Here is a 57,671-nt window from a genome sequence, read left to right on the forward strand (position 1 = left end):
ACCAATCACATGAATTGATTTCAAGGATTGGACTTCAACAAAAAAGCCTAACCAGCTCTCACCGGTCAGGTTCGTTTCGGCCCGCTTGAATGCTGTTCAGTTTTCAAAGATCAATCCCGCTTGACCAGGTGGTCAAGTGGTTTGTGCTCTATCAAGAGCGTTATTCAGATTAGCGCCTTTGACCTTGTTTGTCAAGATATTTTTCAAGGCTGCGTTGTTGTGCACGATCTTCTGTTCGCGAGCAACGGGACGACAATCTACTGCATCGTTTTTTGTCTGTCAATATTTATCTGGCTCAAGAATAGTTTTTTTGCTCCTTTGTTGAAAACTTATTGGAACCAAACACGGTTTTCTTTTTCTCATTGCCTTCCTTCTCCGAGATATCGTAACATGCCTGCCGTGACAGTCTATCACACCCAGATTCCGTAACGACAGACAACTAACTACAGGAGGAGTCCTGCATTATGGCCCCGGAACAGACGACCCCAACTGGCAGCAAAGCCTGCCATCATCTCCTTCGCAGAATTCCCAAGGTAGATGAATGCATCCTCCGCCTCGCAGGGGAGCCATCTTTGCCAACGGACGTACCAATGACACTGGTGACCAAGGTCGTACGTCAGGTGCTCAATACCCTGCGTCAGGCCATCCTTGCCGGGGAGGTGGTTGAAACCGAGGATCTGGGCATGAAGCCGGTCCTTGCCCGTATCCTTGAGGAGGTTCGGAGGCAGAATCGTTCCCGCTTTCGGCGCTTAATCAATGCAACCGGAGTTATTGTCCATACCAATTTTGGTCGTTCGCTGTTACCCCGCGCTGCCATGGAACAAATCCAGCAGGCTGGAAGTCGCTATTCCAACCTTGAGTTTGATCTTGACACCGGCAGGCGTGGCAGTCGCTATTCTCTGGTAGAAGAACTGCTCTGTGATCTGACCGGAGCCGAGGCTGCCCTGGTCGTCAACAACAATGCTGCCGCTGTTCTTATTGTGCTTGAAACCCTGGCCCGGGGAAAGGAGGTTATCGTATCCCGTGGCCAGTTGGTTGAAATAGGTGGTTCGTTCCGCATTCCCGATGTCATGGCCCGCAGTGGTGCGCTGTTAAAGGAAGTCGGGGCCACCAACCGTACGCATCTGCGTGATTATGAAAATGCCTTGACCGAGGAGACCGGACTTTTGCTCAAGGTCCACTGCTCCAATTACCGCATCATCGGCTTTACCAGTCAGGTGAGTAACGAGGATCTGGTGGCCCTGGGCAGACGCCATGGCCTGCCTGTCATGGAGGACCTGGGATCTGGTTGTTTTGTTGACCTTTCCCGGTTCGGATTGATGAAGGAGCCCACGGTGCAGCAGGTGGTGTCTTCCGGAATCGACGTAGTGACCTTTTCCGGTGACAAACTTCTCGGCGGACCCCAGGCCGGTATTATTCTTGGGCGTCGTCAGCTCATCGACCAGATAAAGAAAAATCCCTTGAACCGGGCCATGCGGATAGACAAGTTTACTCTGGCCGGACTGGAATCCATCCTTCGCCTCTATCTCGATGAGCAAAAGGCCCTGGACACCATACCTACCCTGGCGATGATTTCAGCTCCGGTGGAGCAGGTGGATCGGCGGGCAAAACGGTTGGCAAGAAGGCTGCGCAAGGAGCTGGCGGATCACTGCCGGATTACTGTGAAAGAAACCATGTCCCGGGTCGGTGGCGGGGCTATGCCGGAGCAGGATCTGGTCAGCCGGGCTGTGGTCCTGGCGCCCGATATTTCGGTCAGTCGTCTGGAGCATCTGCTGCGGCAGCAGGATCTGCCCGTTATTGGTCGGATAGAAGAAAATCGGTTTGTCCTGGACATGCGCACCGTTGCTGATGACGAGGTGGTGGACCTGGCCTCCGTGATCATCTCTGTCCTGGGTGTGAACTGAGCATGCAGCAACCTCTTTTTTCCCGGGACCGTGAACTCTGTTCTGAGGACCTTCAGCTCCTGGCCGGAGAACTGATTCCGGTGGTCGCTGATCTGCTTCCTGTGCCGGCCCGAATCGATTTCTGGCATCCGGGAATCCCGGACTCCCTGGCCCCGGAGACGGAACTGGCGAACGTCTGCCGGGATGGATGCCCGGCTGTATGTCGGGATATCCTGGTGATACCATTGGCTCTTTCAGGTGGAGAATCCGGGGCTGTTCTTGTTTCGGAGGTGAATGCCTCTTTGCTTTGCAAGATGTCTCCAGAGTGGCTTGGTGATCTCCAGCGCCGCGTTCAGCGTCAGCTGCAGCAGTTCTGCCTGGGCTATGTCGATCCTCTCACAGGTCTTTACTCCCTGCGGGCACTGCAGGGGGGCGATATTCCCGCCGGCCGGAATCGGTCCATGCTTCTTGTTCGAACCATTTTCCGGACCACCCGGGCCGCTACCGGCCTGCAGCAGTTGATTCGACTTGCCCATTTTTTTGAGGCTGCCCAGCCTGGGTTCCGATTTTACCTGGGGCAGGGGCTTTTCTGCCTGGTCTTTGATGGTACGGAAAAACCGGCTGCCATTGCCCGCCGCCTGCTGCGTGTGTTGCGTCGGGAGGGGTGCAATGGAGTGCACGTCGGTTTTTTTTCTGCCACGGAAAAATCCCTCAGCCATATGCTGGAACAGTGCTGGGGAGCTCTGCTGACGGCTGAGCGCCGCGGGCCTTTCAGTCTATGTGAATCCGGTCTGGATGTCACCGATCCCGCCAGCCATCCTCTGGCCATGCCCCCCCGCCGGGTGATTGCCCGGCTGCAACGGCTCTGGCGGGGCCTGGACCGGTTCGCTCTGGTGCTTATGGAGAGCGAAGAACAGCCGCCGCTTTCCTGGCCCGGTCTTTTGCCAGATGTCCTGCCAGATGGTGTGTCTCTTGTTCCCTGGGGCTCCCGCCGGGTTTTTGTGCTCTGTCCCGGGATGGAAGGCGATGCGGCCAGAGGGCAGGCCAGGAATCTTCTTGACCATCTTTCCCGACGAATTGGAGCATGTTTTTCCGCTGGAATCTGCTGCTGGCCCTGCCTGGAATACCCCAGGACCGCCACTATCCGCAACTGTCGCAAGGCCATACTTCATGGTTCCTTTTACGGTTTAGGGTCCTGTGTGGTTTTTGATCATTTAAGTCTCAATGTGAGCGGCGATCATTTTTTCGACGAAGGTGACTACCGCCAGGCCGTACGTGAATATCGCCTGGGACTGCGGTTGAGTCCCGACGATACCAATCTGCTCAACAGTCTCGGGGTGGCCCTGTGCGAGATGAACCGGCTGCGCGAGGCCGGGAGATGTTTCAGTCGCGTCCTGGAACAGAATCCGGATGATCAGATGGCACTGGTGAACCTTGGTTATGTCCGGCGCCTTCAGGGACGGGAACAGGAAGCCGTAGCCTTTTTCGAACAGGCATTGGTCCTCAAACAGCAGGAAGAGAATCCAGATGGTTTGCGGGAGCTTGCCCTGCAGCTGGGAAGGCTTTACTGCCGATTGTACCGGTTCCCGGAAGCTGTGGCCCTGTTTGAGCGCCTGGAGGAAGACTGGTCTGGAAGACAGGAATTTTATTACTGGCGTCTTTTTGGTGCTGCCTGCATGGAAACGGGACAGGTGGACAGGGCGGTTACTCTGTTGCAGCGAGCACTGCTGGTTTACCCCCACGACGCCAGGTCCATCAGTATGCTTGGCCTGTCCTATATCCTGACCGGTCAGGGCGATGAACTGGGCCTGGAATTGTGTCGCAAGGCGCTGGCCATGAACGAGGCCAACCCCTGGCTGTGGCTCTACCTGGGCCGGGCACTGTGTCGGCTGGGGCATCACCGGGAGGCCTGGCAGGCCCTCCGTCGTGTCGGACGAAGAAAGCATGTCCGGCTGGCGGTTGATCTTCTCCGGGCCGAGCTGTGGGCTGCAACGGGGCACAGATCAAGGGCTGCAGACCAGCTCAACAGGATTTTGCAATATGAAAATCTACCCGCCCCGGTGGAGGATCTGGTGCACCGGCGGCTCGATGAACTTGGTACACCGGTGAAGGAGAAAAAAAGATAAAATGCAGCGAAAATTCAATAGAAAGCTTCAGGTTGAGAATGGATACTGTCTTGAAGAGATGACCACCGGAGATTCATGGCGGATGTTTCGTATCCTGTCCGAGTTTGTCGAGGGCTTTGATACCCTGTCCGCCATCAGGCAGCCCGCTGTAACCATCTATGGCTCGGCCCGGACCCGGGAAGATCATCCCGATTATATCAAGGCCCGGGAGATAGCACGTCGTCTTGCCGGCCACGGTTATGCCATCGTTACCGGCGGCGGGCCCGGAATCATGGAGGCTGGCAATCGCGGGGCTGCGGAAGCAGGCGGTATCTCCATCGGACTCAACATTGATCTGCCCCATGAGCAGGAGTCCAATCCTTATGTCAACCTGCCTCTTGATTTCCGGTATTTTTTTGTCCGCAAGGTCATGTTTATGAAATATTCCATGGCGTTTATCTGTCTACCCGGTGGTTTTGGCTCGCTGGATGAGTTTTTTGAGTCAATCACCCTGATCCAGACGAGAAAGGTCAAACCCTTTCCGATCATCCTGGTTGGGTCGGATTTCTGGGGCGGGCTGATGGACTGGATAAAGGACCGGTTGCTGAAGAGTGACAAGATCGAGGAGGAGGATCTTCTGCTTTTTGAGGTCATCGACGATGTGGACGAAGTGGTCCGCCATATTCGTAAAACCGTGGTCTTTTAGAGGAAAAAATGTGCGGCGGATTTCGTTCTTTTTCCAGGTGGTGCTATAATCACGCAGGGAGTCTTGAATCCGTCAAGATGGAGTCAGTGTGGACATGGAGCAGATCCACTAACTTTCTTGGGCGGGTTCAGGAAAATGTTTAAAAAACCATAGAAGCTCAGGCAGGTAGGAGACAGGGCACATGGCGCAGATAGATGCTTTTTTTAAACTGATGAATGACGAAGGTGCTTCAGACCTGCACATGCTCGCCGGCCAGCAGCCGGTACTTCGTATACGCGGGGATATCGAGCGGGTCAAGTTCAAGGTGCTGCAGAACGAAGAACTCCGGGCCATGCTCTACGAGATTTGTCCCGAAGACAAGATCAAGGTCTTCGAGGAGACCGGGGATATGGATTTCGGTTACGAGATCCCCGGTCTTGCCCGTTACCGCTGCAACTATTTTCAACAGAAAAACGGGATTGGAGCGGTCTTTCGGGAAATTCCCAGTGATATTCTGACCTGTGAACAACTGGGGCTGCCCAAGGTCATACCCAAGCTTGCAGCCCTGCCCAAGGGATTGGTGTTGGTGACCGGTCCCACCGGATCAGGAAAGTCGACCACCCTGGCCGCCATTGTCGATGAGGCCAACAAGACCAGGAAAGATCATATTCTCACCATCGAGGATCCGGTGGAATTTGTTCACAAGAGTCAGAAATGCATCATCAATCATCGGGAGGTCGGAACCCATACCAAATCCTTTGCCACCGCTCTGCGCGGGGCCCTGCGCGAGGACCCCGACATTATCATGGTCGGTGAGATGCGGGATCTGGAAACCATTTCCCTGGCCATGGAGGCGGCCATGACCGGTCATCTGGTTTTTGGTACTTTGCATACCCTCAATGCCATGAAAACCGTTGATCGTATTATTGAAATCTTTCCGGCCAACCAGCAGGGACAGGTTCGTTCCACCCTGGCGGATGCCCTGCGGGCAGTGGTTTCCCAGACCCTGTTTAAACGGATAGATGTAAAGGGAAGGGCTGCTGCTCTAGAGATACTTATCTGTACCCCGGCGGTCCGGAATTTGATCCGGGAGGGCAAAACCTATCAAATTCCATCGGTCATGCAGACCGGCAAAAAATATGGGATGCAGACTCTGGACGATGCGATTATGGAGTTGCTCCAGAAAAAAAGAATCAGTGCCGATGATGCCTACGCAAATTGCGTGGAAAAACAGAAGTTTGTCAAATTTCTCCGTAAACCTCCCGTCGACTTCACCGAGGTTTGATTTTCGCTGTCCTCTCAGGGAACAAGGGATTTTTGTTTTTCTGTCTGGAAGTGGATTCCCTGGTTTTTTACTCGAGCCTCAAATGCCTGTTCTCAAAGGTTGTGCATTCCAGCCAGGCACCGTTTGTGGAGCAGGTAATGGTGCCGTGTCTGCCGGTGGTGAGCAGTGGAATTTGTTCCTGACGCCAGAATTGAAGGTTCCGCTGTCCCGGAAACCGGTCTGATTTTGTCCGGGCTGCGGAAGCGATGATCAGGCGTGGGTTGACCCGGGAGATAAAATCCCTGGAGGATGAAGTGTCGCTGCCGTGATGAGGGGCGAGCAGCAGATCTGCGGCAAGCTCTCTGTCGCTCCACTTGTCGGCCAGCAGGATTTTCTCTGCCCGGGCTGAGATGTCTCCGGGGAAGAGAAAACCGATGCTGCCGTGATCCAGCTTGATTACCAGGCCCAGGTCGTTACCCGAGAGGGCGGAGAGGTCCCCGGCCCCGTTCATACCAAGACAGCGCAGAGATGTGTTGACACCCTGGTGGTACACCTCGCCCTTGCGTCCCGCGACAACAGGAATGTTTCGTTTCCTGGCCCGGGAGAGCAATTGACCAAAAGACCGGTGATCATCAGGATCAATGGTATTGGCATGGATGATTTTTGGCCGGAATCTTTCCAGAAGAAAACCGGTGCCGGAAGTATGGTCTCTGTCCGGATGGGTGATGATCATCTGGTCCAGGCGCCATACCCGCTGGCGGGCCAGGTAGGGCCCGATGACCCGTTCACCGATATCAAAGCGGCTGGAGTGGTTGCCTCCGCCATCGATGAGCAGGGTGGTCCCGTCGTCCAGGCGGATAAAGGTGCTGGAACCCTGGCCCACATCGAGGAAGGCCACCGTGGTCAGGCCTGGTTTTTTCGTATACCAGAGTCCGGACGTGAAATGGAACGTTACCAGGGCCAGGAGCATGGTTCCTCCAATCCGGCACCATGTTTTTTTCCAGGGCAGGAAAAAGAGTGTCAGCGCTGCCAGGTAAGTACATGTTTCTCCGGCCGAGGGGCTGATCGTATCCACGCTGGCCAGGGGAAGGCGGCTGGCCCCTGCTGTCAGGTACCGGGCCCCTTCCAGTCCGAGGCTGCCCAGGTTAAAGAGGGCCTGGGCCAGGCCGGGATGAATGACGACAAGGGGTGCGGCTATCAAACCCAGCGGCAGGGCCCACAGGCATAAAAGGGGCTCGATGAGCAGGTTCATGAACGGACCGATCAGGGAAATCCGGTTGAAGTGAAACAACATGATGGGCAGGGTGGCAACGGTGGCCAGACAGGAAACAAGAAAGGCACCCTGGATCCAGGTCCTGATCCGGGCCGTCCCGTGGCCGGCCAGGGCGAATTTTTCCTGGAGCCTGGGAATGGTTAGAATGATGCCCAGTACAGCGGCAAAGGAAAGTTGAAAAGAAACCGTGAACAGGGCCAGGGGCTGGATGGCAAGGATGACCAGCAGGGCGGCCGCCAGGACATGGATCAGAGACCTGTGTCTCCGCAGGACCAGGGCCAGGAGCAGAAGCAGGGCCATGATCAGGGATCGGAGCACCGGCAGATTCATGCCGGCGACAAGGGCATAGAGAAAAAGAGGGAACATGGTGAGAAGGGCGGCCAGGGTCTCTACATGGAAGGCAAGCATGAGGCGGGTGGATCTTTTCAGAAGCCAGAGCAGGGAGCCATAAAGCATGAGCCCCAGCAACCCCATGTGCATGCCGGAGATGGCCAGCAAATGCATGCAGCCGGAAATCTTGAAATGTTCGAGCACGTCCAGCGGAACCTGGGACCGGTCGCCGATGAGCAGGGCCTGGTAGAGACCGGATGGTTCTGAATCCAGAGTGGTGGCCAGAAAATCCCCCAGTTTTTGGCGCACCCGACCTGGCAGCTCTTTGAGTTGCTGGAAGAGCGAGGTCTGGGTCGGAATGAACCAGATGTGATCAGGGGAGGGGATCCAGCCGGAGATATGGATATCCCGGGCCGCCATATGCAGTTGGTAGTCGAAACTGCCTGTTGTCTGAAAGTTGCGGATTCGGTCAACCGTGGCCATGAGCAGCAGTCGGTCGCCACTCTTGACAGGCTGGCTTGGCCGGCCGCGCAGGGACAGGCGGATTTTGCCGTGAATTGGCCGGAATTCTGTTGATTCCGCCAGTCTCCCGTGCGTTTTGCCGGGCAGGAACAGGGTTTCGCTGGCCAGGGTCAGCCGGGTTTTTTCTCCGTCCCACGTCACCATGCCAAGCACAGTGCCGGTCAGGTGGATGGTTGTCTTTTGGGTGATGCGCTGGAAAATATGGTTTGGATCGGCCGGCGGGAGCAGGTGGCGGGCAGTATGTATATATCCTGCCAGGAGAAAAAGGGGCAGAAGAAATAGAAGGCTGGTGGGACGGCGTTTGTGATACAGGAAAAGAAGACTCAGGCTGCAGGCAGATGCTGACGCGATGAAGGCCGGATACAGGTCTGGCGGAAAGGGGAACGATCTGGCAGACCAGGCTCCGATGACAAAGCAGACGGCCACCACGGGCAAGAGATTGTTGGAGCACCAGAGAACAGGGTGCCAGTGAGGTCGGGTGGATCGGCTTTCAGGAACCGGATTGGTGGAGAAGGGCTTTGATCTCTTCAAGATGTCTTGTGGTCACCCCCCTGTGTCTTGCCATCAGTTGCTGTTGGGCCCGCTGCATGGCCTGGTGCTGATTGGGCCGGTTGAGGATATCCCGGACCAGGCCAGGCAGTTCCCTGGCAGAATGAACGGTCTTTGCTCCGCCGCAGGCCAGCATTTCGGCTGCTATATCGGTGAAATCATCCATGTGGGGCCCAAAAAGGACCGGAACCGAGAAGGTTGCGGCCTCAAGGGGGTTGTGCCCCCCTTTCGGGACCATGCTGCCGCCGATAAAGGCCAGGTTTGCCAGCTGGTACCAGCTGGCCAGTTCGCCTATGGTGTCGAGCAGGAGTAATTTGTCGATCCTCTCCTTACTGCCGGGTTTCTGGAGCCAGCGCGAACGCAATACCGGTTCTAAGCCAAATTTGTTCGCCAGCCGGACAAGTTCTTCGCGCCGATTTATATCCCTGGGCGCCAGGACCAGCACCAGATCCGGAATTTCGCTTTTAAGCTCCAGGGCGACACGAAGGAGAGTTTCTTCTTCACCCCTGTGGGTTGAGCCACAAAGCCATATCCGTGCCTGGAGATCCAGTCCAGCTTGTTCCCTGGTTGGGGCCGCCGTCCGGTGGTTATCCGCTAATCCGTGATCATACTTCAAGTTGCCAAGTATCCGCATGGCATCGGACGCAATGCCCAGCTTAAGGAACCTGGACCTGTCGTTGGCAGACTGCAGGGACAGGCGGGTGAGGCTCTGGAACATGGGCCGGAAGAACCAAGCCATGCGCTGGTAGCGGCAAAAGGAGGTTTGGGAGATTCTGCCATTGACCAGTAGGGAAGGAATTTTTTTTCCCCTGAGGGCAAGGAGCCAGTTGGGCCAGAAATCGGTTTCCACGAGGATAAAGAGATCCGGTTGTAACCGGTTGATAAAGCGGGTGATCACCGGCGGAAGATCAAGGGGGCTGTAGAGGAGGTGGTTGACAATTCCCTCCAGTCGCTTTGCTGCCAGTTCCATGCCGCTTTTGGTAGCCACGGTCACCACCAGGACTGCTTCGGGAAATTCACGACGCAGGCTGTTGAGCAGGGGAAAGGCCGAGGTTATCTCCCCCACCGATAACCCGTGGAGCCAGATGACGGGTGCTTTTACTCTGTGGTCCGAGGCGGAGCTGAGCGGATTGCAGGTGGTGGCCGGACGGATTTCCGGCAGCCCCACGCCCAGCCGCTGCAGGATCCGGCCGCGGTATTTTTTTTTGCCAACGCTGATAATCAGCAGTATAGGCCAACTGAAAAAAAGGAGCAGGAAAACGAGGATATTATAGAACAGGATCATAAAAACTTTTTCTGATTACCTCCCACTCGTTACACCGGTGCGCCAGAGGATAACATCGCTTTTCTCTGGATGATTTTCTGTGCTTATCCATATATAGAGTATGATGGACTTTTTACGAATTCATCCTCATGGAAATGTTTGATTTTTACGAGTTCATCTTACAGGCAGGATCGCAGGATTTTTTCGATGCGTGGCTGATCATACCCTTTGAGACGCCATACCCTTGCCAGCCCAAGGGCATTTCTGGCTATCCTGGGGATATCCTGCTGATCAATGCCCAGTTCGTCCAGGGTAACAGGACTTTTTACTCTCATAAACCACCTGCGGAGTTGGTCGATGGTCTCGGTTGCCAGTTTATCCACCGGTCGGTCGGCCAGGCCAAAGACCCGCCGGCCCAACTGGGCTATTTTTTCCGGCTTTGTCCCGGCCCGCCAGGTGAGCCATCCAGGCATGATCACTGACAGTCCGGCACCGTGAGGAACATCATAAAGAGCGCTCAGGGAATGTTCGATCATGTGCATGGGAAAACCGACCCGGCCAAGTCCGGCCGCGGTCAGGCCGTTCAGGGCCAGGGTGGCGGTCCACATCAGGTCTGCCCGGCCCTGATAGTCGCGGGGATTGGCCAGGCATCGATCGCAGGCCAGCATGCTGTTTTCCACCAGGCCCTCCATGAGCCGGTCCTGTACAGGGGTCGAGGGATCTTCGGTGGTGAGGTAGAATTCCAGTACATGGGCAATGGCGTCAATGGCACCGTAGGCCGTGTAGTTCGGCGGTACCGTGTAGGTTGTCTCGGGATCGAGGACAGAGACCCTGGGGTGGAGAAGCCGGTTGCCGCAGCCGAACTTTTCCCTGGTTTCCTCGTTGGTGATCACCATGCCGGAGTTCATTTCAGAGCCGGAGGCGGCCAGAGTCAATACCGTGGTCAAGGGCAGGGGGGCGCGGATACTTTTTTTGCCAGTGAAAAATTTCCACACATCATGCTCCACCACGGCGCCGGCAGCGATGGCTTTGGCTTCGTCCACAACCGATCCGCCCCCGGCTGCCACCACCACATCGATTTTGTGTCTCTTTGCCAGGTCAATTCCTTGGCGGACATGCGAGAGGACCGGGTTTGAGCGGACCCCGGGATGCTCGATAATCCGGACCCCGGCCTGGGCCAGGGACTTGCAGATCTGCTGATAGATACCGTTTTTCCTGATACTGCCTTTACCGTATACCAGCAGGCAGATGGAACCGAGTCCACGGGTCTCCGGCCCGATCGAATCGATAGTGCCTTGGCCGAAAATGATTTTGGTGGGGTTGTGAAAGACAAAGTTCTGCATTTTTCTTATTTTCGAATTTTCTGTTTATTTTTCAGTTGTCCTTTTGTCAGGACCGGATGATTCAGACGCAGAATCAAGGCACGGGAAAAGTGAGGCGGTCAGGGTGATGAAGTTGCCGAGTTGCAGTTTCTCTGCCCGGATGGACGGTGTCAGCCCGGCGTTCTGTATGCGTTCGGTCAGGTTTTTTTTATCCATACCCAGGCCTCCGGCAGCCAGGGCGTTCACCAGTGTTTTGCGGCGCTGGCCGAAGGCGGCGTTCACCACCCTGCGCAGAGATTCCAGGGATACCCCGGGATTGTTCGCCATGGGCGCTGCCGGGGAAAAACGAAGACGGATGACCATGGAATCGACCCGGGGACGAGGGTGGAACTCGCCCGGCTTGACCAGGAGAAGAGGTTCCACTGTGGCGCAGGCGGCCAGCAGTACAGTTGGGGCGCCGTACTCCCTGGTGCCGGGATCGGCCATGAGCCGCAGGGCCACCTCCTTCTGAACCATGATCACAGCCCAGTCCACCAGCTCATGGTGTTCGATCAGGCGAAAGAGGAAAGGGGTGGATATGGAGTAGGGCAGATTGGCGACAAAGCGTAACCCGCCGACATCATTGGCCAGCTGTACCAGGTCGGTTTTAAGAATGTCTTCGTGGCGGAGCAAGACATTGTCGGGCAGGCAGCCCTCCTCCCTGTGCCAGCTGATCAGGCCGGCGTCGGTTTCAATACCGATGACCCTGCGGGCCCTGGCAGCCAGTGGCAGGGTCAGGGCGCCCAGCCCGACACCGACTTCGACAATGGTATCTTCGGGCTGGATTGCGGCCAGGTCGGCAATGCGGTTGGCCGTATGGGGATGGATCAGAAAGTTCTGGCCCAGTTTTTTATGGGGTGCCAGTCCACGGGCCTTGAGAATGTTCCTGGTTTTCTGATAGCTCACAAAATTCGTGTCCTTGAGGCAGGTGCTCCGCTATGGTGTCGTGGCGGAGAATGTTTTTTTTCGGGTGATTCCGCTGCCCGGGGCGGGGAATCAGTTGAGCAGGTGTTTGCGCTGCCGTTTAAGCTGCCACTTGAGAAACAGGTGCCGGGCGAGAAAATAGCTGATCACCGAGGGAGGGATGGCCAGCACCAGGCCGCCGCTCATCAGGACCAGGACCACGTCCAGGCTGAGGTGGCTCAGGGTGCGGACCCCTTCCACCAGGCCCTGGCTCATGAGGTGGTCCAGTAGAGTCTTGAGTCGTTCCCAGGTGACCCTGTCGGGCATGAACCAGTTGCCTATTTTCCAGCAAAGGTAATAGAGCGGGACAATAGTCAATGGATTGCTGACCAGGACCGTGCCAATGAGGCCGGACAGGGTGGAGGCTCGGAAGGCCAGGGTCAGGCCGATGGTGAGCACCGTGTGCAGGGGGATGGTTGGCGTGATACCTATAAAAACACCGAGTGCCATGCCGAGCGCCAGTGATTCGGGGTCTCCCTGCAGCCTCTTCAGTCGCAGGTAGAGATAACGAATGGTTCTGGAAGGGTGAAAATTCATGGTCACATCAGTGGCGAGCGGGAATAGGCATCCGTATCCGGGGCAACGGTATGGCCTCTTTGAAACAGGTGGTAACCGGCCAGTCCGATCATGGCCGCATTGTCTGTGCAGAGCCCGGGGGCGGGGACAAACAGCTCCATGTCTTCCCGGTTGCTGCGCTCGCTCATGATCGAGCGCAGCCGTGGGTTGGATGCAACTCCACCGCCGAGCACCACTGTGGAACAGTCATATCTTTTCGCAGCCTGGATGGTTTTTTCCACCAGGACCTCGATCACGGCCTCCTGGAAAGATGCACAGATATCAGCGACCGGCAAGGAGATCTTCTTTTGCTGCAGGCGATGGACCTGGTTGACCACCGAGGTTTTGAGTCCACTGAAGGAAAAATCCAGGCTGTCCTGGTCCAGCCAGGCCCGGGGAAAGGTAAAAGCGGCCGGGTTTCCTTTTCGGGCCAGTTTGCTGATAACAGGTCCGCCTGGATAACCAAGCTCCAGCAACTTGGCCACCTTGTCAAAGGCCTCGCCTGCTGCGTCGTCCAGGGTCCGGCCTATGCGCTGGAATCCCGTCGGACTGTCCACCTTGAAGAGCGAGGTGTTGCCGCCTGAGACCACCAGGGCGATATAGGGAAATTGCGGCTGGTTATCTTCGAGAAATACAGCGAGCAGATGGCCGGCCATATGGTCCACCCCCACGCAGGGGATCTGCCGAACCAGTGCCAGGGCCTTGGCAAAGGTGAAGCCGACCAGCAGGGATCCGACCAGGCCGGGACCCCGGGTGGCGGCGATCAGGTCAATTTCTTCCAGCGAGGTCCCTGCCACCGACAGGGCTTCCTGAACCACAGGCCAGATGGCCTCGATATGGCAGCGGGAGGCCAGCTCGGGAACTATACCGCCATAGCGGGCATGGACGTCGAACTGACTGGAAACAATGTTCGAGAGTATCTGCGCCGGTCCCTCAAGAACAGCTGCGCCGGTGTCGTCGCAAGAACTTTCGATGGCGAGTATACGCATATATATCATGCGCTCCGGTTGCAATCGGAGCGTCAAGGTGGTAACAGTTGGCTTTTTCCCTGGATTCGGTCCTGAAAATATCGTCTGTATACCGGTTATCCTGATTTTTTCTCAAGGGAGGAGGACTTCTTGGGAGTCCATCAATAACCGTTGGCAAAGAATACCGAATACTGGCTCCAGGGGGTGCCGGACCATGCGTCCGGATCGTGATGACACGTATATATACCAAATTTTTGCAAGGTCAACCAGGAAACTCCATGAATGAGCAACTTTCCCTGTCCGAAACCGCAGGATCCGGGCTGACGGATCTGTTTTCCCGCACTATATCCTATCTCCGCCTCTCTCTTACCGATCGCTGCAATCTCCGTTGCATGTACTGTGTAACTGAAGAGGAGGAAAGCTGCCTGACCAAGCTCCCGGCCGAAGATCTCCTGAGTTACGAAGAACTGCTGCGGGTGGTGAATGTGGCGGTGAATATGGGTATTTCCAAGCTGCGTCTCACCGGTGGCGAACCCCTGGTGCGACGCGGTGTCATGCATTTCATCGATCAGCTCGGAAATATCGAGCACCTCAATGATATCCGTATAACCACCAACGGGGTTCTGTTGGCCAGGTACGCAGGCCAGCTCAAGAAGGCCGGGGTCACCAAGGTTAATATCAGCCTTGATACTCTGAAACCGGAGCGGTTTGCCCGGATCACGGGGATGGATTATTTTCATCAGGTCTGGGAGGGGATAGAGACAGTGCAGAAACTCCGTTTTAAACCGGTGAAGGTCAACATGGTGGTCATGCGGGGTATCAACGATGATGAACTGGTTGATTTCGCGCGCCTGTCCCGGGAGACAGGGTTGCAGGTCCGGTTTATCGAGTTCATGCCTATCGGTGCTTCATCCCGCTGGAACAAGGATACCTATATGTCCTCGGACGAGATAATGGAACGAATCGCCGCCATGGGAGATTTGATCCCTCTGCAGTCAGGACGGGCGGACGGGCCGGCCAGGGTCTACCGTTTAGGTAAGGATGCCCGGGGATCAATTGGCTTCATCAGTCCCATCAGTCATCATTTCTGTGACCGGTGCAACAGACTTCGTCTGACCTCTGAGGGGAGGTTGCGTTCCTGTCTGCTGCACGACGAAGAAGTTGATCTGCGAGCAGTACTGCGCCGCGGTTGCAGTGACGGGGAAATTGCCGAAACCCTTCTGGCCGCCATCCGCAACAAGCCAAAAGGACACCAGATGGCTGAGCGGCTCCGTGAACATGGTGGCGACTGTCATGGCAGGATGTCCCGGATTGGTGGATAGGCACAGGTTTCCGCCTGGTTCAGTGATGATATTTTCTTTGCAGAAAAAAGGAGCTATTTTTGAGGCACCCTGGTATACTGCAACCAACATCTGTAAGACAGTAACAAATAAGGTGATGTCCGAACTCAACGAGTTCCATGGAAAGGTGAGTTGACAATTCTACCCGACTCAGTGAGAGTTTTTGCTCTGGAATCTGATCCTTATCACGATTTGGCAACATGATTATGGTTGCCCGATGGATTATCAAGGGTGATAATCCAGTTTTTTAAAAAGGTTCCCCCCGGGAACCAGCAGTACCAAGGAGTACAAGAAGATGGCTGAAGGAACAGTAAAGTGGTTTAGTGATGCTAAGGGTTTTGGTTTCATCGAGCAGGACGAGGGTAAAGATATCTTTGTTCATCATACCGCCATCCAGGGCACGGGTTTCAAGTCCCTGGAAGAGGGTGCTCGGGTGAGCTTTGATGTTGTTGAAGGACCCAAAGGTCCGGCAGCAGAGAACGTGGTCACCCTGTAACGGTTATCGATTAACCGACCAGGTACAGAAGGACAAAAACCCCGTCAGATTACTGGCGGGGTTTTTGTTTTTTTTTGTTGTCTTTTCCGTCCTGGAACGGGAATAACGGTCGTGGATACTCAAGCCGGTTCCGTCTCTCCGGGGCGTGGACAGGTTATCCCTGTTTCTTTTCTTCCAGTTCCTCCCAACGGGCATAGAGCCTGTTTATCTCTTCCTCTATCCGCTGCAGTTTTTCCCAGCATTCCGCGGCCAGGTCCGGGGACGAGGCGGTATCTGGATCATTCATCTGTAGTCTGAGTTTTTCCTGCTCAGCTTCGGCAGTCATGATCTTCTCTTCCATCTGGTCGTATTCCCGCTGATCCATATAGGAGAGTCTGCCGGGTTTTTTCTTTGCGGCCTTTTTCTCCCGGTCAGCATTGGTGCCGGTAAGACCGATTCCGTTTCGCCTTTTTTCTTCGTCGCCGAGGTGCCGCAACCACTGATCACAGTCGGCAAACCAGCCAACAGAACCGTCCCGGGTGTCGAAGCCAAGCAGCCGGTCGCACAGTCGTTCCAGGAGAAAACGGTCATGGGTCACCAGAACCACGGCACCGGCAAATTCCGCCAGGCTTTCTTCCAGGACATCAAGAGAGGGGATGTCCAGGTCGTTGGTCGGCTCGTCCAGCAGGAGGATGTCGGCAGGGGTCCGCATGAGGTTGGCAATGAGAATCCGGGCCTGTTCACCGCCGGACAGCCTGGAAACCGGTGTCTCGAGCTGGTCGGTGTTGAAGAGGAATTTTTTTGCCCATGAAACCACATGCAGACTGCGCCCCTGGTAGATGACAGAATCGCCATCCGGGGCCAGGGCACGCTTGAGAGTAAGGGTCTGGTCCAGTTGTTCGCGTTTCTGGTCAAAGCTGACGATCTGCACCCCATCGGCCACCCTGATCTCGCCACTGTCAGGCCTTGGCTCGCCGTCACTCCCTGCTGCTGCCAGGAGTTGCATCAGGGTCGACTTGCCGCATCCGTTTGGTCCCAGCAACCCGATTCTGGTGCCCGGGCTCAGTGTAAGGTCCAGGTCTTTAAACAGGAGACTGTCACCATAGCGCTTGCTGATTTTCCGGGCAACCAGTAGTTTTTTGGTTTTGCGGCCGGTTGCATCAAAGGCGATTTCCACGCTGTCGGTCGTGCGGTTGCGGCTTCGTACCCGCCCCAGTTCTTTCTGGAGCCGGTGGGCTTCGTCGATCCGGTAACGGGCTTTGGTGGACCGGGCCTTGGGATTACGGCGGAGCCATTCGGTTTCCCGCCGCACCTTGTTTGCCAGCCGTTCTTCCCTGGCCTGCTGCTGGACCAGAAAGGTTTCGCGCTTGAGGACAAAGTCACTGTAGCGACCGTCTACCTGGAACGAACCGCCCGGATACACAGCCGAGAGTTCGATGACCTGGTTGACGGTATTTTCCAGGAAACGCCGGTCGTGGCTGACCATGATCCAGGCGGCCGGGCTTTCCGGCAATCGGGCCTGGAGCATTTTTTCAAGCCAGAGGATACCATGAATATCCAAGTGGTTGGTCGGCTCGTCCATGACCAGGATGTCGGGATGTGTCACCAGGGCCCGGCAGATGGCCAGTCGTTTGCGCCAGCCCCCGGAAAGCAGTCGGGCTGGCTGGTCGGTATCCCTGAATTCACCACGGCTGAGCAGGGTGTGTACCCGGTTGTACTGTTCGGTCTCGTCCAGGTCCAGGTCTTTGAGCGTAGCGTAGAGGTTGTCAGCAACGGAGCGGTCCTCGGCAAAGACATCGCTCTGGGGCAGATAGCTGACCCGGACATGTTTTTTGACAATGATACGCCCGCGGTCCGGCGATTCCAGACCGCAGAGAATCTTGAGCAGGGTCGATTTACCCGAGCCATTGGGTCCGATCAGGCCGATGCGGTCACCGGAGTGAAGACCCAGGGAGACCCCGGTAAACAGGGTCTGTGTACCAAAGGATTTGGTGAGATCCTGACAGGAAAGGAGCTGACTCATGAGCCCTCCGGGATCAACCGTTTCCTCCCAGGTCGATGGTGTCGGCCCGCGGGTAGGAGCCAAGCCACTCGTAGTAGGCGCAGATCTGTTTGAGGATATCGCAGCCCTCCCGGATGATCGGATCATCAATATGGCCGGCGATGTCCAGAAAAAACAGGTACTTCCATTGCTTTCCCTTGATAGGGCGCGATTCGATCTTGGTCAGGTCGATGTTGCGGGTAGCCAGTACTGTCAGTACCTCGTTGAGCGCCCCGGGCCGGTTGACCAGCAGGCCGAGCAGGAGTGAGGTTTTGTCGGAGCCGCACCGGTCCGGCGACTGGTTGCCGATTACCAGAAAGCGGGTGGTGTTGCCCTGGTAGTCCTCAATTCCTTTAACCACAACCTGCAGCTCGTAAGTCTTGATGGCCAGGGATGAGGCAATGGCGCCAATGTTGGGGTTGTTGGCTGCCATCTGCGCCGCCGCCCCGGTAGAGAAAACCTGCAGGGTAGGGACGTCGGGCAGGTTTTTTTTCAGCCACTCCCGGCACTGGGCCAGTGGCTGGGCATGGGAGGCCACAGTCTGGATGTCCTCAATGTCGCCCGAGCGGCAGACCAGGTTGTGGGTGATGGGCAGCTGTACTTCACCGCATATTTTGACATTGTATTTCATGAACGAGTCAAGGGTTGAGAACACAGCACCTTCGATGGAGTTTTCCACCGGTACGATACCGTAGTTGACCCGTTTTTTTTCCACGTCGTTGAACACTTCGTCTATGGATTCCATGGCCTTGTACGAGGCGGACTGGCCAAAATATTTCACCCCGGCCAGATGGGTGAAGGTGGCCTCCGGACCCAGGTAGGCAACCTCGATCTTTTTCTGCGACAGCCGGCAGGTGGTGATGATTTCGTGGAAAATGGAGCGCAGGGCCTGCTCAGGGAAAACGCCCTTGTTGTTGCGAAGTAGACGTTCATATATTTCGCGTTCTCTTAATGGGTCCCATTTGGCCCGGCTGGTTTCGTCCTTGAGTCTGCCGATGGTCTTGGCGCATTCCAACCGCTCTTTGAGCAGCTCGAGGATGTTGTTGTCAATGGCATCGATGCGGTTTCGTACTTCTGAAATTGTCTGTTTGTCGCCCATGAAAACTGTACGTGAAAAAGGTTAACCGGTTCAAACGGCGACTGCTCTGTCAGCAGAACCGCTGAAGAAAACTGCAGGGCCTGGCTCAAGGTGCCGGGAGAGGATCGTGGGGTTGGGTGGAAAAGTTTGTCTTTTCCCCCTGTTGACCATCTTCCGGGCAGATGGTGTATACAATGCAAATTTTTAAATCTAAAGCATCTGCAGGAAGTTGCAAAGCAAAAAGTGGATCAGGTGGTGGGATGGGCAGGGTATTCTTATCCGGGAGAGCGCCGGTATGGTGGCTGAATGGTGGGGACACGTTGTGGTCATTGTAACAGGGGAGGCCTGTGGTATATCCTGCCTTCGGGGCCGGTTTCGGCAGACCACGGTATGATATGGGGCTTGGCAGCGTTTACGGAGAATCGGGATCGAAAAAGGAGTTGCGCTCAGGGATGAGTGCAATAATATACAGTATTCCATATCTTGATAACCGAGCCCAGACTTATGGTGAAAATATGAGTGAATATCAGGTGAACAAGACGTATGCAGAGATAAATGCCCGGATCAGGGACGGGGAGGCCGTTGTGGTGACCGCCGAGGAGATGGTGGACATTGTCCGCAGCAAGGGTCCGGTGGAAGCTGCCCGCAAGGTGGACGTGGTGACTACCGGAACCTTTTCCACCATGTGTTCCTCCGGGGCGTTTTTCAACTTCGGACAGACAGTTCCGACCATCAAGGCCCAGAAGGTCTGGATCAACAAGGTGTCGGCTTATGCCGGGCTGGCGGCCATTGACATCTATCTCGGGGCCACGGAGCTGGCTGAGGATGACCCCTTGAACAAGGTCTATCCCGGTGAATTCCGCTACGGAGGCGGTCATGTCATAGAGGATCTGGTGGCCGGAAAAACTGTGTTCCTTGAGGCCAAGGCCTATCCCACAGACTGTTATGCCAATCGGAAATGCAAGAAGGAGCTCACCTTGAACGACATGCCTTACGCCCTGCTCTGCAATCCACGCAACGGCTATCAGAACTACAACTGTGCGGTCAATTTTTCCGACCGCACAGTATATACGTACATGGGCATGCTCAAACCGGAGTGCCGGAACGCCAATTACTGCAGTGCCGGCGAGTTGAGTCCGCTGCTCAACGACCCTCTGTATCGGACCATAGGCATCGGCACCAGGATTTTTCTTGGTGGTGGTATAGGTTATGTGACCTGGCACGGCACCCAGCATAATCCAGGCGCTCCCCGTGGGGAAAACGGGGTTCCCCGGAGGCCTTCCGGGACCATGATGGTCCAGGGAGACTTAAAACAGATGTCTGCCAGGTGGCTGCGCGGCGTGAGTATCCAGGGATATGGCTGCTCTCTGGCCGTGGGTATCGGTGTGCCCATTCCGATCCTCAACGAGGAGATGGCCCGGTTCACCGGCGTGTCCGACGAAGAGATCTTCACCCAGGTGGTGGATTACGGCCACGACTACACCAACGGTATCCAGCGCAATTATGGTGAGGTCAGCTACGCTGAGCTCAAGAGTGGCATGATAGAAGTGGCCGGCAAGAAGGTCCCCACTGCACCGCTGTCGTCCATGGTCAAGGCCCGGGAGATCGCCGATACCCTGCGGGACTGGATACTCAGAAAAAAATTCCTGCTTTCAGAACCTGTGGCCCATTTTCCTTCCGTTGATTTCTCTTTTGACAGTGATGAGAAGAGTTGAGCCTGGTGGGCGTACAGGACCGGAAGGCACTCTCCCTGCCTGAGCAGAAGGCCGCTTTTCTTGGTCGGCTGCTGAAAGAATACGGTCGGGTGGCGGTGGCCTTTTCCGGCGGGGTGGACTCCTCTCTGCTTCTTCGTATCGCACTTGACGAGCTGGGAGCTGGTAATGTTCTGGTGCTGCACGGTCGCTCCGTTCTTCAAAAGAAGAGTGACCGGGAACGGGCCGGCTCCTGGCTGACCCGGCACGGAATTTCCGCCGGGGTCGAGCAGGCCTGGATCGATGTCGACCCCCTCTCCTGGAAGGAATTTGTCGCCAACCCCGAGGATCGGTGCTATCTGTGCAAGCTCCGGCTGTACAGGATGTTCAGGGAACAGGCAGAGGCCCGTGGCTTTCACTGCCTGGTGGACGGGACCAATGCCGATGACCTCAAGGAGCGGCGACCGGGGCTGCGGGCCATCCATGAGCTGGGTGTCAAAACGCCTCTTGTGGAGGTCGGATTGGCCAAGGAAGAGATTCGGCAGTTGAGCCGGGTCAGGGGTCTCGACACGGCGGATCAGCCTTCTTCATCGTGTCTTGCCACCAGGATTCCCCATGGAACCAGGATTACTTCAGAGCGGCTCCGACAGATCGAGGCGTGGGAAAGAGGGCTGGAGGACATGGGGCTTGCCGGCTGCCGGGTTAAGATCTCTGCGGTCTCTCCAGTCCAGGTGAAGGTAGAGTTGCAGGCGGTTGATCTGGAACGGATTTTTAAACCGTCTTTTCGTTTGGCTGTTCTTCGGTTTCTTCAAAAAAATAATGTGGAAAAGGTTTTTGTGGACCTGGAAGGGCGAAAAAAATGAGTCCTTATTCATCTGTTCCGGGCGACTCAAAATCGGCTGTAATGTATGTATACTGGGAATAAGCGTCTTTTTTTTCTTTGACAAAGTGTGTTGATTTTGTTTTAAATCCGTCTGTGTTAAAAAAAGGAAGGAATCAGGAGTTGCCCCTGGTTAAACTTGGCAATGCCAATTCAAATGGGAGGGAAGTATGAACAAGAAGGAACTGGTAGAATCCATGGCTGGTGCCGCTGATATCAGCAAGGCTGCGGCCGAAAAAGCTCTCAACGGAATGCTGATGGCGGTGACCGAGGCCCTGGCGAACGGCGACAAGGTTACCCTTGTCGGCTTTGGAACATTTTCAGTTGCAAAACGTTCTGCCCGCCAGGCCAAAAATCCCCGTACTGGTGAAATGATCAAGATTCCTGCCAAAAAAGTTGCCAAGTTCAAGCCGGGAAGCAAGCTGGCTGATGCTGTGAAATAAAAAACAGCTGAATTTGAAAAAACAGCTGGCATTTTTGTCGGCTGTTTTCTACCTTATACACCCCGTCGCCGCTTCATCTCTCCAGAAGGTGCAGCGACGACGGGGTGTAACAAAAACATGTAATTACACATGGTCGGGAAGTGGCTCAGTCTGGTAGAGCACAGCGTTCGGGACGCTGGGGTCGGAGGTTCGAATCCTCTCTTCCCGACCAATTGATTCTCAGGAAGATGGCATCGTACAAAGTTCGATCCGTTGCATTGCAGCGGGTCAAGCCAACGACCCGAAAAAATCTTCGATGTCACCTCCTGGCCGACACTGCTACGCTTTGAAATACTCACGGTTCAGTTTGTCCGTAGAAAGGTCTTGCCAAGCCTCATTTCCTGTGTTTGGCCATTTGTTGAAATGAAATGTACTTCCAGCAAGACCATCAAGGAAAATGGTGAGTTTTTCTGTCGGTAGCTTTTGATAAGGCTTGCCAGAAACAAAAAAGCCCGCGCATCAGTTGCGCGGGCTTTTTTGTTTCCACGGGATGTGTGCCGATTTGGGGTTGTCTTGGGCGCCCTGTTTTTGTTGTCACTGCCTGGGAAAATCGAATAATGCGTCAATCAGGTTCTGTTACATGCAGGAACCGGAGGGCCGTGATACAGGGTGCCGCCTGTTCGCCTCTCTTTTTACCTTTTTTGGAAGTATTTCAGAGAAGCCGAAACACACTGTACATGAAGGACAAAAAAGAAAAACGGTGAGTGTTCATGGGACGTACTGCTGAATCAGGTGCCGGAGATCTGAAGGCCGGTCATTTCCGGTCCTACCTTTTTCTACTGCGTCGAAATACCCGTTTTCGGCGTTTCTGGGTGGCCGGGGTTATCAGTCAAATCGGTGACTGGTTCAATTACATCTCCATTTTTGTCCTCCTTAACCAGCTTACCGGCTCCGGTTCTGCTGTCAGCTGGTTTCTGATCGCCAAGTTTCTGCCAACCACACTGCTCGGGCCCATGGCCGGTGTGGTTGCCGACCGGTTCAACCGCCGTTTCATACTTATCAGCTGTGACCTGGCCCGGGCTGCGGTGGTACCTGCCTACCTGTTGGTTCGGGATGCGGATCAGGTGTGGATTATCTATCTCCTGGCCTTTGTGCAGGAATCCATCTGGACCTTTGCCAACCCTGCCCGGCAGGCCATTGTTCCCTCTCTCTGCCGCCAGGAAGAACTGGCTGTGGCCAACGGGCTTTCCGGGGCTTCCTGGTCTATCATGCTGGCTCTGGGCGCCGGTCTTGGCGGTTTTGTTTCCGCCCTTTTCGGCTGGAAGACAGCCATCATGATCGATGCACTTACCTTCCTGGTTTCCGCGATGTTGCTTTCCACGGTAACCATTCGCCAGGAAAAGAAAAAGAGAGTAGGACCGCTCACCCTGGGCCGGATTTTTGGTTTGGAAGACCTGATCGAGGGGATCGGTTATGTGATCAGTCATCGCCGGGTGGCGGCCCTGCTGCTAGTCAAGTCAGGCTGGGCCCTGTCAGGAGGCATTCTGGTCATGTTGACCGTGTTTGGCGAGCAGGTCTTTGTCCAGAACGGACAGGGTGCAGGTTCTGGTGTCCTCTACTCCATGCGTGGTCTCGGGGCAGCAGTGGGTCCGATTCTTGCCTGGCGCCTCTTTGGCGAGGGAGACCGGAACATGCGCCGGGCTATCGGAGCGGCTTTTTTCATCTCGTCGGTGGCCTACCTGTCTTTTTCCCGGGCGCCGGTACTGTGGATTGGTTCCCTGTGTGTCTTCCTGGGCCACGTGGGCGGCTCGATCCAGTGGGTGTTTTCCACAACACTCCTGCACCGGGCCGTTCCGGATCGTTTCCGGGGGCGGGTCTTTGCCGCCGAGATGGGTTTGCTTACCCTGGTTCTCAGCAGTTCAACCTGGCTTACCGGCAAGGGGCTCGACTGGGGTTACGATCCAAGGACCATTGTCGCGGTCCTGGCCATGTTCTTCCTGCTGCCCGGAACCCTCTGGTTCTTCTATCTTCACCTCCTGGACGATAAATAGTCCCGACACTTGTAATAATAGTTATCGTTTTTGTCTGGTTCGTGTGGTATTCTGTGATGAATGGAAATTGAACCGGGGTTTGTCAATGCTGCGACCCTGTTTTTTTTTTGCTCAGTCACAGGAGGTTATCATGAACAGGATATCCCTGCTTCTCTTGTCCGTTCTTCCCTTTGCGTTGTCTCTTTCACCGGTTCAGGCCAGTGCAAATCGGGAAACAGCCACTTTTGCCGGTGGCTGTTTCTGGTGCATGGAGCCACCCTTTGAGGCCCTGGACGGGGTTGTCAGTGTACGGGCCGGCTACACCGGCGGACGGACGGAAAATCCAACCTATGAAGAAGTTTCTTCCGGCACCACCGGTCATTACGAAGCGGTCCGGGTTGTCTATAATCCGGCGAAGATAACCTATGAGGAGCTGCTGACCGTGTTCTGGCAGCAGATCAATCCCACCGACGATGGGGGACAGTTCAGCGATCGCGGGACCCAGTATCTCACTGTCATATTCTATCATGACGACCGCCAGCGGGTTCTGGCCGAAAAGTCCAGGAAGGAACTGGAAGATTCGGGCCTCTTTGAAAAGCCGGTTGTCACCGCAATCCTGCCTGCTGGTCCCTTTTTCGAGGCAGAAGAATATCATCAGGACTACTACCGCAAACATGCCCTGCGTTATTCCATGTATAAGTCAGGCTCCGGCCGGGCCGCTTTTCTCGAGAAAACATGGGCTGGAAAAGAGAAGATAGCTGAAAAGAAACCATGGCGCGGGATGTCTGAAGCCGAGCTGAAAAAGACTTTGACTCCGTTGCAGTACAAAGTGGTCCGGAAAAACGGTACTGAGCCTCCGTTTCGCAACGCGTACTGGGACAACAAACGCGAGGGGATCTATGTCGATGTGGTCAGCGGCGAGGTCCTGTTCGGCTCACCTGACAAGTTTGACTCCGGTACCGGCTGGCCTTCGTTTATCAGGCCGCTGGTCGGAGAAAATATTGTCGAGCGGCAGGACCGCGGCCTGTTCACCGTTCGGAGCGAGGTGCGAAGCAGGATGGCGGATTCCCACCTCGGACACGTCTTTGACGACGGACCTCCCCCCACCGGGTTGCGGTACTGTATCAACTCGGCCGCCCTGCGTTTCATTCCCAGGGAGGAAATGGAAGCGGCCGGTTATGGGAAATGGCTGAATATCTTTCAAAAAAAGGAAGAGTAGTCAGCATCAGTCCGGTTCCACCAGACGTGGTGTCCGGCCTATGGTTCTGGCGAGGAAATCGATGCAATGGGCTATGGCCCGAACGGTGAGGGGTTCGCAGAGATGGGGCGGGTCGTTGGCCCGGAAACCACCAGGTCTCAGGCGGGCGCACCTCAGGCTGGAAAATTTTTTTTCGAAAGTTTCGGCAAACCGGTGACAGGTCAGAGCGATGTCCCTGTTTGTGAGGCCCTGCTTCCGACCCAGGATACCGGCGAAAAGGAGTCCTCCCTCCACCAGTCCGCATTGGGCCCCGTAGCGTCCGGCCCCGTGCATGCCGATGGCCGCTGCCAGAACCTGGTCTGCGAGCTCCACTTCAAACGCCTCGGCCAGGATCAGCAGACTCGTGGGCGTACAGTTGAGGTCTCTGTCCCAGTAACAGCGGGCAACCCGGGGAGAGACCCATCTTTCTATATCCTTGATCGGCGGGAGTAACATCGGGCTCAGGCAGATTTTTGCCGCAGGTCCTGTTTTGCCTGTCCGTTGTCATAGCGGCTCAGTACACCATAAAGCATGTCGGGCAGGTCGTTTTTCTGTCGAGAGCTGCGCTTGATCTGCTTGAGCACCTTTTCCAGGGTCAGCCGTTCACCAATGAAGATATGGCGCAGGATGAGGGATATCAATCGGGTGATGGTGGTCAGGTTGGAGATGCGTGATTGCAGTTCATGGTCCCGGTCAAAGGCGGTGGAGGCGAACACCTCCACCGGACGGCCGTCGAGCTCGCTGATGGAGAGGTACCATTTGTTGCGGTCCCGGTCGATGGTCCGGTATCTTTTACCATCCAGTACGTCGGGTAGATCCGGATCTTCGGCATGGACATCCTCGGCCGGACGCGGGAGAATGGGTTCATCCTGGATTTCCTGCCAGACCCGGCGGACAATGTCAGGATGATTCTTCACATTGCTGATAATGGTACGGCAGGTGGCACACACTTTCATGCCCTGGTGCCGGCTGGTTTTTTTTCCGGCCCCGCACAGCTCGCACGTATCTGTTTTCTGTTCCTGTTCCACGTCACTCCCTCCATGATGGTTGTCTTTTTTTCTTCTCCAGAGTACAACGTGGACCGAAAAAGAACAACAGGAGAAAAGAGAAGGAAACCAAGAGCATGAGACGACGTTTCAACAGGCGGCTCGACATGGAGACCCGTTTTGAACGGGCCCGGCGCCGTAACATGGTCGATGCCCGGCCGGGCATACATGAATGCATCGTCATTCTTGACGGCCTGAAACCGGACTTCAACATCGGCAAGATTTTTCGCACCGCTGACGCCTTCTCTGTCCGTGAGGTCCATCTTGTCGGGGTGGGTGTTTTTGATCCAGAACCGGCCAAGGGCTCGGTGCGCTGGGTACAGTACGTCTTCCATGACGATTTTGCCTCCTGTCATGCGCAGATCAGCAGCCAGGGATACTCGTTTTTCGCCCTCGAGCCCGGCGGCACGGAAGTGCTGGGCAAGGGTGGCCTGCCGGTAAAATCCGCCTTTATTTTCGGGCACGAGGAATTCGGCCTGAGTTTCAGCCCTGACGATTATCCGGATATCCATTCTCTTACCATCCCCCAATGGGGTCATGTCCAGAGTCTCAACGTCTCAGTGGCAGCCTCCATTGTCATGTATGAATATGTCCGCCAGCATGGCCGGCCCATGTCCGAAGGACTGGCTCAGCATCCTGGCGGCGATACCCGTAGAGGAGGAAAGAATGGCTGATAATCCCACCGGCTCCCGTGGCCTGTTTCTTCTTTTTACCGGCAACGGAAAAGGGAAAACCACAGCCGCCCTTGGCCTGGCCATGCGGGCCCTCGGGCACGGGCAGCGGGTGGCCATGATCCAGTTCATCAAGGGATCCTGGAAATATGGCGAGCTCGAAGCAGCCAAATGTTTTGAGGGGCTGCTTGATTTTCATGTCATGGGACGGGGGTTTACCTGGAAATCAGACGATCTGAACAAGGATATCGCCTTGGCCAGGGAGGCCTGGGCCTTTGCCTGTCAGATTCTGGCAGCCGGTCGTCACCAACTGGTTATTCTCGACGAACTGACCTATCTGATAACCTATGATATGCTCGATGAAGACGAGGTGGTCCGTACCCTGGCCGCCAGGCCCGGGTCCATGCATGTTGTGGTGACCGGCCGCGGGGCCACCGATGGGCTCATTGAGGCTGCCGACCTGGTCACGGAGATGCGTGAAATCAAGCATCCCTACCACCAGGGGGTCAGGGCCCAGGAAGGTATCGAATTCTGAGGCCTTGTCATCGGAACTCCCTGCCCCGGCATGCGGGCGCGCTTTACCCTGTCTGCCAGAACATTCTCCCGGCTTTCCCGCCGGGCCCTGATTGGGCCCGGGTCCCCTTTTTTCTTGCAACTTCGCATCAGCTTGGTATTCTTTACTGTTTTTCAGTCATGCCGGACGGTGTGGTGCGCGCGTTTTCCTGAACGGACTGCAACCTTAAATCAATCGGAATATACAAATGGATTACCGGGACACGTTAAACCTGCCCAAGACCAGGTTCAAAATGAAGGCCAACCTGACGCAAAAGGAGCCCATGTACCTGAAGCGTTGGGAAAAGGAGAATCTCTATCACAAGTTGCAGCAGGCTGCGGCCGACAAACCGCTCTATATCCTGCACGACGGACCTCCCTATGCCAACGGCCATATTCATCTGGGCACAGCCTTTAACAAGGTCCTCAAGGACATTATCCTCAAGTCCCGGCGCATGTCCGGCTTCAATTGCCCCTATGTGCCGGGGTGGGACTGCCACGGCCTGCCCATCGAGCATAACGTGGACAAGGAACTCGGGGACAAGAAAGAAAAGATATCAACCCTGGCCAAACGGGGTGCCTGTCGCAAATATGCGGAGAAATGGATCAAGACCCAGAAGGCCGAATTCAAGCGGCTCGGGGTGCTTGGCGACTGGGAAGATCCCTACCTGACCATGAACTTTGCCTACGAGGCCTCCATTGCGCGGGAGTTCAACAGGTTTCTCCTTTCCGGTTCGGTGGTACGCTCGCGCAAGCCCGTGTACTGGTGTGCCACCTGCCGCACTGCCCTGGCCGAGGCAGAGGTTGAGTACTACGATCACACGTCACCATCGATCTATGTAAAGTTTCCCCTCAGGGACGACCTGAGTGACCTGATACCTGAGCTGGCAGGAAAAGATGTCTCGGTCTTGATCTGGACCACCACCCCGTGGACCCTGCCCGCCAACCTGGCCGTGGCCTTCCACCCTGGTTTCGTCTATGCAGCAGTGGCGGTGGGCGAAGAGGTCTGGATCCTGGCCAGGGACCTGGTGGAGCCCTGTTTTAAGGAGTTCGGGCTCGAGTACCAGGTCCTTGCCACCTTCGAGGCCGCCGGACTTGAAGGGCGCAGGTGTCGTCACCCGTTCCTGGACCGTGATTCGCTCCTGGTCCTGGCCGATTACGTGACCGCCGATTCGGGTACGGGCTGCGTGCACACTGCTCCAGGCCACGGAGCCGACGACTATCTCACCGGATTGCGTTATGGTCTGGAGCCGCTCTCGCCGGTGGACGAAGATGGCCAACTGACCAGCGAGGCCGGTCCCTACGCCGGAGGCAGGATTCCCGAGGTCAACCGCGATATCAACGAGGACTTGCGTCGTGCCGGTTTTCTGGTCAGGGAAAGTCCTATCGAGCACAGTTACCCCCATTGCTGGCGGTGCAAGGAGCCGGTCATGTACCGGGCCACGGATCAGTGGTTCATCTCCATGGAGAAAAATGATCTGCGCCACAAGGCGCTTCAGGCCATCGACGAGGTTACCTGGACCCCGGCCTGGGGACAGAAACGGATTTACGGCATGGTCGAGGCGCGGCCGGACTGGTGCCTGTCACGCCAGCGCTCCTGGGGCGTGCCGCTCACTGTTCTTTTGTGTGAAGAGTGCGGCGAGATTGTCCGCAGTCCTGAAGTTTGCGAACGGATCGAATCTCTGTTTGAGAAGGAAGGTGCCGATGCCTGGTTTCGCTACGATGCCGCGGATTTCGTTCCTGATGGAATGCGTTGTGAGTGCGGCTCTGACAGGTTTCGCAAGGAGAGCGATATCCTTGATGTCTGGTTCGACTCCGGGGTGAGTCACGCCGCAGTCCTGGAACCGCGCGAGGAGCTGCGTTCCCCGGCCGATCTCTATCTCGAGGGCAGTGACCAGCATCGTGGCTGGTTCCAGTCATCTCTGCTCACCTCGGTGGGGACCCGCAACCGGGCACCGTACCGTGGAGTTCTGACCCATGGCTACGTGGTGGACGGCCAGGGCAAGAAGATGTCCAAGTCCGTTGGCAACGTGGTCGCGCCCCAGGAGGTTATCGACAAATACGGGGCTGAGATTCTCCGTCTCTGGGTTTCCAGCGAGGATTACCGGGACGATGTCAAGGTCTCGGACGAGATACTCAAACATGTTTCGGATGCCTACCGCAAGATGCGCAACACCATCCGTTTTCTCCTTTCGAATCTCAGCGATTTTCAGGTGGAAAGAGATGCGGTCGGGCCCGAGGCCCTGACCGAGATCGACCGCTGGGCCCTGGCCCGGTTTGCCCAGATGGTCCAGCGGGTCCGAAGGGCCTATGATGACTTCGAGTTCCATGCTGTCTATCATAACCTGCATAATTTCTGCGGCACCGTGGTTTCCAGCCTCTACATGGATATTCTCAAGGATCGTCTCTACTGCTCTTTGCCTGACGATCCCGCCCGCCGGGCTGCCCAGACCGTTATTTACCGTATACTGGACGGGTTGCTGCGGCTCATGACGCCGGTGCTCAGCTTTACGGCGGCCGAGGCCTGGGAACACTTCAAGGGGCTGGAACAGAATGCTCCCGTCGAAGAGTCGATCTTTTTCGAAGATTTTCCCCATGTGGACGACATCGAGATCGATCCGGAGCTGGATGAACGCTGGGAGCGGTTACTGGCCATACGTAAGGAGATCACCAGGGTGCTGGAGAGCGCCCGGCGCGACAAGGTCATCGGCCTACCCCTGGATGCCGAGATCCTGTTGGTGGCAGAAGGGGAGACCGCTGATTTCCTTGCCGGCCGGGAACCGTTGCTGCAGGAAATTTGCATTGTCTCCAGCCTGAAGCTGGTGGATGAAACGGCTGCAGCTGCAGACCTGGAGCCGGTGGCCGCTGAAACCGTGCCCGGGCTTCGCATCGCTGTTCATCCGGCGCCAGGTCAGAAATGTGAACGGTGCTGGACCATATCCGAGACCGTAGGCGAGGATCCTGACCATCCCACCCTCTGTGGCCGCTGCGCCGGAGTGGTTCGGCAGCTGGGGGTGTGATTCTTGCGCCTTTTCGGGGTTATGGCCCTTGTCCTGGTCCTGGACCAGGCGGTCAAGGCATGGATTGTCCACAGTTTCTCCCTCTATGAATCCGTGGTGGTGATTCCCGGGCTGTTCAACCTGACCTTTCTTACCAACACCGGCGCCGCCTTTGGCATACTGGCCGGACAGCCGAGCTGGGAACGTCAGTTGTTCTTTTTCGGTGTGGCTTTGGTCGCGCTGGTGGCCATCGTGGTCATGCACCGCCGGCTGGCCGGGCAGAGCCGCTGGTTCACGGTTGCATTGGGTCTGATCGGCGGCGGCGCCCTGGGTAATCTTGTCGACCGGGTCCGCTACGGTGCAGTGATCGACTTTCTCGACTTTCATGTCAAAGGGTATCACTGGCCTGCCTTCAATGTGGCGGATTCTGCCATCACCGTTGGGGTTGGTCTGTTTCTGCTGATCAATTTCATGGTGGAGAAAAACAAAAAACAGTAAGAAAATTTCCGGGTGTGTCCCGGGTCGATCGAGGGCTGTCTGCGATCCGGCCAGGATCTCCCCAACCTGATATATTGAGAAACCGATGAAAAAAACAGCCGTTCTTTTTCCCGGCCAGGGATCACAGTATCTGGGCATGGGACAGGAGTTTCTTAAAAGCGACTCCGAGGCCCGCGAGCTCATGGAGCTTGGCGAAGAGGTCAGTGGTTTTCCGCTGCGCCGACTGTGCAGTGAGGGTCCCCTGGAGGACTTGACCAGGGTTGTGCACCTGCAGCCGGCCCTGACGGTTATCAACCTCATCTGTTATCGGCAGCTCAAAAAGGCACTGCCGGAGCTGCGGCCAGCCTGGGTCGCCGGCCACTCTCTGGGTGAGTATTCCGCTCTTGTGGCTGCCGGCGTTGTCAGTGAACGGGATGGTCTTCGCCTGGTCACCCGGCGTGGTGAGCTCATGGAGCGGGAAGGGGCAGCCAATCCGGGTGGCATGAGGGCTGTGTTGGGACTGACCGTCGAAGAGATCGATGGTCTGCTGGCAGAGTACGAAGGCCCTGGCACCGTGGTGGTGGCCAACCACAATTCAGCAAAACAGGTGGTGGTTTCGGGTGACAGTGAAGGGCTCGAGGGGCTGGCTGTTCTGTGTCAGGAGAAGAGCGGCAAGGTGGTCCCTCTCAAGGTCTCGGTGGCCAACCACTCACCGTTGGTGGCTGGTGCGGTGGACGATTTCGCCGGTTTCATGGATTCTGTTCCTTTCAACGCGCCCTCCTTGCCAATGGTCTTTAACGTGACCGCGGCACCGGAAGTTGATCCTGACACAATCCGCTCGGTGATGGCCCGGCAGATTGCCTCCCGGGTTCGCTGGCTGGAATCGGTCCAGCGAATGGTCGAGGACGGGGTCGAGGTTTTCGTCGAGCTGGGGCCGAAAAACGTGCTTACCGGGCTGATGAAGAAGATTCTGCCCCGGAAATCGGGTATTGTCTGTCTCCAGGCCGATACTCCGGAAAAACTGGAGCAGGTGGTTCAGGCTGTGGCCGGATGACCATTGGCCGGCAATCATCGTCTACCTGCTGGTTTTTCCGGCAAGGTGCGCTTCTTTCTTGACAGGATAGCTGTGCTGGGGTAATAATTTTTAGTTTTGCCTGCCCCTTGCAGGCCGTGTGTTTTTTCACTTTGCCTTTTCGGATGCCATGTTTGAAAACCTAACAGATCGTTTAGATTCCGTATTCAAGAAGCTTCGCGGCCACGGCAAGCTGACAGAGGAGAATATCAAGGATGCCATGCGTGAAGTCCGCGTGGCGCTCCTTGAGGCCGATGTCAACTACAAGGTCGTCAAGGAGTTTATAGCTGCGGTTACGGACAAAGCGGTGGGCCGGGAAGTCCTTTCCAGTCTTTCCCCCGGGCAGCAGGTAATAAAGGTTGTTCACGACGAGCTGGTGGAACTGCTTGGCAGCCACGAGGAACCCCTCCGCCTGGATGGCAGGCAGCCGGTGATCATCATGCTGGCCGGCCTTCAGGGTTCGGGTAAGACCACCACGGCCGGCAAGCTCGCCAGGATGCTGCGTGAAAAGGGACGCAAACCGTTTCTGGTGCCTGCGGATGTCTACCGGCCGGCCGCAATTCAGCAGCTCCACGTCCTGGGAGAGCAGGTTGGGGTACCGGTGTTTGAATCCACCACCGAGGATCGACCGGTGGATATTGCCAAGCGGGCCGTGGCCGAGGCTGAAGACAAAGGCTACGATACGGTCATCATCGATACCGCTGGCCGACTCCATGTGGACGAAGATTTGATGACCGAACTCAGGGATATCTCTCGGGCGGTCCATCTCTCCGAAATTCTGTTCGTGGCCGATGCCATGACCGGGCAGGATGCGGTGACAGTGGCGGACAAGTTCAACTCGGATCTGGAAATCACCGGTGTTGTCCTGACCAAGATAGAGGGTGATGCCCGCGGTGGTGCAGCCCTGTCGGTCAAGAAGGTGACCGGCAAACCGATCAAATTTGTCGGTGTGGGGGAATCTCTGGATGCCCTTGAGGTGTTCCATCCGGACCGGGCCGCTTCCCGTATTCTCGGCATGGGTGATGTGTTGTCACTCATCGAGAAGGCGGAAAAGGTCGTTGATCAGAAAAAGGCCAGAAAATTGGCCCGCAAACTTCAGAAAAACACCTTTACCCTCGAGGACTTTCTCGATCAGATTCAGCAGATCAAGAAGATGGGCAACCTGGAACAGCTCATCGACATGATCCCGGGGGTCAGCAAGCTCAAGCAGCTCAAGGATGCGCCCAAACCCGATGAGCGGGAATTGATCAAGACCGAGGCCATTATCCGTTCCATGACCAGGAAGGAACGGGCCAACCACAAGATCATCAATGCCAGCAGACGACAGCGCATCGCCAAGGGGTCCGGCACCACGGTCGCAGAGGTGAACCGGGTCCTGAAGAGCTATACCATGATGCTCAAGATGATGAAAAAATTTCGCGGAAAACCGGTGATGCGGGGCGGCAAGCGCCGCAAGCTTCCCAAGGGGTTGATCCGCTGATCTGCCCGGCTGCATTACAGGGACATTTCCAGGGCGCCGACCACCAGGCACCGTAACTGCCGGCCAGTTCGTCCAGAGGGCAGAGGGTGGAAATAGAAAATAAAGTGTGATGGACCCGTTGCGAGTTCATCAGATATCCGTATACAGGAGGAAAAAACACACATGGCTGTACGTATTCGTTTAACAAGATTGGGCCGTAAGAAAAAACCGTTTTACCGTATCGTTGTGGCCAGTAATGAGGCCAAGCGCGATGGTAAGTTTCTGGATATTGTCGGCACTTATGATCCCCTGCAGGATCCTGCGGTGATCAACATCGACGCGGAGAAACTCGAGGACTGGCTCGGAAAGGGAGCAAAACCCACTGTGACCGTGCAGAGTCTCCTGAAGAAGGTCGGTGGTGGTCAGACCGAGACTGCCTGATGAAGGAACTCATTGGCTTTATTGCCACCAGGCTGGTTGACCAGCCTGATGCGGTCGATGTGACGGAAAAGGAAGAGGACGACACCGTAACCATTGAATTGAGGGTGGCCAAGGAAGACCTCGGAAAGGTGATCGGCAAGCAGGGCCGTACGGCCCGGGCCATGCGTTCGGTGCTTGCTGCGGCTGCCAGCAGGGTGGACAAGCGGTCGCGTCTGGAAATTTTGGAGTAGCAGACAGGTTCTTCTTTTTCTGTGGACGAATACGTTCTCCTGGGCAAGGTGACCAAGCCCCATGGTATCCGGGGCGAAATCAAGGTCTATCCCTATTCCGGTGATCCAGCCGGATTGGGACTGTATGAGCGAATCTGGCTCTCTGGCGAGAGCGGGCGGAAAATCAGCCACCGGATTGTCCGCAGCCGGGTACAGGGCCGGTTTGCCCTGCTCACACTCAGTGACTGTACCACTCGTGATCAGGCCGAGAACCTTGCCGGACAGAAGCTCTGGGTACGGCGCAGCGAAATGCCCGAAGTGGACGAGGATGAATTTTACCTGCAGGATCTTGAGGGACTCCAGGTCGTGGAGTATGTCGAAGACAGACAGGACGGCCGGGTGATTGGCAGGATCACAGGGATACTTGATACCGGAGCTCACGACATCCTGATTGTTCGGGATGGAGCCAGGGAATACCTGATCCCGGTACAGAGAGATTTCATTGTCAGCATAGACGACGACAAGGTGGAGGTTGATCTGCCCCCGGGTCTGCTTGATATCAATCCATAGGCCCGATGCAGTTTGATATTCTGACAATTTTCCCCGAGCTTCTGGCCTCGCCTCTGGAGGAAGGTATTTTGCGCCGGGCGGTACAGGCCGGGCACATAGAGGTCAGATTGCATAATATCCGCGATTATGCACTGGACCGACACAAGATGACCGACGATCGTCCATTTGGTGGCGGTGAGGGCATGGTCATGAAACCTGAGCCCCTGGCAGCCTGTATCCGGAACGTGCGTGACAGCGGCCCCCCGGCCAGGACCATCCTCCTGTCGCCCGGTGGTACTACCTACACCCAGCGGGAAGCAGAGCGGTTGGCAGGTTATCCACGATTGATGTTGATCTGCGGCCGTTATGAGGGGGTGGATGAACGGATTCGGCAAACCTATGTCGACGAGGAGATTTCCATTGGTGACTACATCCTCACCGGTGGAGAACTGGCGGCCATGGTGGTGGTAGATTCGGTGACCCGTTTGCTGCCCGGGGTTCTCGGTTGCGAGGATTCGGCCCGAAACGACACTTTCAGTCGCAACCTGATCAAGCATCCCCAGTACACCCGGCCCAGGGAGTTTGAAGGCATGGAGGTCCCCGAGGTCCTGCTCAGCGGAGACCACCGGGCCATAGCCGATTACCGGTTCCTGGAATCGGTAAAAGAGACCCTGAAACGGCGGCCTGAACTGCTGGCTGATGTCCGGTTCACCCGGGAAGAAGAAAAACTGTTGCGCCGGGCCGGGCTGGACCGGCAGATCCAGCGAATGGTTCAAGGCGGGACAGACCATGCTTGATGTGGCCCTGATCCACCATCCGGTGGTGAATCGGAGCGGTGAGGTTATCGGCTCGGCTATCACCAACCTGGACCTGCACGATATCGCCAGGGTCGGGGCGACTTTCGGAATTGGCCGGTACTGGGTGGTTTCGCCCTTTGCCGAGCAACGCCGGCTGGCCGGGGAGATTGTCGACCACTGGAGCAGTGGGTACGGCAGCACCGTGAACCCGGACAGACAACGTGCCCTGGAGTTGATCAGGATTTGCCATGATCTGGACCAGGTGCTGGAAGAAGTGACGTCGCAACAGGGGAAAAAGCCCTTGCTTCTGGCCACCTGCGCCCGTCCGCAGACCAACACCCTGGGTTATGAATCGGCTCGGCAGAGGCTGGCCCAGGGAGAATCGATGCTGCTTCTTTTCGGAACGGCCTGGGGGCTGGCTCCGGAGATTTTGCAGCGGGTGGATGCGACCCTGCCGCCCATCATGGGACCAGGGGAGTACAACCATCTGTCTGTGCGTTCAGCGGTCTCCATCATTCTGGATCGGCTGCTGGGCGCCTGAAAGGACGTAACTGATCACCGGATACGCACCAAACTCATATAGAACAGGCTGTTGAAAAGCGTAACGAGCGAAGATGAGACAAGGAAAACTGAGACGAAAAAGCGCAGTGTACATGGAGTGCATGAGCGCTTCGGAGTCTCGCAGGCTCATCCTGCCGACATGTATTGGAACAGGTAACAAGTAAAAAACACGTCAAACTCCGGCAAGACCGGCTTTGGATGGTGTGGAGGCATCCTTCGGGAAATCATCATTAGAAACAGAAATCCCGTAAAACAAGACATCATGAATATCATCGATAAAATTGACATGGAGCAGATGCGGTTCGATCATCCGGATTTTCGTCCTGGTGACACCGTCAAGGTGCATATCCGTATCATTGAAGGAAACAAGGAGCGTGTGCAGGTTTTCCAGGGCGTTGTGATCAAGCGTAAACGCGGGAAAATGGATGCCACCTTCACCGTGCGCAAGATTTCCCACGGTGTCGGGGTGGAAAAGACCTTTGCCCTGCATTCACCCAGGATCGAGAAGATCGAGGTGGTATCGCTTGGCCGGGTCCGCCGTTCCCGCCTCTACTACCTGCGTGAGCGCCGCGGCAAGGCCGCCCGTATCCGGGAGCGTAGTGTCAGGTAAGACGTGGTTCGTCCACGCAAGGTGCAGGGGGCACATATTCCAGGATTATGAATTCTTTGGTCCGTGCCCCCGGTTTCCGGTTCCGCTGTGAAATGCAGTCGGTCTTCGGGGCACTGGCACCCGCCAGGGATCCAGGCGATACCTATGCCTTTGAACGGGTCCTGCATGACCAGGGATTTACGACCATTGCCGGTGTCGACGAGGCGGGCCGAGGCCCGCTGGCCGGCCCGGTGGTGGCCGGTTGCGTTGTTCTGCCCCCGGACTGCTGCTACCAGCGGTTTGTTGATTCCAAAAAACTCAATTCCAGCCAGCGCGAGGAACTTTTTTCCTATGCGTACGAATGCGGGGCCCGGATCGGCGTCGGGGTGGTCAGCGCCCGGGAAATAGATGCCATAAACATCCTCCAGGGATCCCTTCTTGCCATGAAACGGGCCGTCCTTGACTGCATGGACGGTAAAATTCACCTCCCGATCGATTTTCTCCTGGTCGACGGCAAATTCACCATTCCCATGCAGCTCCCCCAGCAATCTCTGGTCAAGGGAGAATCCAAAAGCTCGTCCATCGCTGCAGCCTCCATTATTGCCAAGGTCACCCGGGACCGGATCATGGCCGGATACCACGAGAGGTATCCTGTATATAATTTTCTAAAGAATAAAGGATATCCCACCCGGGATCACCGAAGAGCCATTGCCGAGCATGGCCCCTGTCCCATCCACCGCAGGACGTTCAAGGGTGTACGGGAGTTTTTTGCCGACCCTGACCAGCAGCGACCAAATCCCGGTCAGCGCAACCTGTGGTGACTGACGATGACCGGTACAGACAGGCGCGGAAACCTGCCCACCGGCAGGCATGGGGAGTCGCTGGCCGCAGCATATCTGAAGAAAAAGGGCTACACCATTATCTGTCGCAACTACCGGCGCCGGTTTGGAGAAATAGACATCATTGCCCGCCACAGAGGTTTCACTGTCTTTGTCGAGGTCAAGACCAGGCGCTCAGGACGGTTCGGAGGTCCCCTCGGGGCGGTGGATCGGCGCAAGCAGCAACAGATCTGCCGGGTGGCCGAGGAATACCTGGCTTCCCACGGGCTGCAGGAGGCCCCGGCCCGCTTCGACGTGGTTTCGGTGACCCTGGGCCGGGATGGCCGGGCAACCATCGAGGTGGTTGAAAACGCCTTTGAAGCAGAACCTGGATGACGGACATAAAAAATCAGCAGTGTGTCGAAGACAGACGGTGTGTCGAAGACAGACAACCTCTGCCTCTGGCCATCACCATGGGCTGTCCGGTGGGCATAGGACCGGAGATCGTTCTGAAACTCTATGACCATTTGGGACGCAGGTGCGCTATGGTTCCCGTGGTGGTCGGTGACCCGAGAGTTCTTGAGGCCACGGCCCGGCTCCTTGGTCTGGAGTCAAACATCGTTATCTGGCGTCCCGGGGCTGTCATAGAACCGGGCACGGTCCCGGTTTGGCCTCTTTCCTCCCTTGATTACAGGCGCTTGAAGTGGGGACAACCCGACCGGGAAACCGGCAGGGCAATGGGGATGTATGTCCAGGAAACTGTGCGGGCAATCCAGCAGGGGGTGTTCTCCGGCCTGGTCACCTGCCCCATTTCCAAGAGCGCACTTCAGCTTGGCGGCTATCCCTACCCCGGCCATACGGAGATGCTCGCCGATCTCACCGGCACGGACAGGTTTTTGATGATGATGGCCGGATCACGGCTCAAGGTGGTTCTGGTGACCATCCACGAGCCGCTGGCCAGGGTGGCCGGCCAGATCACCCGGGAGCGGGTTGAGAACTGTATCAGGCTGACCGTCTCAGCCCTGGAAAAAGATTTTGGCGTTTGCCGACCCAGGATTGCGATTGCCGGTCTCAATCCCCATGCCGGGGAAGATGGTATGTTCGGCCTGGAGGAGGAGACAGTACTTGGACCGGTGATAGAGTCTCTGAACCGGAGCGGGGGATGCCTGGTTTCCGGCCCATGGCCGCCTGATACGGTGTTCTACCGTGGGGCCCGGGGGGAGTGGGACGCGGTGGTCGCCATGTACCATGACCAGGGTCTTATCCCCTTCAAGTTGCTCCATTTCCATGATGGTGTTAACGTTACTCTGGGCCTTCCCATTGTCCGGACCTCTGTGGATCATGGTACGGCCTATGACATCGCCGGCCGGGGGGTGGCCGATCCTTCCAGCCTGGAGGCGGCCTGGAAGATGGCGGCGGAGATTGTCCGCAACCGGGCGGATCATGAGAACAAGGGTATGGGATTGTCATGAAAAAAGGCCTCCTCATAGCTGTCGAGGGCATCGACGGCACTGGTAAATCGACTCAGATCCTGCTCCTTGCCGACTATCTGCGCCAAAAAGGGTGCGAGGTGGTGGTGACCCGGGAACCCACTGATGGTCCCTGGGGGCGGCGGATCCGTGAATTGTACCGGGACCGGTCCTCCTGTACTCCGGAGGAGGAGCTGGAAATGTTCATAAACGACCGACAGGACCATGTCCGCGAGGTGATCGAACCGGCCCTGGCCAGCGGCAAGATCGTCCTTACCGATCGTTACTATTTCTCCACTGCCGCCTACCAGGGAGCAGCTGGTATGGATGTGGACCATATCTTTGCCTGCAACCGTTTCGCGCCCCAACCTGACCTGGTGATCCTGCTGACCATGGATCCCGGTACAAGTGTCCGTCGCATCGCCGAGGTTCGCGGCGATAAGCCAAATGATTTCGAACAGGTGGATCAGTTGCGTCAGGTGGCTGAAATTTTTGATTCGTTCAGGCATTCCTGCATTCACCGGGTCCCGGCCGATGGAGCCGTCAGCCTGGTCCAGGAACAGATACGAAAACAGGTAGATACCCTTCTCCGGGAGAAAAAATATCCATGCGGGCACTGAGACTGTGGGCCATACTGTGCTTCTGTGTTCTGGCCGCCGGAGTACTGGGCGGCTGCGGGCAGAGGGTCGGTCAAACCGGTGGCAGGGAGATGGCTTCCCTGGCCGAGGAACCTGATTTCGGCTGCAGTTACTTCTACTTTCTCTGGGGTCGTCATGCCGAGCTGGCCCTGAAGTTTGACGAAGCCCTGGAGGCCTACCAAAAGGGCCTTATCTGCGACCCCGAGGCCGTGTATATCGAACGCAAGATCCCCATTCTTCTCCTCCGCATGGGACGCAACCAGGATGCGGTTTCGCGATTGGAGGATTTTCTCCACCGTCATCCCGGCGATACCGACAGCCGGATGCTGCTGGCCAGAGTTCTGATACGACTTGGCCGTCTGGATGAGGCGGTTTTGCAGTATCGCACCATTCACGCCCTGGATCCCCGGGAGACCGACTCCCTGCTCCTTCTGGCCCGTATTTTTTTTGGCCAGGAAAAGATGGAGAAAGCCCGGGCCACCCTGGAAGAAGCCCTTCGGGTTGATCCGGAATCCTACCCGGCCCGGATTCTTCTCGCCCGGATCGATGTCCGGGAAAAGAAGTTTGACCTGGCCGCAGGGGAGTACAGAAAGGCCCTGGAACTGAACTGGTCCGTAGACCTGGCCCTGGAGATGAGCGAGGTCTTTTTGCTCCAGAAGCGCTACGATAAGGCCGAGGAGCTTTACCGCAAGATACTGATCGATGATCCGGAAAACGAACGGGTTCGAATAGCTCTGGTCCACACCTATCTCCTTCAGGATCGGGAACAGGACGCCCTGCGGGAGCTGAACCTGCTCAAATCCGTAACCTCCAATCCAGCCCGGGTGGACCTCACCATTGCCCGGCTTTTCGCCCGCCAGAAAAAGTTTGACCGGGCAGCAACCATCCTCCGGCAGGTCCTGGAAAAAAACGATCTGTCCGAAGGGCGTTTTCTCCTCGCTCTCATCTGTTTTCAGCAAAAGAAATACCAGGAGGCCCTGGCTCAGCTCAGACGCATCGACCGGCAGGCCTCTGAGTATGAGGATGCGGTCTTTCTTCAGGTCCGTATCTACCGGGCCCTGAAGCAGGTGGAACAGGCCATCGAGATTCTCGAGGAAGCGGTGCGCCAGGAATCAGGCCGCTCCAGCGAGATGTATGTCCTCCTGGCCGCGCTCTACCAGGCGCAGAATCGGGAAGACGAGGGGCGGGATGTTTTCAGTCGGGCTCTGGAGGCCTTTCCCGATGACGGGGACCTGCTTTACGAGTATGGTCTCTTCCTTGAGCACGGCGGTGAGCATGATAAGGCTCTTTCGGTGATGCAACAGGTGATCCGGGTCCAGCCCCGCCATGCCGGTGCTCTCAACTACGTGGGATACACCTGGGCCGACCAGAAGATTCACCTGGACAAGGCTCTTGAGTATATCGAAAAGGCGGTGGAGCTGCGACCGGGAAACGGCTACATTCTCGACAGTCTCGGGTGGGTCTATTACCGGCTTGGACGGCTGGAAGAGGCCCGTAAGGCCCTGGAAGAGGCGGTGAAACTGTCTCCGGACGATCCGGCCATTCTGGATCACCTGGGCGATGTCTACCTGGAACTTGACATGGTGCAAAAGGCGGTGGAGGCCTACCGCAGGGCGCAGGATCTTTTCACAGACCATCAGGATATTATCCGGGTTCGGGAAAAGTTGCAGTTGCTCAAAGGGCAGGGCGGAGAATGAAACCCCGATGGCACCGCGCCGTCCGGTTGCGTGGCAAAGGCTTGTGGGAGCATCAGGCCTCAGGCATGTTTCTGGAAGGGTTGCCGGAAGAAGAGAACACAGCTGTGATGAGATGGTCTCGCAGTTCCAAACGGTTTTCTGGCTCCCACCAAAATTCAGCACTGGTGCGGAAAAGGACGACAGTGCTTTACTCTGGAAAAACTGTTTGTCACGAGCCGTCAACGAGAGACCGTTTTTTTTACAGTCTCCGTGAAAGTTGCGCTCTTATCCGCGGGCTCAGCCATTATTTGATTTTTGATGGTAATCACAAGCTGTTTTTCTCTGCGGTGCTGGCTCTGCTGCTTCTTGTCCTGGGAGGATGCGGGACCAGGGGGCCGGTCACGGTGGCGCTCGATTGGAAGGAAAGAGCGGTGGCCGAGGAAGTATGGTACCGTTTTGTTGATCGTTCCTGTGGTCAGGCCGTGGACGCTGATCTGCGGGTCAGCTGGAAGGCCTGGGGACAGGAGGGAACGGTCCGGGCAACCCTCCTTCTGCAGCTCCCTTCCTCCCTCCGGCTGGCCCTGGTTGATCCTCTTGGCCGACCGCTGGTACTTGTCACCGGTGATGGCACTGCTTTCACTTTGGTCGATAATCGGACAGGAGAGGCGTATACCGGACCGGTGGAGGCCGGTTTCTGGAAGAAATATGTGCCGGAAGTCCTGGCAGACCAGGAACTTTTTTTTCTTTTGTCTGCCCGTCTGAATACGGTCCGGTGCAAGGTCGAGGAAATCGCCCGGGATCTGGAGGGCAGGGGTTACTGGTACACCCTGCGCTGTGGCGATAATCTCCGTCACCAGGTGCTGTTGTCCGACAGCGGCATGATGGTGCACCACAGGATCCTTGCAGAAGACGAACCGGAACTCGAAGTAACATACGAGGGGACTCTTGGCAATTTTCCCTGCCCCTGGCCACGAACCCTGGAGATAGAAGGGAAAAGGGTTTCCGGCAGGATCGTATTGGAATTTGAGCGGATTTACTCCACCGAGCCGGTGTCTCCCGATCGGTTCCTGCTCAGGCTGCCACCCCATGTAACCCTTACCAGGGTCAGGTAGAAAGGGATCAACGGCGCTGGAGCGGCTTTTCTATCTCGGCGGTGGAAGGGGCGTTGTCCAGGGTATTGACGATGAGGACAAAGAGGTTGTCTTCCTTGAAAAAGACCTGCTGGAGATCGTAGTTGTTTCCCTGCTTCAGGTCGAGTACCACCCGGATTCTGTCCTCATGTCGACCGGTCCGGATACTCTTCACATAGCGCCCGTTTGCCTTGATCAGCCTTTGCACGGATTTGTCCAGGCGGGTATCCTTGAAGTCGCATACCACCCGTGGCAACCCCTCGGCAATACCAAAAACCCTGGGTGGGTAGAATCCGTTGAGTTTGAAAAGGATCATCTCGCCCCGGCTGCGGGAAGTATCAAATTCCACCCCGATCAGGCTGGGTATGGCCTCATCTTTCGGTCCAGGGGATATTTTTGTCTCTTCACCGGTCTGTTTCGCCTTGCGGTCCGGGCCGTGCGCCACGGCTGTGGCTGCGGATTTCTTCTCCTGGACCTGGTCCGGGGGGCGGGAGGTCGTTTTTTGTGTTGTCTGGTCGGCAGCCGGAGGTTGATCTCTTGTTTCTGTCAAGTTTTCCGTGGTGAAGACCTTGATGGTAAGTTGGTGCTTTTCCGGGAGAAATTGCTGGTCGAAGTCAAGGTTTTGTCCCGGGCGCAGGTCCAGGACAACTCTGGTCTTGAGATGAGGTTTATGATGGATCCCGATCCGGATGCGCTCTATGTAACGCCCTCTGGTCTGGATCTGGCGGGCCAGTGATGCAACGGGTCTGGTGGCGGGAAAATCAAAAACCACTCGAGGTTTTTTTCCTTTGATGGCAAAAACCTTTGGTATCGCGCTCCTGTCAAGGCTGAAGATGACCTGTTCCGCCCCGGTGGTCGATTCTTCAAACCGGATATCTGTAAGCACCGCCGAACCGGTGGCCGCAAACAGTACGGCGGGAAACAGCACTGCCATAAGCAGGGTGATGACCGTGCAGGGATAGTTTTTCATGTCCATGCGATGAATTGGCACCGGTGAGGTGGATGAGTGGTAACTCCATGACTTCGCTATAGTATCAGGATTACATCGTCAACCATTGCAATGTCAACTCATTTTCGGTAAAAGAGCCCTGATCCGGAGAGGTCCGGGGCGGAAGACAGGGGGGCAGGACCAGGGCGGTCGGCTGTGTCCGTCATCACACTTTCCTCAACTATACAGCGACCGCCCGGCAGGGGGCTGCCCGGCGGATTATGGACGATTCATGCAACAACTTCATCATATCCTTTCCCTGGTACGTAAGCCGGGGCGCTATATCGGCGGAGAACACAACGCTGTTCGTCCCGAGTGGGATGGGGCTGATTTTCGTTTCTGCCTGGTTTTTCCCGACCTCTATGAAATCGGCATGTCCCATCAGGGACTGCAGATCCTTTACCACGTCATCAATCATCATCATGGATTTCTGGCTGACCGGTGTTATGCCCCGGACGTGGACATGGAAGAGCAACTCCGGAGTAACGGAGTCGAACTTTTTTCCGTTGAATGCCGCCGTCCATTGAACGAATTCGATGTTCTTGGCATCACGTTGCCCTATGAACTGTGCTACACCAACATCCTGACAATCCTCGATCTGGCCGGCCTTCCCCTGCGCAGCGTCGATCGTGACGAACGGTATCCTCTGGTGCTTGGTGGCGGCTCCTGTTCCTTGAACCCGGAACCGGTGGCCGAGTTTTTCGATGCCATTGTTCTTGGCGACGGTGAAGAAATCATCCTGGAAATAGGGACCGTCCTGCGTCAGTCGCGGGAACAATCCGCCTCACGACAGGAACAGCTCGAAACCCTGGCCGGGATTCCCGGAGTCTATGTCCCGTCTTTTTTCAAGCCCAGGTACCAGCGGCAAACCCTGTGTGGCATTGAACCGCTGCGTTCCGGTTATGAGCGGGTACGACGACGGGTGCTGCCGCGGCTCACCGGACCCGGTGAGCAGGGTCGGCCCCTCGTCCCCCTGGTCAAGCCTGTCCACGACCGGCTCGGGGTTGAGATCGCCCGTGGGTGTACACGGGGGTGCCGCTTCTGTCAGGCCGGCATCATTTACAGACCCGTGCGGGAGCGGACCATGGACGAGGTCCTGGCCATTGCCGAGCAGGGCATCGAGGTCTCGGGTTTTGACGAGCTGGCACTTTTGTCCCTGTCCTCCGGCGATTACTCTTGTCTGCCCCAGCTTTTGACCCGGCTTATGGACCGGTTTGCCAGCAGCCATGTCTCGGTCTCCATGCCCTCCATGCGGGTAGGTACCCTGACGCCCGGGATCATGGATCAGATACGCCGGGTTCGCAAAACCGGCTTCACTGTCGCTCCCGAGGCCGGCACCGACCGGCTGCGGGAGGTAATCAACAAGGGGATCACTGAAAAGGATCTCCTGGCCACCTGCCGCGATGCCTTCAGCCTGGGCTGGAATCTGATCAAATTCTACTTCATGATAGGGTTGCCCGCAGAAACCAGCGAGGACGTGGAGGCCATTGTCGATCTGGCCAAACGGGCCCGGCAGGAAGCGGGCAGGGGGAGCCGTCGGATCCAGATAAATGTCTCGGTGGCCACCTTTGTGCCCAAGCCGCACACCCCGTTTCAGTGGCACCAGCAGATCAGCCTGGACGAGTCAAGAGAAAAGATCGATCTGCTCAAGCAGCTCCTGCCCCGCAAGGGATTCAAACTCAAGTGGCATGATCCGCACCAGTCGGTGATGGAGGGTGTTTTCTCCCGTGGTGACCGCAGGCTCTCAAGGCTCATCGAAGCTGCCTGGCGCCGGGGAACCCGATTGGACGGCTGGTCCGAGCATTACAGCCTGGATGAATGGCGGGCTGCGGCGGCCGAGATCGGGCTCGAACTGGAATGGTACCTGCGCAGGCGGGAGCTGGACGAAATCCTACCCTGGGATCACCTCGATTCCGGTGTTGCGCGTTCCTTTCTCGAACAGGAGTGGCATCGGGCACTGACCCGGGAATATACTCCGGACTGCCGTAACCACGGCTGTCAGAAATGCGGTCTGTGCGACTTTAAGACCATTTACCCGGTGGTCCATGGCCGCAAAAACGAAGTGAAATCGTCGGATGGGCCCCTGAAAAAAGAGGACGCCGTTCAAGTGGTTGGCCGGGGCAGCCGTCACAACCGGAAGCGCAGTGGCAGCGAGCGGATTTTCACCTACCGGGCCCATTACGAGCGATGCGGTGACAGCCGCTACCTGGGCCATCTGGAGATCCTTCAGCTGGTTTTTCGGGTTTTGAAACGGGCCCGGCTGCCGGTTCTTTTCTCTCAAGGGTACAACCCGTCTCCCCGGGTTTCCTTCAGTCCGGCCCTGCCGGTTGGGGTGGAGAGCCTGGTGGAATATTTCGACATGGATCTTGGCGAACCCCTTGCCGATCTGGACTTGGTTCGGGAACGGCTCAACCGGGAGTTGCCCCATTTCATCCGTGTGCACCGGCTGGAGCCGGTGGCGAGAAAGAAAAAACAGAGCGACCTGCGGGTCACGTATGAAATCCGTCCGGCCTCGTCCTTCCCGCCCGAAACAATGAAGCGGCTGGAAGGTTTTCTGGCCCGGGACTCCTTTCCTGTTGAGCGGCTGCGTAAGGGCAGAAAAAAAACTTTCGATCTGCGGCCCCTGGTCCTCGGTCTGGAGGTGCAGGACGACATGCTCATGCTCGAAATGCTCAATCCCCATGGCCGGGCCGGAGCCGGGCCGCGGGAAATCCTGGAGAAGGTCCTTGGTTTTTCCGCCAGGGAGGCGCTGCTGGCCGATATTCGCAAGGTCGGGGCCACGGCCATGACGGAGAGGACTTGACGGTTTCGGGGAACCGTTTATGGTGGTACGGAAAAACACGCCTCCGGAACCGGGGGCAGAGCAAGAGAGAGTGAACCAGACAAGGAGCGATCATGAAAAAAATCATTCTGCGTGAAGACGAGATGCCCACCCGCTGGTATAACGTGGTGCCTGATATTCCCGGTGGCCTCCAGCCGCCCCTGGATCCCGAGACCAAGGAGCCCATGGGCCCGGAAAAACTCTCTGCCGTCTTCCCCATGGCTCTGCTCGAACAGGAGATGAGCAGCGAGCCGTGGATCGATATCCCCGAGGAAGTACTGGAGGTCTACAAGATCTGGCGTCCCTCCCCCCTGGTCCGGGCCCGGAAGCTGGAAGAGGCCCTGGGCACCAGGGCGAAGATTTTTTTCAAGAACGAGGGGGTCTCGCCGGTGGGCAGCCACAAACCCAACTCGGCCGTGGCCCAGGCCTATTATAACAAGCGTGAAGGGGTGAAGAGGCTTGCCACCGAGACCGGTGCCGGCCAGTGGGGTTCAGCCCTGTCACTGGCTACTTCCAAGTTCGGCCTGGAGTGCAAGGTATACATGGTGCGGGTTTCTTTTGATCAGAAACCGTACAGAAAATCCATCATGCAGACCTTTGGCGCCGATATCGTGGCCAGCCCCAGCCAGGACACCAGTACCGGGCGGGCCATTCTTGAAAAGGATCCGGATACCCCCGGTTCTCTTGGTATCGCCATTTCGGAGGCGCTGGAGGATGCAGCCACCCATGACGACACCAATTACGCGCTCGGGTCTGTGTTGAATCATGTGGTTCTGCACCAGTCTGTTATCGGCCTGGAAGCAAAGAAACAGATGGAGATTGCGGGCGAGTACCCGGACGTGATCGTTGGCTGCTGTGGTGGTGGATCGAACTTTGCGGGGCTGCTGGCTCCCTTTGTCCCGGATTACCTGGAAGGGAAGAAAATTCGTTTCGTCGGTTATGAGCCGGCATCGTGTCCGACCATGACCGCTGGCAGGCTTGCCTATGATTCCGGTGATGTGGCCATGATGACCCCGCTTCTCTACATGTATACACTGGGCCATGATTTCATGCCCCCGGGAATCCATGCCGGTGGGCTGCGATACCACGGCATGGCACCCATTGTCTCGGCCCTTGTCCGGGACAACATCATCGAACCTAAAAGCGTTCATCAGCTTGAATGCTTCGAGGCCGGGGTCCTGTTTGCCAAGACCGAAGGTATCATTCCTGCACCCGAGACAACCCACGCCATTCGTGGCGCCATAATCGAAGCCATGCAGGACCCTGACGAGCCCAAAACCATTCTGTTCAATTTTTCAGGGCATGGGCTTATCGATATGGCAGCCTATGACAGTTATTTTGCGGGTGAACTCCATAATTACTCCTATCCAAAGGAGCAGATCGAGGATTCCCTGGCCAAGCTGCCGAATGTGTCGAAGCCAGGCGAAAACGACTGAGCAGGGGATCTTGCGCTTGCAGCAGTCGGCCCGGTCTAAAATCCTGGTTTTTCTGCTGGCCCTTGTCGTTCTCGGTGTATCACGGCAGGCTGTGTTTGCGGCCTGCCGTTCTTTTTCAGACCTGATCCATAACGGTGGATACGGCGTGGCAGACCGCAGCGGACGGATTGTTCGTTCCTGCCGTCCCGACACCCCGTTTGTTCCCGCCTCAGTCGTCAAGATTCCCACTGCCCTTGCAGCCCTGCACATTCTTGGCAGAGAATACCGTTTCCGTACGGAATTTTTTCAGGACAGGCACAACAATCTCTATATCAGGGGCTACGGAGACCCGCTGCTTACTTCCGAGGAAGTTGCCCTGATTCTGACCCGCCTTGGTGAACGCCATGTGCGGGAGATAAATGATATTTTTATTGATGATTCAGCTTTTGCCCTGTCCGGGCAGGCATCGGGTCACGGCAGGACTGCTAACCCTTATGATGCTCCGGTCGGGGCGGTATTTGTCAACTTCAATACCGTTGATATCGTGGTAGGCGGGGACGGAAAGGTTCGTTCCGGTGAGGCGCAGACGCCGACCCTGCCGATCATGCACTCCCTGGCGCCCGGTCCCGGGCATCCCAGCCTGTCTTCGACACGACGTCTGTCTTCGACACGACGTCTGTCTTCGACACACTACCGGCTTAATATCTGTCAAAACGGTTGCGAGCCACGGGAGCAGATGGCCCGGTTGACGGCCGAGCTGTTCCGAGGCCTGCAGCAGCGATCCTCTATTTCAGGAGCCGGGACCTGGGCAAGAAAACGAGTACCCCCGGACGCCCGGCTTGTCTATGCACACAAAAATTCCAGAGATCTTGAGGCCGTGATTGCCTCGATGCTCAAATTTTCCAGTAATGTCATGGCAAATGCCGTGTATCTTGGCTGCGGGGCCAAGCGTTTTGGTTTTCCGGCCACCTGGGAAAAGGCTCGCCGGGCAGTGACCGAGGCCCTGCAGGAAGAGCTGGGAGCAGACACCGCGGCAGCGATCCTCCAGGAAGAAGGCTCCGGCCTGTCCCGGAACAACCGGGTTACCGTCAGGGCAATGCTTCAGGTGCTGCATGCTTTCACACCATACAGGCGCCTGATGGATTCCCGCCAGGGGGTGTCCGTCAAATCAGGTACCCTGCATGGGGTGTATAATTTCGCAGGATACCTGGAGGATGGCCGTCCCTTTGTCATTTTGCTCAACCAGCCTGAGAATACCAGAAAGGAGGTGCTGGCGCGCCTGCGGCAGAACCACTGAGCCGGCACCGGACCGGTCGAGGGCGCGGTTGAGTCTGACACAGCATGGTTGTCTGTGTTTCCGCTGCCGGACATGTTACCCGGGCTGCTCTGTTTCTGTTTTGGTAACAAAGGCCCGGATTTTTTCAGGGCTGAGGTATATACCGCTGAGGCTTTGGCCGTCCGCCTTCAGGGTTGGTATCATTCTCACTCCGTCTTTCCAGGCCCGGCCGGGCTCGGTCACAATATCGACCCGGTTGACCATAAGGCCCGGTATCTCCTTTTCCAGTTTTTTCAGCTCCCGGCTGACCAGTATGCAGCGCGGTCAGATGCTTGATTTGTAAAAGGTTATTTTCCTGTCAGTATCTTTCATGCGTCCTGTTTCCCGGGTTTAAGGTGATAACTGTACCTCTTATAATAACATACTGAATTTAAATAAAAAATAAAATTTCATCTTCATTGCGGATTGTCGTTGACTAGTGGTGGTAAACCAGCTACACACATGAGTGTCGTTTTTTAATCCAGGACAGGTCATGACCACGGTTCCACAGATAGCTCTTATCAGGGATCCCCGCTTCCTTGAACATGATACCGGGGGCGGTGACCATCCGGAAGCCCCTGAACGGCTGCTGGCCATCGAGCGGCAGATCCGGAACGGACCCCTGGGCCCCTGTCTTGCTTTTCACCCATCCCGTATGCCGCTGCGGGAAGACTTGCTCTCCTTTCATTCCGAAGCCTGGCTTTTCCGTTTCGAAGAGGCCGTCCTTGCCGGACGCACCTATATCGACCACCCTGACAATCAGGTGGGTTATGAGACCTTCCAGGTGGCCCAGCTTTCCGCTGGCAGTGGCATGGTGGCGGTTGACCTGGTGGAGGCGGGATTTTCCGGACCGGTCTTTGCCTGTACCAGGCCGCCGGGACATCATGCCGAACCCGGGATGCCTCTTGGTTTCTGTTTCCTGAACAACTGTGTGCTGGCGGTCCGTTACTGGCAAAAGAAGTATGGCCGTCACCGGATCTGCGTGCTCGATTTTGACGCCCACCACGGCAACGGTATCCAGACGGCTTTTGCCGACGACGCGGACATTCTTTATATATCAATCCATGAACATCCCAGTTTCAGCTATCCTGGAACCGGTTATCGGGAAGAACAGGGGCTTGGTTCGGCCCGGGGGACGGTGCTCAATATCCCCCTGGCACCTGGTACCGGCGATGGTCTGGTCATCGAAGCCCTTGATGGGCCGGTGACAGACGCCCTGGAGCGGTTTCAGCCGGAGTGCCTGGTGGTGGCCGCCGGTTTTGACGCCCACCAGCTTGATGACATGTCGGGCCTGGCCTGGTCCACGGACATGTATCGGCTTATCGGTTTCCGGCTGGGTGGTTGGGCGGCGCATTTATGTCGTGGGCGGATGATATCCATTCTTGAGGGTGGTTATCATCCGGACTCCCTGGCCGCCAGTGTGGAGGTCTACCTGGCAGGTCAGCTTTCAGCGGTAACCGGATCGGAAATCACTGGTTTCTCCGTTCTGGATAACAGGGGAGAAGATAAAAGATGTTTGTAACTTGCCATATGACTCCTAAACCGGTGACTGTCAGGCCTGATGTCTGCATCCCCGAAGCCAGAAAAATTCTTTTGGAGCACGGATTTCGACACCTTCCGGTGGTGGATGACAAGGGCCGGCTGCAGGGCATGGTCACGGACCGGGATCTGCGCCTGGCCTATCCGTCGTCGGTGCTCGACGAGGACGAGCGGCAACTGGTCCTGGACCGGGTCAGGAGAACACCGGTTCAGGCCATAATGTCCAGGGAGTTCGTTACCCTTTCCACTGTTTCGACCCTGGACGACGCTCTGCTCCTGTTCCAGAATCACAAAGTGGGGGCCTTGCCGGTCCTGGATCGGAAGGGACTGCTGGTCGGTATCCTGTCTCTCAACGATCTGGTTTCGGCCTACAGTTCGCTTTTTGGCCTGAAAGAAAGGGGCTCGTGCCTGGTAGCGGCTACAGATAGCGGGGAGCCGGGAGCACTGGGACGCTTGATCCTGGCCCTCGAAGAACACGATATCCATGTGACCCGGGTGATCCGCTCCGATCATCGGGATAACGAGCCGGACATGCTTTATTTCCGGATCAGTACCTGTAATATACCCGCAGTGCACCGGCTCATAGAACAGGCTGGTTTTACGGTGCAACTGCCGGGTGAGAAGAGGATGGGTTCATGACACTTGAAAAATTTTTTGCTCCCGGTTCCGTGGCGGTCATCGGAGCCTCCAGGACACCGGGCAAGGTAGGCCATGATATCCTGAAGAATCTGGTGGAATCGGGCTTTGAGGGTCCCATTGTCCCGGTCAATCCGGCCGGTGGGGAAATTCTTGGCCAAAAGGTCTACCAGCGTCTGGCCGACTATGACCAGACGGTTGATCTGGCAGTGATCGTCCTTCCCAGTCAGTTTGTCCTGCAGGCGGCCCGTGAGGCAGTGGCCAAACGGGCCGGGGCGGTGGTGGTTATCAGCGCCGGATTCAGGGAGGTTGGTGACGAAGGGCGCAAGCTGGAAGAGGAACTGGCTGACATCGTCCGTCGAGGCGGGGCCCGGATGCTTGGCCCCAACTGCCTGGGACTGATCAATACAGCCACTCATCTCAACGCGTCTTTTGCCGGCCGTATGCCCGAGCCGGGCTCCATCGCGGTTTTCTCCCAGTCCGGCGCCCTGTGTACCGCCATGCTCGATATGGCTGCCCAGCGGCACCTTGGGTTGTCCAAACTGGTCTCCATTGGCAACAAGGCTGACATCACCGAGGTGGATTTGCTCAGGGCTCTGGCCGATGACGACGACACGTCGGTTATTGTCGGCTATCTGGAAGATATCAGTTCCGGCGACCATTTTGTCAAGGCCGCGGAACGGGCCTGTCTGAAAAAACCGGTGATCCTGCTCAAGTCCGGAACCACTGCTGCCGGACGTAAGGCCGCAGCCAGCCATACCGGTGTCCTGGCCGGGACGGATACAGCTTTTGGGGCCGCCTTCAAGCGCTCGGGAGTCTGCCGGGCCGATACCTTTGAAGCGCTTTTCGACTACGCGACCGCCATGGACATGCAGCCCCTGCCCCGGGGAAAGAGGGTGCTCATCATCACCAATGCCGGTGGTCCGGGGACCATGGCCGCCGATGCGGTGGAAAAAACAGGACTTGAGGTGGCGGTTCTGGACAGAAACACCACCACGGCCCTGCGGGCCCGGCTGCCGGCCAGCGCCTCGGTGGGCAACCCGGTTGACGTGCTGGGTGATGCCGATCCGGAGCGGTACGTGGCCGCTCTGGAAGCAGCCCAGGAAGATGAGTCCGTGGATGCTATTCTGGTCCTTTTGACTCCGCAGGCGATGACCAAACCGGTGGATACCGCCAGGGCCATTGCCGCCTCCCTGGACGGCTCAAAGCCGGTGCTGGCGTCGTTCATGGGCGGCAAGGACGTTCTGCCTGGACGCCAGGAACTGGCCGCAGCCGGTCTCCCGGATTATGAATCACCGGAACGGGCGGTGTCAGCGCTCAAAGCCATGTACGATTACAATGTCTGGCGCCGCCGGCCGCCGCGTCAGGTGACCCGTTATCCGGTTAACCGGCGGCGGGTGGAACGGATCATCACCCGTCGGCAACGTACCGGCAGGCTCCAGCTCAGCGAGGTGAAGAGTAAAGATATTCTCAAGGCGTACGGCTTTCACATCATGAAGGGCAGTCTGGCCGGCAGCGTGGACGAGGCCATCGAGATTGCCCGGTTCATTGGCTTTCCGGTGGCCATGAAGATCGTCTCGCCCGATATCATCCACAAGACCGATCTCGGTGGAGTACGCCTTGGTCTGGCAACAGCCCAGGAAGTGGAGGACGCGTATGATCTGATGATGCTGCGTATAAAAAAACAGGTGCCCGACGCGGTGATCGAGGGAGTGTATGTGGAGAAAATGGCAGATCCTGGTCTGGAGGTGATCATCGGCATGACCAGGGATCCCCAGTTCGGTCCCATGCTGATGTTCGGCCTGGGCGGTATCTTTGTCGAAGTGATGAAGGATGTTACCTTCCACCTGGCACCCATTACCCGTGAGGAGGCGGTACAGATGCTCAAGTCCACTCGCTCCTATGAGATGCTCAAGGGAAAACGGGGCCGCAAGGAGGTCGATATCGAGGCCATTGCCGGATCCCTGCAGCGGATCAGCCAGTTGACAACGGATTTTCCCCAGATTGTCGAGCTCGATATCAACCCCCTGATCGTCGGCGAAATCGGGACCGTACCAACGGCGGCCGATGCCAGGATGACCCTGACGCCAGCGAAAAATATTCCGTCACCGAGGTAGGAGGAACCCATGGAATACAACAGTGACTGGAAAGAGCGCTTTGCAGATATGATCGCCACCCCGGCCAAGGCGCTCTCCCACCTGCGTCCCGGGCAGAGGGTTTTTATTGGTACCGGCTGCGGTGAACCGGTGGAGCTGGTCCGGGCCATGACCGACCGGGCCGGAGAGCTGTCTGATGTGGAGATCGTCCAGCTTATCACCAAGGGTGACGCGCCCTATGCCGAGAAGCACCTGGCAGAGTGTTTTACCATCAATTCCTTCTACATAGGTTCCAATGTCCGCGGTATGATCCAGGAAGGGGTTGGGGCCTATACCCCCATTCTGCTCTCGGATATTCCTGACCTTTTCCACAGCGGTCGGTTGCCGCTGGACGTGGCTCTTATCCAGGTGACTCCTCCTGATGTACGGGGCAAGATGAGCCTGGGAATCTCGGTGGATATCGTTCGTTCCGCGGTGGAGAATGCATCCCTGGTCATTGCCCAGGTCAACCCCAATATGCCCTGGACCCACGGCAGCTCGCAGGTGGATGTCTATGATCTCGATATTCTGGTCCCGGTAGAGTCACCGCTTATTGAGCAGGAACATCATTCAACCCACGAAATCAGCGGTAAAATAGCCAGGTACGCGGCCGCCCTCATTCCCGACGGCGCTACCCTGGAGCTCGGACTGGGTCGGGTGCCGGGTCTCGGCCGGCTGACCCACGCAGTGCTTGATCATCTCTACGACAAGAAAGACCTGGGGATTCACACCGAGATGATCACTGACTCGATCATCGACCTGGTGGAGTGCGGGGTGATCACCGGACGACGCAAGACCATCGATCAGGGCAAGATTACCACCTCGTTTTGCATGGGTACCAGAAGGCTCTATGATTTTGTCAACGATAACCCGAACGTCTGTTTCCGTCCTACAGAATATGTCAACAACTCCGAAGTGATAGCCGGGCAGAAACGGATGGTGGCGGTCAACATGGCCCTGGAGATAGATCTCACCGGCCAGGTCTGCTCAGACTCTGTTGGCGGCCGGTTCTATTCGGGTATCGGCGGCCAGGTCGATTTCAATCGAGGCGCGGTCCGCTCGGAAGGGGGCAAGTCGATCCTGACCCTGCCTTCTGTAAACGAGGACGGCAGCCGTTCACGTATCGTTGCCCGGCTTCAGCCAGGCTCAGGGGTGGTCATAACCCGGGGTACGGTCCAGTATGTGGTCACCGAGTATGGGGTAGCCTTTCTCCATGGCAAATCGATCCAGGAGCGGGTCATTTCACTGATTTCCATCGCTCATCCGGATTTTCGCGAACAGCTTTTCCGGGAAGCGATCGAGACCAGGTTGATCCACCCGGAAATGGAGGAGCTCGGTGACCGGTTCTTCATTCCCGGCGAAGATTATATGCGCACAACCATGTTGCTCGACGACGGGACCCTGGTCTCCTTCCGTTCCATTCGTCCCACCGACGAACCGCACATGCGCGAACTGATGTACAACCTGTCCCAGGAGACCGTCTACTACCGTTTTATGAGCCGGCAGAAACGGTTCACCCACCGGCAGTTGCACGATTTCGTCTATATCGACCATCGCAAGGATGTGGCCGTTGTCGGCACCGTGCCCGAGGCCCACGGTGAGGCGATCATCGCGGTGGGACGCTATTATCTCAATGAACGGACCAACAAGGCCGAGGTTGCCTTCGTGATTCAGGATCAGTGGCAGGGTAAGGGGATCGGCACCTTTCTCTTCCGGCATCTGATCACCATTGCCAAGCGAAACGGTATCGCCGGGTTCACGGCCGAAGTTCTGCGGGACAACTACCGGATGCAGGCCATTTTCAACCACTCGGGCTACAAGGTCAAGAGTCGTCTGGAGGAGGGGGTCTACAGTTTTGAGATCGAATTTTAGTGTTTATTGTTTACTGTTTATCTCTTTTCCCGCCCTGTGGCAGCCTGATCGTCTCAGGCGAGGTTGGCCGGCATGGCTTCCACAAAGGCTTTGATTTCGTCGCGTACCCTTCGGTAGCAGGCAAGGGCTTCTTCTTCGCTTTTTGCCGTGGCTGCAAGCCTGGGCGGATCGTCGAATCCCTGATGGATGATACGGGTATGGCCGGGAAAGAAAGGGCAAGACTCGTGGGCATGGTCGCAGACCGTGATCACGTAATCGAAGTCCTGTTCCGGCAGCTCTTCGATGAGGGTCGAGCTCTGGGTCGAGATGTCTACCCCGGCCTCGTTCATGACCCGGACCGCTTTGGGGTTGAGCCCATGACGCTCGATACCGGCAGACCAGACATCGATGATGTCGGAATGCAGCACCCGGGCCCAGCCTTCGGCCATCTGGCTGCGGCAGGAGTTGCCGGTACAGAGAAAGAGAATTTTCAGTTTGCGGTTCATTGGTTTCCGGTTTTTTTTTGAGAGACTCTTCTCTGCTGAACTCGCAGAAAGCCCATATCTTTTTTTTACCAACGGACAGGTCGCGGCGGCAAAGCCCTGCCTGAAGCCAAGGCCTGTCACCCTGGAGTCCATCTCGAAGTTGTCTTGTCGGGATGCAGCGGTGAACAACGGTCCGTGGCCGGATAGTAGCAGCCGTTGGCTTGCCGGGGAATCATCTGGCCCAGCGCACACCGTTCAGGTAGGATTTGAGCTCATGGGGATCGATGTTCACTCCTTCGATCCGGTCGCTCAGGCCGATGATGTGTTCATACCAGGAGACCGGGATAACGGGCAGCTCACGCTGGAGGACAGTCAGGATCTCCAGCCGCAATGCTTTGGCCTGGTTCTCGTCAAAGGTTTGAAGATACCTGTCCAGCATTCCGTTGATCTTTTCCGACTGCCAGTGGAAGGCGCCCCAGTTGCCGGGGTCGGGGCCAAAATCATTGTAGATGGTTCCGATGGCATCTGGAATCAGGGCGAAATTTCTGGCAACCAGGGCGGCCTGCAACGTGTCGTCGGCCCGATGGGCAAGGTAATCCGAACCCGTGCCCACGACGACGTGCACCTTGATACCGATCCTGCGTAACTGTTCCTTGAGCGAAGCGGCGATGACCGGCAGCATGGGTCGGGTACTGTAGGTCCGCAGTTCGAATTCAAACCGCTGGCCGTTTTTTTGCAAGATACCATCCTTACCGGGCTGCCAGCCCTCCTCCTCAAGCATTTTTCGGGCTTGCAGCAGGTTGTACTCCAGTGGTTTCAGCTCCGGGGTGTGCCACATGGCGGCGCTATAGGGCAGAAGCTGGGTGGCCATGGAGTTGGGATGGCGCAGCATGCTGGAGGCAATGCCGCGACGGTCAATGGCAAGGCTCAGGGCCTGACGGCTGCGAATTGTGGAGAAAAAGGGTTGTGAACAGTTGAGGATCAGCAGTCTGGTGCGGGGAATAGTCATGGTCACCACCCGGACGGTTCCGGCGGCCCGCAGTTGGCTCAGGACAGTGGGCGAGAGGGTAAAGGCCATGTCTGCTTCACCGTCTCGGATCATGAGAGCCCGGCGGCCGGCCTCGGGTACAGCCAGGTAGCGAGCATGCTGTACCTGTGGTTTTTCTCCCCAGTAGGTGGGATTGGCCTGGAAATCGAACCGGCTGTCACCCTCGTGACCGGTGAGAATGTACGGCCCGGTTCCGATAACATGCCTCAGGTGGCCCTGGTCATCAAAGGAGTTTTCAGAAACAATACCTGCTGAGTAATGGGCCAGGTAGGAGGGCAGGGGGGCAAAGGGCTGGCTGGTGGTGATGCGCAGGATTTGAGGCGAGACCGGGATGATTTCCTTGATTCTTGCCCTGGTAAGGATGCTTTTGTTTTTCAGGGCAAGGTTGAGGCTCTTGCTTACAGCCCTGGCGGTCAGGGGGGTCTGGTCATGGAAGGTGACGTTTGATCTGAGGGTGAAGGTCCAGGTCAACCGGTCCGGGCTGACGCTCCAGGACTCTATGAGATGGCCGACAATCCGGCCCCGGTCGTCGGTCGTGGTCAGGGTCTCGACGCAACCCATCCTGGTAAAGATAAATCCGGACCTCTGGAGATCCATCCCCTTCAGCCGCCAGGGCGCGACAATGGTCAGTACTTTCTCCTCTTTTTTTTCCACTGCCGCCATGGTCGTGGAAAAAAAGAGCGTGAACATCAGGAGAGTGATACCCGGAAGTATGAACCGTTTCATCTGTTTCTCCTGTATTTTGAGGATTCCCCGGTGGCGATCATTCACCTGTCCGGTGGATACTTCAGCCTGACGGATTGGGGGTGAATGTCAGCCGGGACCTGGCTTTTGAAAACACAGTTCCAACCCATAAAATTTTTAATAACAGGTGGGCAGGTATGCTGTCAAGGCCGGAGATATTCATGATCTCTTCGTGTTATCAACTTGTTGCATGGACAGACATAATATATGTATGTTTGTGGTGAAACAGTTTGAATTCAGGAGGATGATTGAAAATCGTCTTTTGTTTTAAAACTGGCAAGCCATGGTGCAAACCACAGATTCATGCTTCCATGAGGATCTTTTGAAAAAAACGCTTTAGCCTCCAGCGATTGAGATAGGTCCAGGGCGTCCTGGCACTCTTGGTCCGGCCGGCCAGGGTCAGCTCAGGCTCAAAGAGCAGGTCAAGGATGTGGACAGCAGGTGTGAGCGGGGTAAGAAATTCAGTGCAGCCGGCACAATAGGTCAACATGACCATGCCCTCGGCTTCCCGGCTCCGGAGTTCCCCCCATTTGCGGGCAAATTCCGGACAGACACAGCCAGCCGACCCCCCTTCGCCACAACAGATGGTTTTTGTGCCATGATGGGGCATCTCATGAATCTGGAG

General features: G+C 56.6%; 50 protein-coding genes and 1 tRNA gene (1 of these 51 running past the window's edge). 37 read left to right on the forward strand and 14 right to left on the reverse strand.

Annotation, left to right across the window (positions count from 1 at the left end; genetic code table 11):
• The first annotated feature begins 464 nt into the window (after positions 1 to 464).
• The 4 genes from selA to ACXJJY_RS09960 all read left to right on the forward strand — a co-directional run bounded on the left by selA (position 465) and on the right by ACXJJY_RS09960 (position 5,958).
• Entirely contained in the window at positions 465 to 1,904 is a 1,440-nt protein-coding gene (selA, locus tag ACXJJY_RS09945; RefSeq protein WP_456387374.1) for an L-seryl-tRNA(Sec) selenium transferase, read from the forward strand.
• A 2-nt stretch (positions 1,905 to 1,906) separates the two neighbouring features.
• A complete protein-coding gene (locus tag ACXJJY_RS09950; protein WP_456387376.1) occupies positions 1,907 to 4,009 on the forward strand; it encodes a tetratricopeptide repeat protein in 2,103 nt (700 codons plus the stop codon).
• A 1-nt stretch (position 4,010) separates the two neighbouring features.
• Complete coding sequence (locus ACXJJY_RS09955) at positions 4,011 to 4,694, forward strand: LOG family protein (RefSeq protein WP_456387378.1); 684 nt, start codon at positions 4,011 to 4,013, stop codon at positions 4,692 to 4,694.
• Positions 4,695 to 4,875: 181 nt separating this feature from the next.
• Positions 4,876 to 5,958, forward strand: a complete 1,083-nt coding sequence (locus ACXJJY_RS09960) for a type IV pilus twitching motility protein PilT (protein ID WP_456387380.1) — start codon at positions 4,876 to 4,878, stop codon at positions 5,956 to 5,958.
• Positions 5,959 to 6,025: 67 nt separating this feature from the next.
• Here ACXJJY_RS09960 and ACXJJY_RS09965 read toward each other — a convergent pair whose 3' ends face one another.
• From ACXJJY_RS09965 to tsaD, 6 genes are all read right to left on the reverse strand, one after another.
• The gene (locus ACXJJY_RS09965) at positions 6,026 to 8,593 is read right to left on the reverse strand and encodes a DNA internalization-related competence protein ComEC/Rec2 (RefSeq protein ID WP_456387382.1); all 2,568 of its coding nucleotides are present in this window, start codon (positions 8,591 to 8,593) and stop codon (positions 6,026 to 6,028) included.
• Positions 8,553 to 9,896: a 3-deoxy-D-manno-octulosonic acid transferase gene (locus tag ACXJJY_RS09970; RefSeq protein ID WP_456387383.1), complete on the reverse strand. Its 1,344-nt coding sequence runs from the start codon at positions 9,894 to 9,896 to the stop codon at positions 8,553 to 8,555. Before ACXJJY_RS09970 ends, ACXJJY_RS09965 begins: the two co-directional genes overlap by 41 nt.
• Positions 9,897 to 10,054: 158 nt before the next feature.
• Complete coding sequence (locus ACXJJY_RS09975; protein WP_456387385.1) at positions 10,055 to 11,218, reverse strand: iron-containing alcohol dehydrogenase; 1,164 nt, start codon at positions 11,216 to 11,218, stop codon at positions 10,055 to 10,057.
• Between the two features lie 24 nt (positions 11,219 to 11,242).
• Complete coding sequence (gene rsmA, locus ACXJJY_RS09980) at positions 11,243 to 12,142, reverse strand: 16S rRNA (adenine(1518)-N(6)/adenine(1519)-N(6))-dimethyltransferase RsmA (RefSeq protein WP_456387387.1); 900 nt, start codon at positions 12,140 to 12,142, stop codon at positions 11,243 to 11,245.
• A gap of 90 nt (positions 12,143 to 12,232) precedes the next feature.
• Positions 12,233 to 12,736: a DUF2062 domain-containing protein gene (locus ACXJJY_RS09985; protein WP_456387389.1), complete on the reverse strand. Its 504-nt coding sequence runs from the start codon at positions 12,734 to 12,736 to the stop codon at positions 12,233 to 12,235.
• Between the two features lie 2 nt (positions 12,737 to 12,738).
• Complete coding sequence (tsaD, locus tag ACXJJY_RS09990) at positions 12,739 to 13,752, reverse strand: tRNA (adenosine(37)-N6)-threonylcarbamoyltransferase complex transferase subunit TsaD (protein ID WP_456387391.1); 1,014 nt, start codon at positions 13,750 to 13,752, stop codon at positions 12,739 to 12,741.
• Between the two features lie 248 nt (positions 13,753 to 14,000).
• Here tsaD and moaA point away from each other — a divergent pair, with 248 nt between their 5' ends.
• Both moaA and ACXJJY_RS10000 read left to right on the forward strand, forming a co-directional pair.
• Positions 14,001 to 15,044: a GTP 3',8-cyclase MoaA gene (moaA, locus tag ACXJJY_RS09995; protein ID WP_456387393.1), complete on the forward strand. Its 1,044-nt coding sequence runs from the start codon at positions 14,001 to 14,003 to the stop codon at positions 15,042 to 15,044.
• Between the two features lie 313 nt (positions 15,045 to 15,357).
• Positions 15,358 to 15,558 carry a cold-shock protein gene (locus ACXJJY_RS10000; protein ID WP_267926104.1) on the forward strand — a complete coding sequence of 67 codons (201 nt, stop codon included), beginning with the start codon at positions 15,358 to 15,360 and terminating at the stop codon, positions 15,556 to 15,558.
• A gap of 154 nt (positions 15,559 to 15,712) precedes the next feature.
• Here the strand turns inward: ACXJJY_RS10000 and ACXJJY_RS10005 are convergent, their stop codons facing one another.
• Both ACXJJY_RS10005 and pheA read right to left on the reverse strand, forming a co-directional pair.
• Complete coding sequence (locus ACXJJY_RS10005; RefSeq protein WP_456387395.1) at positions 15,713 to 17,560, reverse strand: ABC-F family ATP-binding cassette domain-containing protein; 1,848 nt, start codon at positions 17,558 to 17,560, stop codon at positions 15,713 to 15,715.
• 13 nt (positions 17,561 to 17,573) lie between these two features.
• Entirely contained in the window at positions 17,574 to 18,677 is a 1,104-nt protein-coding gene (gene pheA / locus ACXJJY_RS10010; protein ID WP_456387397.1) for a prephenate dehydratase, read from the reverse strand.
• A gap of 494 nt (positions 18,678 to 19,171) precedes the next feature.
• Between pheA and ACXJJY_RS10015 the strand changes: the two genes are divergently transcribed.
• The 6 genes from ACXJJY_RS10015 to msrA all read left to right on the forward strand — a co-directional run bounded on the left by ACXJJY_RS10015 (position 19,172) and on the right by msrA (position 24,898).
• The gene (locus ACXJJY_RS10015; RefSeq protein WP_456387399.1) at positions 19,172 to 20,371 is read left to right on the forward strand and encodes a homocysteine biosynthesis protein; all 1,200 of its coding nucleotides are present in this window, start codon (positions 19,172 to 19,174) and stop codon (positions 20,369 to 20,371) included.
• Between the two features lie 5 nt (positions 20,372 to 20,376).
• Positions 20,377 to 21,210 carry an ATP-dependent sacrificial sulfur transferase LarE gene (gene larE / locus ACXJJY_RS10020; RefSeq protein ID WP_456387401.1) on the forward strand — a complete coding sequence of 278 codons (834 nt, stop codon included), beginning with the start codon at positions 20,377 to 20,379 and terminating at the stop codon, positions 21,208 to 21,210.
• A gap of 187 nt (positions 21,211 to 21,397) precedes the next feature.
• Positions 21,398 to 21,670 (forward strand): HU family DNA-binding protein, encoded by a 273-nt coding sequence (locus ACXJJY_RS10025; RefSeq protein WP_456387403.1) that lies wholly within the window; start codon positions 21,398 to 21,400, stop codon positions 21,668 to 21,670.
• Positions 21,671 to 21,804: 134 nt separating this feature from the next.
• Positions 21,805 to 21,881 (forward strand) — tRNA-Pro (locus tag ACXJJY_RS10030).
• Positions 21,882 to 22,419: 538 nt separating this feature from the next.
• Entirely contained in the window at positions 22,420 to 23,700 is a 1,281-nt protein-coding gene (locus ACXJJY_RS10035; protein WP_456387405.1) for an MFS transporter, read from the forward strand.
• Positions 23,701 to 23,830: 130 nt separating this feature from the next.
• Positions 23,831 to 24,898 (forward strand): peptide-methionine (S)-S-oxide reductase MsrA, encoded by a 1,068-nt coding sequence (gene msrA, locus ACXJJY_RS10040; RefSeq protein WP_456387407.1) that lies wholly within the window; start codon positions 23,831 to 23,833, stop codon positions 24,896 to 24,898.
• Positions 24,899 to 24,904: 6 nt separating this feature from the next.
• Here msrA and ACXJJY_RS10045 read toward each other — a convergent pair whose 3' ends face one another.
• Positions 24,905 to 25,372: a C-GCAxxG-C-C family (seleno)protein gene (locus ACXJJY_RS10045; protein WP_456387409.1), complete on the reverse strand. Its 468-nt coding sequence runs from the start codon at positions 25,370 to 25,372 to the stop codon at positions 24,905 to 24,907.
• Between the two features lie 5 nt (positions 25,373 to 25,377).
• Positions 25,378 to 25,944 (reverse strand): TSCPD domain-containing protein, encoded by a 567-nt coding sequence (locus ACXJJY_RS10050; protein ID WP_456387411.1) that lies wholly within the window; start codon positions 25,942 to 25,944, stop codon positions 25,378 to 25,380.
• Positions 25,945 to 26,039: 95 nt separating this feature from the next.
• Here ACXJJY_RS10050 and ACXJJY_RS10055 point away from each other — a divergent pair, with 95 nt between their 5' ends.
• The 18 genes from ACXJJY_RS10055 to ACXJJY_RS10140 all read left to right on the forward strand — a co-directional run bounded on the left by ACXJJY_RS10055 (position 26,040) and on the right by ACXJJY_RS10140 (position 42,051).
• Positions 26,040 to 26,636: a TrmH family RNA methyltransferase gene (locus ACXJJY_RS10055; RefSeq protein WP_456387413.1), complete on the forward strand. Its 597-nt coding sequence runs from the start codon at positions 26,040 to 26,042 to the stop codon at positions 26,634 to 26,636.
• On the forward strand, positions 26,629 to 27,168 hold the full coding sequence (gene cobO / locus ACXJJY_RS10060; protein ID WP_456387415.1) for a cob(I)yrinic acid a,c-diamide adenosyltransferase: 540 nt from the start codon (positions 26,629 to 26,631) through the stop codon (positions 27,166 to 27,168). The genes ACXJJY_RS10055 and cobO overlap by 8 nt, the downstream gene beginning before the upstream one ends.
• Before the next feature lie 226 nt (positions 27,169 to 27,394).
• Complete coding sequence (gene ileS / locus ACXJJY_RS10065; protein ID WP_456387417.1) at positions 27,395 to 30,205, forward strand: isoleucine--tRNA ligase; 2,811 nt, start codon at positions 27,395 to 27,397, stop codon at positions 30,203 to 30,205.
• A 3-nt stretch (positions 30,206 to 30,208) separates the two neighbouring features.
• Positions 30,209 to 30,682: a signal peptidase II gene (lspA, locus tag ACXJJY_RS10070; RefSeq protein WP_456387419.1), complete on the forward strand. Its 474-nt coding sequence runs from the start codon at positions 30,209 to 30,211 to the stop codon at positions 30,680 to 30,682.
• 85 nt (positions 30,683 to 30,767) lie between these two features.
• Positions 30,768 to 31,715, forward strand: coding sequence for an ACP S-malonyltransferase (fabD, locus tag ACXJJY_RS10075; protein ID WP_456387421.1), 948 nt, complete (start codon positions 30,768 to 30,770; stop codon positions 31,713 to 31,715).
• Positions 31,716 to 31,863: 148 nt separating this feature from the next.
• Positions 31,864 to 33,213, forward strand: a complete 1,350-nt coding sequence (gene ffh, locus ACXJJY_RS10080) for a signal recognition particle protein (protein ID WP_456387423.1) — start codon at positions 31,864 to 31,866, stop codon at positions 33,211 to 33,213.
• 162 nt (positions 33,214 to 33,375) lie between these two features.
• Positions 33,376 to 33,633 (forward strand): 30S ribosomal protein S16, encoded by a 258-nt coding sequence (gene rpsP / locus ACXJJY_RS10085; protein ID WP_456387425.1) that lies wholly within the window; start codon positions 33,376 to 33,378, stop codon positions 33,631 to 33,633.
• Positions 33,630 to 33,863, forward strand: coding sequence for a KH domain-containing protein (locus ACXJJY_RS10090; protein WP_456387571.1), 234 nt, complete (start codon positions 33,630 to 33,632; stop codon positions 33,861 to 33,863). Before rpsP ends, ACXJJY_RS10090 begins: the two co-directional genes overlap by 4 nt.
• 21 nt (positions 33,864 to 33,884) lie before the next feature.
• Complete coding sequence (rimM, locus tag ACXJJY_RS10095) at positions 33,885 to 34,412, forward strand: ribosome maturation factor RimM (protein ID WP_456387427.1); 528 nt, start codon at positions 33,885 to 33,887, stop codon at positions 34,410 to 34,412.
• 5 nt (positions 34,413 to 34,417) lie between these two features.
• On the forward strand, positions 34,418 to 35,188 hold the full coding sequence (gene trmD, locus ACXJJY_RS10100) for a tRNA (guanosine(37)-N1)-methyltransferase TrmD (RefSeq protein WP_456387429.1): 771 nt from the start codon (positions 34,418 to 34,420) through the stop codon (positions 35,186 to 35,188).
• Positions 35,181 to 35,729, forward strand: coding sequence for an RNA methyltransferase (locus ACXJJY_RS10105; RefSeq protein ID WP_456387431.1), 549 nt, complete (start codon positions 35,181 to 35,183; stop codon positions 35,727 to 35,729). Before trmD ends, ACXJJY_RS10105 begins: the two co-directional genes overlap by 8 nt.
• Positions 35,730 to 36,011: 282 nt before the next feature.
• Positions 36,012 to 36,359, forward strand: coding sequence for a 50S ribosomal protein L19 (gene rplS / locus ACXJJY_RS10110; protein WP_456387433.1), 348 nt, complete (start codon positions 36,012 to 36,014; stop codon positions 36,357 to 36,359).
• Between the two features lie 47 nt (positions 36,360 to 36,406).
• Positions 36,407 to 37,159: a ribonuclease HII gene (gene rnhB, locus ACXJJY_RS10115; RefSeq protein WP_456387435.1), complete on the forward strand. Its 753-nt coding sequence runs from the start codon at positions 36,407 to 36,409 to the stop codon at positions 37,157 to 37,159.
• A gap of 6 nt (positions 37,160 to 37,165) precedes the next feature.
• On the forward strand, positions 37,166 to 37,552 hold the full coding sequence (locus ACXJJY_RS10120) for a YraN family protein (protein ID WP_456387437.1): 387 nt from the start codon (positions 37,166 to 37,168) through the stop codon (positions 37,550 to 37,552).
• Positions 37,549 to 38,628, forward strand: coding sequence for a 4-hydroxythreonine-4-phosphate dehydrogenase PdxA (pdxA, locus tag ACXJJY_RS10125; protein ID WP_456387439.1), 1,080 nt, complete (start codon positions 37,549 to 37,551; stop codon positions 38,626 to 38,628). The genes ACXJJY_RS10120 and pdxA overlap by 4 nt, the downstream gene beginning before the upstream one ends.
• Positions 38,625 to 39,245 carry a dTMP kinase gene (gene tmk / locus ACXJJY_RS10130; RefSeq protein ID WP_456387440.1) on the forward strand — a complete coding sequence of 207 codons (621 nt, stop codon included), beginning with the start codon at positions 38,625 to 38,627 and terminating at the stop codon, positions 39,243 to 39,245. Before pdxA ends, tmk begins: the two co-directional genes overlap by 4 nt.
• Positions 39,233 to 40,960 (forward strand): tetratricopeptide repeat protein, encoded by a 1,728-nt coding sequence (locus ACXJJY_RS10135; protein ID WP_456387441.1) that lies wholly within the window; start codon positions 39,233 to 39,235, stop codon positions 40,958 to 40,960. The genes tmk and ACXJJY_RS10135 overlap by 13 nt, the downstream gene beginning before the upstream one ends.
• A 287-nt stretch (positions 40,961 to 41,247) precedes the next feature.
• Positions 41,248 to 42,051, forward strand: a complete 804-nt coding sequence (locus ACXJJY_RS10140; protein WP_456387442.1) for a hypothetical protein — start codon at positions 41,248 to 41,250, stop codon at positions 42,049 to 42,051.
• Between the two features lie 7 nt (positions 42,052 to 42,058).
• Here the strand turns inward: ACXJJY_RS10140 and ACXJJY_RS10145 are convergent, their stop codons facing one another.
• Positions 42,059 to 43,039 (reverse strand): AMIN domain-containing protein, encoded by a 981-nt coding sequence (locus ACXJJY_RS10145; protein ID WP_456387443.1) that lies wholly within the window; start codon positions 43,037 to 43,039, stop codon positions 42,059 to 42,061.
• 250 nt (positions 43,040 to 43,289) lie between these two features.
• Between ACXJJY_RS10145 and ACXJJY_RS10150 the strand changes: the two genes are divergently transcribed.
• From ACXJJY_RS10150 to ACXJJY_RS10180, 7 genes are all read left to right on the forward strand, one after another.
• Complete coding sequence (locus tag ACXJJY_RS10150; RefSeq protein WP_456387444.1) at positions 43,290 to 45,860, forward strand: TIGR03960 family B12-binding radical SAM protein; 2,571 nt, start codon at positions 43,290 to 43,292, stop codon at positions 45,858 to 45,860.
• Between the two features lie 92 nt (positions 45,861 to 45,952).
• Entirely contained in the window at positions 45,953 to 47,314 is a 1,362-nt protein-coding gene (locus tag ACXJJY_RS10155) for a TrpB-like pyridoxal phosphate-dependent enzyme (RefSeq protein ID WP_456387445.1), read from the forward strand.
• Between the two features lie 10 nt (positions 47,315 to 47,324).
• Entirely contained in the window at positions 47,325 to 48,590 is a 1,266-nt protein-coding gene (locus ACXJJY_RS10160; protein WP_456387446.1) for a D-alanyl-D-alanine carboxypeptidase/D-alanyl-D-alanine-endopeptidase, read from the forward strand.
• A gap of 511 nt (positions 48,591 to 49,101) precedes the next feature.
• Positions 49,102 to 50,130, forward strand: coding sequence for a histone deacetylase family protein (locus ACXJJY_RS10165; RefSeq protein ID WP_456387447.1), 1,029 nt, complete (start codon positions 49,102 to 49,104; stop codon positions 50,128 to 50,130).
• On the forward strand, positions 50,121 to 50,786 hold the full coding sequence (locus ACXJJY_RS10170) for a CBS domain-containing protein (protein WP_456387448.1): 666 nt from the start codon (positions 50,121 to 50,123) through the stop codon (positions 50,784 to 50,786). Before ACXJJY_RS10165 ends, ACXJJY_RS10170 begins: the two co-directional genes overlap by 10 nt.
• Positions 50,783 to 52,900 carry an acetate--CoA ligase alpha subunit gene (gene acs / locus ACXJJY_RS10175; protein WP_456387449.1) on the forward strand — a complete coding sequence of 706 codons (2,118 nt, stop codon included), beginning with the start codon at positions 50,783 to 50,785 and terminating at the stop codon, positions 52,898 to 52,900. Before ACXJJY_RS10170 ends, acs begins: the two co-directional genes overlap by 4 nt.
• A 9-nt stretch (positions 52,901 to 52,909) precedes the next feature.
• Positions 52,910 to 54,790, forward strand: a complete 1,881-nt coding sequence (locus ACXJJY_RS10180; protein WP_456387450.1) for a GNAT family N-acetyltransferase — start codon at positions 52,910 to 52,912, stop codon at positions 54,788 to 54,790.
• 53 nt (positions 54,791 to 54,843) lie between these two features.
• Here ACXJJY_RS10180 and ACXJJY_RS10185 read toward each other — a convergent pair whose 3' ends face one another.
• From ACXJJY_RS10185 to ACXJJY_RS10195, 3 genes are all read right to left on the reverse strand, one after another.
• Entirely contained in the window at positions 54,844 to 55,275 is a 432-nt protein-coding gene (locus tag ACXJJY_RS10185) for an arsenate reductase ArsC (protein WP_456387451.1), read from the reverse strand.
• 211 nt (positions 55,276 to 55,486) lie between these two features.
• Complete coding sequence (locus ACXJJY_RS10190) at positions 55,487 to 57,028, reverse strand: ABC transporter substrate-binding protein (protein WP_456387452.1); 1,542 nt, start codon at positions 57,026 to 57,028, stop codon at positions 55,487 to 55,489.
• Positions 57,029 to 57,347: 319 nt separating this feature from the next.
• Positions 57,348 to 57,671 carry the 3' end of a (Fe-S)-binding protein gene (locus ACXJJY_RS10195; RefSeq protein WP_456387453.1) on the reverse strand. 816 nt of this gene lie beyond the right edge of the window, so only the last 324 of its 1,140 coding nucleotides appear in the window; its start codon lies off the right edge, out of view; its stop codon occupies positions 57,348 to 57,350.

Source organism: Desulfolithobacter sp., from assembly GCF_054025815.1.

What these genes read in the sequence shown, in the direction of transcription:
- ACXJJY_RS10105 (WP_456387431.1), top strand. Translation starts at nt 35,181, where the DNA reads ATGCTTGATGTGGCCCTGATCCACCATCCGGTGGTGAATCGGAGCGGT.
- ACXJJY_RS09955 (WP_456387378.1), top strand. Translation starts at nt 4,011, where the DNA reads ATGCAGCGAAAATTCAATAGAAAGCTTCAGGTTGAGAATGGATACTGT.
- ACXJJY_RS10165 (WP_456387447.1), top strand. Translation starts at nt 49,102, where the DNA reads ATGACCACGGTTCCACAGATAGCTCTTATCAGGGATCCCCGCTTCCTT.
- ACXJJY_RS10190 (WP_456387452.1), bottom strand. Translation starts at nt 57,028, where the DNA reads ATGAAACGGTTCATACTTCCGGGTATCACTCTCCTGATGTTCACGCTC.
- ACXJJY_RS10185 (WP_456387451.1), bottom strand. Translation starts at nt 55,275, where the DNA reads ATGAACCGCAAACTGAAAATTCTCTTTCTCTGTACCGGCAACTCCTGC.
- rpsP (WP_456387425.1), top strand. Translation starts at nt 33,376, where the DNA reads ATGGCTGTACGTATTCGTTTAACAAGATTGGGCCGTAAGAAAAAACCG.
- ACXJJY_RS10120 (WP_456387437.1), top strand. Translation starts at nt 37,166, where the DNA reads ATGACCGGTACAGACAGGCGCGGAAACCTGCCCACCGGCAGGCATGGG.
- trmD (WP_456387429.1), top strand. Translation starts at nt 34,418, where the DNA reads ATGCAGTTTGATATTCTGACAATTTTCCCCGAGCTTCTGGCCTCGCCT.
- ACXJJY_RS10150 (WP_456387444.1), top strand. Translation starts at nt 43,290, where the DNA reads ATGCAACAACTTCATCATATCCTTTCCCTGGTACGTAAGCCGGGGCGC.
- ACXJJY_RS09950 (WP_456387376.1), top strand. Translation starts at nt 1,907, where the DNA reads ATGCAGCAACCTCTTTTTTCCCGGGACCGTGAACTCTGTTCTGAGGAC.
- rplS (WP_456387433.1), top strand. Translation starts at nt 36,012, where the DNA reads ATGAATATCATCGATAAAATTGACATGGAGCAGATGCGGTTCGATCAT.
- ACXJJY_RS10155 (WP_456387445.1), top strand. Translation starts at nt 45,953, where the DNA reads ATGAAAAAAATCATTCTGCGTGAAGACGAGATGCCCACCCGCTGGTAT.
- cobO (WP_456387415.1), top strand. Translation starts at nt 26,629, where the DNA reads ATGGCTGATAATCCCACCGGCTCCCGTGGCCTGTTTCTTCTTTTTACC.
- ACXJJY_RS09970 (WP_456387383.1), bottom strand. Translation starts at nt 9,896, where the DNA reads ATGATCCTGTTCTATAATATCCTCGTTTTCCTGCTCCTTTTTTTCAGT.
- ffh (WP_456387423.1), top strand. Translation starts at nt 31,864, where the DNA reads ATGTTTGAAAACCTAACAGATCGTTTAGATTCCGTATTCAAGAAGCTT.
- tsaD (WP_456387391.1), bottom strand. Translation starts at nt 13,752, where the DNA reads ATGATATATATGCGTATACTCGCCATCGAAAGTTCTTGCGACGACACC.
- tmk (WP_456387440.1), top strand. Translation starts at nt 38,625, where the DNA reads ATGAAAAAAGGCCTCCTCATAGCTGTCGAGGGCATCGACGGCACTGGT.
- ACXJJY_RS10180 (WP_456387450.1), top strand. Translation starts at nt 52,910, where the DNA reads ATGGAATACAACAGTGACTGGAAAGAGCGCTTTGCAGATATGATCGCC.
- ileS (WP_456387417.1), top strand. Translation starts at nt 27,395, where the DNA reads ATGGATTACCGGGACACGTTAAACCTGCCCAAGACCAGGTTCAAAATG.
- ACXJJY_RS09975 (WP_456387385.1), bottom strand. Translation starts at nt 11,218, where the DNA reads ATGCAGAACTTTGTCTTTCACAACCCCACCAAAATCATTTTCGGCCAA.
- selA (WP_456387374.1), top strand. Translation starts at nt 465, where the DNA reads ATGGCCCCGGAACAGACGACCCCAACTGGCAGCAAAGCCTGCCATCAT.
- ACXJJY_RS10035 (WP_456387405.1), top strand. Translation starts at nt 22,420, where the DNA reads ATGGGACGTACTGCTGAATCAGGTGCCGGAGATCTGAAGGCCGGTCAT.
- ACXJJY_RS10045 (WP_456387409.1), bottom strand. Translation starts at nt 25,372, where the DNA reads ATGTTACTCCCGCCGATCAAGGATATAGAAAGATGGGTCTCTCCCCGG.
- ACXJJY_RS10170 (WP_456387448.1), top strand. Translation starts at nt 50,121, where the DNA reads ATGTTTGTAACTTGCCATATGACTCCTAAACCGGTGACTGTCAGGCCT.
- rnhB (WP_456387435.1), top strand. Translation starts at nt 36,407, where the DNA reads ATGAATTCTTTGGTCCGTGCCCCCGGTTTCCGGTTCCGCTGTGAAATG.
- pdxA (WP_456387439.1), top strand. Translation starts at nt 37,549, where the DNA reads ATGACGGACATAAAAAATCAGCAGTGTGTCGAAGACAGACGGTGTGTC.
- ACXJJY_RS09960 (WP_456387380.1), top strand. Translation starts at nt 4,876, where the DNA reads ATGGCGCAGATAGATGCTTTTTTTAAACTGATGAATGACGAAGGTGCT.
- pheA (WP_456387397.1), bottom strand. Translation starts at nt 18,677, where the DNA reads ATGGGCGACAAACAGACAATTTCAGAAGTACGAAACCGCATCGATGCC.
- ACXJJY_RS10005 (WP_456387395.1), bottom strand. Translation starts at nt 17,560, where the DNA reads ATGAGTCAGCTCCTTTCCTGTCAGGATCTCACCAAATCCTTTGGTACA.
- ACXJJY_RS10015 (WP_456387399.1), top strand. Translation starts at nt 19,172, where the DNA reads ATGAGTGAATATCAGGTGAACAAGACGTATGCAGAGATAAATGCCCGG.
- moaA (WP_456387393.1), top strand. Translation starts at nt 14,001, where the DNA reads ATGAATGAGCAACTTTCCCTGTCCGAAACCGCAGGATCCGGGCTGACG.
- fabD (WP_456387421.1), top strand. Translation starts at nt 30,768, where the DNA reads ATGAAAAAAACAGCCGTTCTTTTTCCCGGCCAGGGATCACAGTATCTG.
- ACXJJY_RS10000 (WP_267926104.1), top strand. Translation starts at nt 15,358, where the DNA reads ATGGCTGAAGGAACAGTAAAGTGGTTTAGTGATGCTAAGGGTTTTGGT.
- ACXJJY_RS10135 (WP_456387441.1), top strand. Translation starts at nt 39,233, where the DNA reads ATGCGGGCACTGAGACTGTGGGCCATACTGTGCTTCTGTGTTCTGGCC.
- ACXJJY_RS09985 (WP_456387389.1), bottom strand. Translation starts at nt 12,736, where the DNA reads ATGAATTTTCACCCTTCCAGAACCATTCGTTATCTCTACCTGCGACTG.
- ACXJJY_RS10025 (WP_456387403.1), top strand. Translation starts at nt 21,398, where the DNA reads ATGAACAAGAAGGAACTGGTAGAATCCATGGCTGGTGCCGCTGATATC.
- ACXJJY_RS10055 (WP_456387413.1), top strand. Translation starts at nt 26,040, where the DNA reads ATGAGACGACGTTTCAACAGGCGGCTCGACATGGAGACCCGTTTTGAA.
- acs (WP_456387449.1), top strand. Translation starts at nt 50,783, where the DNA reads ATGACACTTGAAAAATTTTTTGCTCCCGGTTCCGTGGCGGTCATCGGA.
- msrA (WP_456387407.1), top strand. Translation starts at nt 23,831, where the DNA reads ATGAACAGGATATCCCTGCTTCTCTTGTCCGTTCTTCCCTTTGCGTTG.
- ACXJJY_RS10145 (WP_456387443.1), bottom strand. Translation starts at nt 43,039, where the DNA reads ATGAAAAACTATCCCTGCACGGTCATCACCCTGCTTATGGCAGTGCTG.